General features: G+C 73.8%; 37 protein-coding genes, 18 pseudogenes and 2 riboswitches (1 of these 57 running past the window's edge). Of the genes and pseudogenes, 25 read left to right on the top strand and 30 right to left on the bottom strand.

All coding sequences use genetic code 11. The annotated features are described in order from the left end of the window. The 4 genes in view from UG55_RS07645 to UG55_RS07630 are tightly spaced (at most 20 nt apart) and all read left to right on the top strand, a layout consistent with a single transcriptional unit that may run on beyond the window. Nucleotides 1–397 carry the end of an ABC transporter ATP-binding protein gene (locus UG55_RS07645; protein ID WP_083986544.1) on the top strand. 425 nt of this gene lie to the left of the window's left edge, so the window shows 397 of its 822 coding nt (coding positions 426–822); its start codon lies beyond the left edge, outside the window; the stop codon is at nt 395–397. Continuing rightward, nucleotides 397–1821 (top strand): FtsX-like permease family protein, encoded by a 1425-nt coding sequence (locus tag UG55_RS07640; RefSeq protein ID WP_083986560.1) that lies wholly within the window; start codon nt 397–399, stop codon nt 1819–1821. Before UG55_RS07645 ends, UG55_RS07640 begins: the two co-directional genes overlap by 1 nt. Then, nucleotides 1818–3071, top strand: a complete 1254-nt coding sequence (locus UG55_RS07635; protein WP_242423884.1) for a sensor histidine kinase — start codon at nt 1818–1820, stop codon at nt 3069–3071. The genes UG55_RS07640 and UG55_RS07635 overlap by 4 nt, the downstream gene beginning before the upstream one ends. A 20-nt stretch (nt 3072–3091) precedes the next feature. Continuing rightward, a complete protein-coding gene (locus tag UG55_RS07630) occupies nt 3092–3754 on the top strand; it encodes a response regulator transcription factor (protein ID WP_128422894.1) in 663 nt (220 codons plus the stop codon). A 17-nt stretch (nt 3755–3771) separates the two neighbouring features. Here UG55_RS07630 and UG55_RS33345 read toward each other — a convergent pair. After that, nucleotides 3772–4604 (bottom strand): annotated as a pseudogene (locus UG55_RS33345) (DUF5996 family protein); the annotation flags it as partial. A gap of 1 nt (nt 4605) precedes the next feature. Next, a partial coding sequence (locus UG55_RS33340) for a DUF5996 family protein (RefSeq protein ID WP_396230834.1) occupies nt 4606–4752 on the bottom strand: 147 nt, incomplete at its 3' end. Nucleotides 4753–6350: 1598 nt separating this feature from the next. Here UG55_RS33340 and UG55_RS07615 point away from each other — a divergent pair. Both UG55_RS07615 and UG55_RS07610 read left to right on the top strand, forming a co-directional pair. Continuing rightward, nucleotides 6351–7181, top strand: coding sequence for an Fpg/Nei family DNA glycosylase (locus UG55_RS07615; RefSeq protein ID WP_066064868.1), 831 nt, complete (start codon nt 6351–6353; stop codon nt 7179–7181). 244 nt (nt 7182–7425) lie between these two features. Next, on the top strand, nt 7426–8193 hold the full coding sequence (locus UG55_RS07610) for an aquaporin (RefSeq protein ID WP_066064865.1): 768 nt from the start codon (nt 7426–7428) through the stop codon (nt 8191–8193). Nucleotides 8194–8356: 163 nt separating this feature from the next. Here the strand turns inward: UG55_RS07610 and UG55_RS33335 are convergent. The 3 genes and pseudogenes from UG55_RS33335 to lysA form a co-directional block, all read right to left on the bottom strand. After that, a pseudogene (locus UG55_RS33335) lies at nt 8357–8776 on the bottom strand (ABC transporter substrate-binding protein); the annotation flags it as partial. Nucleotide 8777: 1 nt separating this feature from the next. Then, the coding region (locus UG55_RS07605; RefSeq protein ID WP_242423882.1) for an ABC transporter substrate-binding protein at nt 8778–9577 on the bottom strand (800 nt) is incomplete at its 3' end. 1267 nt (nt 9578–10844) lie between these two features. Further along, complete coding sequence (gene lysA, locus UG55_RS07600) at nt 10845–12158, bottom strand: diaminopimelate decarboxylase (RefSeq protein WP_066064860.1); 1314 nt, start codon at nt 12156–12158, stop codon at nt 10845–10847. 109 nt (nt 12159–12267) lie between these two features. Between lysA and UG55_RS07595 the strand changes: the two genes are divergently transcribed. The 3 genes from UG55_RS07595 (at nt 12268) to UG55_RS07585 (ending at nt 14026) form a co-directional block, all read left to right on the top strand. After that, nucleotides 12268–13026 carry a 5'/3'-nucleotidase SurE gene (locus tag UG55_RS07595; protein WP_083986542.1) on the top strand — a complete coding sequence of 253 codons (759 nt, stop codon included), beginning with the start codon at nt 12268–12270 and terminating at the stop codon, nt 13024–13026. A 389-nt stretch (nt 13027–13415) separates the two neighbouring features. Beyond that, nucleotides 13416–13739, top strand: a complete 324-nt coding sequence (locus UG55_RS07590) for a hypothetical protein (protein WP_242423876.1) — start codon at nt 13416–13418, stop codon at nt 13737–13739. Next, nucleotides 13736–14026: a hypothetical protein gene (locus tag UG55_RS07585; protein ID WP_066064854.1), complete on the top strand. Its 291-nt coding sequence runs from the start codon at nt 13736–13738 to the stop codon at nt 14024–14026. Before UG55_RS07590 ends, UG55_RS07585 begins: the two co-directional genes overlap by 4 nt. A gap of 168 nt (nt 14027–14194) precedes the next feature. Here the strand turns inward: UG55_RS07585 and UG55_RS07580 are convergent. Next, nucleotides 14195–14849 (bottom strand): annotated as a pseudogene (locus UG55_RS07580) (TetR/AcrR family transcriptional regulator); the annotation flags it as partial. 127 nt (nt 14850–14976) lie between these two features. Here UG55_RS07580 and UG55_RS07575 point away from each other — a divergent pair. Beyond that, a complete protein-coding gene (locus UG55_RS07575) occupies nt 14977–15525 on the top strand; it encodes a VOC family protein (protein WP_066064848.1) in 549 nt (182 codons plus the stop codon). 33 nt (nt 15526–15558) lie between these two features. On the opposite strand, the gene UG55_RS07570 is transcribed toward UG55_RS07575, so the two are convergent. Then, the gene (locus UG55_RS07570) at nt 15559–16980 is read right to left on the bottom strand and encodes an extracellular solute-binding protein (protein WP_083986541.1); all 1422 of its coding nucleotides are present in this window, start codon (nt 16978–16980) and stop codon (nt 15559–15561) included. 321 nt (nt 16981–17301) lie between these two features. On the opposite strand from UG55_RS07570, the gene UG55_RS07565 reads away from it, so the two are divergent. Beyond that, nucleotides 17302–18018: a hypothetical protein gene (locus UG55_RS07565; protein ID WP_066064974.1), complete on the top strand. Its 717-nt coding sequence runs from the start codon at nt 17302–17304 to the stop codon at nt 18016–18018. 49 nt (nt 18019–18067) lie between these two features. Here UG55_RS07565 and UG55_RS28285 read toward each other — a convergent pair whose 3' ends face one another. After that, complete coding sequence (locus UG55_RS28285; protein WP_242423872.1) at nt 18068–19318, bottom strand: hypothetical protein; 1251 nt, start codon at nt 19316–19318, stop codon at nt 18068–18070. Between the two features lie 1164 nt (nt 19319–20482). On the opposite strand from UG55_RS28285, the gene UG55_RS07550 reads away from it, so the two are divergent. From UG55_RS07550 to UG55_RS07535, 4 genes are read left to right on the top strand one after another with little or no spacing between them, the layout of a single operon-like run. After that, nucleotides 20483–21457: a MoxR family ATPase gene (locus UG55_RS07550; RefSeq protein WP_066064836.1), complete on the top strand. Its 975-nt coding sequence runs from the start codon at nt 20483–20485 to the stop codon at nt 21455–21457. Beyond that, on the top strand, nt 21454–22818 hold the full coding sequence (locus UG55_RS07545; protein WP_066064833.1) for a DUF58 domain-containing protein: 1365 nt from the start codon (nt 21454–21456) through the stop codon (nt 22816–22818). Before UG55_RS07550 ends, UG55_RS07545 begins: the two co-directional genes overlap by 4 nt. After that, nucleotides 22815–25289, top strand: coding sequence for a transglutaminase domain-containing protein (locus tag UG55_RS07540; protein ID WP_083986537.1), 2475 nt, complete (start codon nt 22815–22817; stop codon nt 25287–25289). Before UG55_RS07545 ends, UG55_RS07540 begins: the two co-directional genes overlap by 4 nt. Beyond that, nucleotides 25273–26481: an acyl-CoA thioesterase II gene (locus tag UG55_RS07535; RefSeq protein ID WP_242423871.1), complete on the top strand. Its 1209-nt coding sequence runs from the start codon at nt 25273–25275 to the stop codon at nt 26479–26481. Before UG55_RS07540 ends, UG55_RS07535 begins: the two co-directional genes overlap by 17 nt. Here UG55_RS07535 and UG55_RS07530 read toward each other — a convergent pair. Both UG55_RS07530 and UG55_RS07525 read right to left on the bottom strand, forming a co-directional pair. Continuing rightward, entirely contained in the window at nt 26457–27134 is a 678-nt protein-coding gene (locus tag UG55_RS07530; RefSeq protein WP_242423864.1) for an enoyl-CoA hydratase-related protein, read from the bottom strand. The genes UG55_RS07535 and UG55_RS07530 overlap by 25 nt on opposite strands. 114 nt (nt 27135–27248) lie before the next feature. Beyond that, a complete protein-coding gene (locus tag UG55_RS07525; RefSeq protein WP_066064827.1) occupies nt 27249–28868 on the bottom strand; it encodes a serine/threonine-protein kinase in 1620 nt (539 codons plus the stop codon). A gap of 318 nt (nt 28869–29186) precedes the next feature. Here UG55_RS07525 and UG55_RS07520 point away from each other — a divergent pair, with 318 nt between their 5' ends. The 5 genes and pseudogenes from UG55_RS07520 (at nt 29187) to UG55_RS07505 (ending at nt 34554) form a co-directional block, all read left to right on the top strand. Further along, nucleotides 29187–29405 carry a hypothetical protein gene (locus UG55_RS07520; protein ID WP_066064824.1) on the top strand — a complete coding sequence of 73 codons (219 nt, stop codon included), beginning with the start codon at nt 29187–29189 and terminating at the stop codon, nt 29403–29405. Between the two features lie 138 nt (nt 29406–29543). Beyond that, nucleotides 29544–29638: riboswitch (glycine riboswitch) on the top strand. Between the two features lie 3 nt (nt 29639–29641). Next, nucleotides 29642–29752, top strand: a riboswitch (glycine riboswitch). Nucleotides 29753–29890: 138 nt separating this feature from the next. After that, nucleotides 29891–32521: pseudogene (locus UG55_RS07515) on the top strand (glycine dehydrogenase (aminomethyl-transferring)); the annotation flags it as partial. Nucleotide 32522: 1 nt separating this feature from the next. Next, nucleotides 32523–33049, top strand: a pseudogene (locus UG55_RS33330) (glycine dehydrogenase (aminomethyl-transferring)); the annotation flags it as partial. A gap of 250 nt (nt 33050–33299) precedes the next feature. Next, nucleotides 33300–34043 (top strand): FkbM family methyltransferase, encoded by a 744-nt coding sequence (locus UG55_RS07510; protein ID WP_242423862.1) that lies wholly within the window; start codon nt 33300–33302, stop codon nt 34041–34043. 61 nt (nt 34044–34104) lie between these two features. Further along, a complete protein-coding gene (locus tag UG55_RS07505) occupies nt 34105–34554 on the top strand; it encodes a MaoC family dehydratase (RefSeq protein WP_066064815.1) in 450 nt (149 codons plus the stop codon). A 146-nt stretch (nt 34555–34700) separates the two neighbouring features. Here UG55_RS07505 and UG55_RS27015 read toward each other — a convergent pair. The 8 genes and pseudogenes from UG55_RS27015 to UG55_RS27010 all read right to left on the bottom strand — a co-directional run. Beyond that, on the bottom strand, nt 34701–36053 hold a 1353-nt coding region (locus UG55_RS27015; RefSeq protein WP_242423861.1), incomplete at its 3' end, for a class I SAM-dependent methyltransferase. Nucleotides 36054–36223: 170 nt separating this feature from the next. Then, nucleotides 36224–36888, bottom strand: a pseudogene (locus UG55_RS33325) (MMPL family transporter); the annotation flags it as partial. Between the two features lie 6 nt (nt 36889–36894). Then, nucleotides 36895–37056 (bottom strand): annotated as a pseudogene (locus UG55_RS33320) (MMPL family transporter); the annotation flags it as partial. A gap of 1 nt (nt 37057) precedes the next feature. After that, nucleotides 37058–38244, bottom strand: a pseudogene (locus UG55_RS33315) (MMPL family transporter); the annotation flags it as partial. A gap of 1 nt (nt 38245) precedes the next feature. Beyond that, nucleotides 38246–38537 (bottom strand): annotated as a pseudogene (locus UG55_RS33310) (MMPL family transporter); the annotation flags it as partial. 1 nt (nt 38538) lies between these two features. Further along, a pseudogene (locus UG55_RS33305) lies at nt 38539–38767 on the bottom strand (MMPL family transporter); the annotation flags it as partial. A gap of 194 nt (nt 38768–38961) precedes the next feature. Further along, nucleotides 38962–39048, bottom strand: a pseudogene (locus UG55_RS33300) (TetR-like C-terminal domain-containing protein); the annotation flags it as partial. A 1-nt stretch (nt 39049) separates the two neighbouring features. Then, nucleotides 39050–39347 (bottom strand): TetR/AcrR family transcriptional regulator (locus tag UG55_RS27010; protein ID WP_242423860.1); only part of this gene is annotated, 298 nt, incomplete at its 3' end. Between the two features lie 118 nt (nt 39348–39465). Between UG55_RS27010 and UG55_RS07490 the strand changes: the two are divergent. Further along, a pseudogene (locus tag UG55_RS07490) lies at nt 39466–41386 on the top strand (MMPL family transporter); the annotation flags it as partial. 1 nt (nt 41387) lies between these two features. After that, nucleotides 41388–41883 (top strand): MMPL family transporter (locus UG55_RS33295; protein WP_242423859.1); only part of this gene is annotated, 496 nt, incomplete at its 5' end. Here the strand turns inward: UG55_RS33295 and UG55_RS33290 are convergent. From UG55_RS33290 to UG55_RS33260, 10 genes and pseudogenes are all read right to left on the bottom strand, one after another. Next, nucleotides 41843–42602: pseudogene (locus UG55_RS33290) on the bottom strand (glutamine synthetase family protein); the annotation flags it as partial. The gene UG55_RS33295 and the pseudogene UG55_RS33290 overlap by 41 nt on opposite strands. 1 nt (nt 42603) lies before the next feature. Next, nucleotides 42604–43081: pseudogene (locus UG55_RS33285) on the bottom strand (glutamine synthetase); the annotation flags it as partial. 164 nt (nt 43082–43245) lie between these two features. After that, nucleotides 43246–45114 carry an IucA/IucC family siderophore biosynthesis protein gene (locus tag UG55_RS07480; RefSeq protein ID WP_066064963.1) on the bottom strand — a complete coding sequence of 623 codons (1869 nt, stop codon included), beginning with the start codon at nt 45112–45114 and terminating at the stop codon, nt 43246–43248. A gap of 119 nt (nt 45115–45233) precedes the next feature. After that, a pseudogene (locus UG55_RS33280) lies at nt 45234–45949 on the bottom strand (SidA/IucD/PvdA family monooxygenase); the annotation flags it as partial. Between the two features lies 1 nt (nt 45950). Continuing rightward, nucleotides 45951–46510: pseudogene (locus UG55_RS33275) on the bottom strand (SidA/IucD/PvdA family monooxygenase); the annotation flags it as partial. Between the two features lies 1 nt (nt 46511). Beyond that, on the bottom strand, nt 46512–46667 hold a 156-nt coding region (locus UG55_RS33270; protein WP_242423922.1), incomplete at its 3' end, for a SidA/IucD/PvdA family monooxygenase. Between the two features lie 174 nt (nt 46668–46841). Continuing rightward, nucleotides 46842–48706 (bottom strand): IucA/IucC family siderophore biosynthesis protein (locus UG55_RS07470; RefSeq protein WP_242423858.1); only part of this gene is annotated, 1865 nt, incomplete at its 3' end. Then, nucleotides 48703–50247 (bottom strand): pyridoxal-dependent decarboxylase, encoded by a 1545-nt coding sequence (locus UG55_RS07465; RefSeq protein ID WP_066064806.1) that lies wholly within the window; start codon nt 50245–50247, stop codon nt 48703–48705. The genes UG55_RS07470 and UG55_RS07465, both read right to left, overlap by 4 nt. Beyond that, nucleotides 50244–50817: pseudogene (locus UG55_RS33265) on the bottom strand (aminotransferase class III-fold pyridoxal phosphate-dependent enzyme); the annotation flags it as partial. The gene UG55_RS07465 and the pseudogene UG55_RS33265, both read right to left, overlap by 4 nt. 1 nt (nt 50818) lies before the next feature. Beyond that, nucleotides 50819–51632, bottom strand: an 814-nt coding sequence (locus UG55_RS33260) for an aminotransferase class III-fold pyridoxal phosphate-dependent enzyme (protein WP_242423857.1), incomplete at its 3' end; no start/stop codon positions are given. A 351-nt stretch (nt 51633–51983) separates the two neighbouring features. On the opposite strand from UG55_RS33260, the gene UG55_RS07455 reads away from it, so the two are divergent. Next, nucleotides 51984–53375, top strand: coding sequence for a type III PLP-dependent enzyme (locus tag UG55_RS07455; RefSeq protein WP_066064800.1), 1392 nt, complete (start codon nt 51984–51986; stop codon nt 53373–53375). Here the strand turns inward: UG55_RS07455 and UG55_RS07450 are convergent. Further along, on the bottom strand, nt 53329–53790 hold the full coding sequence (locus UG55_RS07450; protein ID WP_083986534.1) for an ATP-binding protein: 462 nt from the start codon (nt 53788–53790) through the stop codon (nt 53329–53331). The genes UG55_RS07455 and UG55_RS07450 overlap by 47 nt on opposite strands. Nucleotides 53791–53888: 98 nt before the next feature. After that, entirely contained in the window at nt 53889–56069 is a 2181-nt protein-coding gene (locus UG55_RS07445) for a SpoIIE family protein phosphatase (RefSeq protein WP_066064794.1), read from the bottom strand. A gap of 426 nt (nt 56070–56495) precedes the next feature. On the opposite strand from UG55_RS07445, the pseudogene UG55_RS07440 reads away from it, so the two are divergent. Together UG55_RS07440 and UG55_RS33255 are read left to right on the top strand one after the other, a co-directional pair. Then, a pseudogene (locus tag UG55_RS07440) lies at nt 56496–57531 on the top strand (HAMP domain-containing protein); the annotation flags it as partial. 1 nt (nt 57532) lies between these two features. Then, the coding region (locus tag UG55_RS33255; protein WP_242423921.1) for a HAMP domain-containing protein at nt 57533–57671 on the top strand (139 nt) is incomplete at both ends.

Below are 57671 nucleotides of genomic sequence, written 5' to 3'. Positions count from 1 at the left end.
CGCCGGCCGGCGGCCGAAGCCGGACCGCGTCCGCGGCCTGCTGGAACGGGTCGGCCTCGGCGAGCGGGCCGGTCACCTGCCGGCGGCGATGTCCGGCGGGCAACGTCAGCGGGTCGCGATCGCGCGGGCGCTGGTGACCGACCCGGCGGTGATCCTCGCCGACGAGCCGACCGGCGCGCTCGACACCACGACCGCCTCGTCCGTGCTCGATCTGCTCCGGGCGTGCGTCGACGAGCTGGGGCAGACGGTTGTCATGGTCACCCACGACCCGGTCGCGGCGGCCTACGCCGACCGGGTGCTCTTCCTGGTCGACGGACGGGTCGCCGGCAGCATGAGCCGCCCCACCGCCGCGGCGGTCGCCGGCCAGCTGGCCCGACTCGACGAGTGGGTGGCGTGATGCGCGGCCGGGGCGGCGGGCAGGGCGGAGGCGGCGGGCAGGGCGGAGGCGGCAGGCAGGGCGGAGGCGGCACGGTCTGGCTGGCGCTGCGGTCGCTGCGGCACCGCCGGGCCGCCTTCGCCGCCACGTTCGTCGCGGTGCTGCTCGGCACCGCGCTCGTCGGGTCGTTCGCGATCCTCGTCGAGGCGGCCGCCGGCCCGGTGCCCGCCGACGACGCCGAGGCGCTGCGGGTCATGGGCACCGTGGTGGGTGGCTGGGGCGCGCTGATCGTGCTGTTCTCCGTCGTCTCGACGGTCGGCGTCACCGTCGGCCAGCGCGACGTCGAGATCGGCCTGCTGCGGGTGGTCGGCGCCACGCCGCGCCAGGCCCGCCGGCTGGTCCGCGCCGAGACGCTCGTGGTGTGCCTGGTCGCGTCGTCGGCCGGGGCGGCTGTCGCCTTCGGCGGCGGGCGGGCGCTGCTCGCGGCGCTGGTGGCCACCGGCGTGGTGAGCGAGGCGGTGCGGGACGTGGAGTACGGCGGCGGGTTCGCCGCGCTGGCGGCCACCGGGGTGGGGATGCTGCTCGTCTGCCTCGCCGCGGCGGCGATCGCCGGGCGCCGGGCCACCCGCGGGCCGGCGTCGGTCACGGCCGGGGAGGATCTCGTCGGCCGGCCGCCCGTCCGCTGGTGGCGGGTGCCGCTCGCGGTCGTCCTCATCGGGTACGGGGCGGCGATGGGCGTCGTCACCGTGACGGTCACCGGCCATTCGGACGACCCGTACGACGCCATGTCGACCGCCGGTTCGAACTCGCTCCTGGTCGGGGTCGGCCTGGCCCTGCTGGGCCCAGTGCTGCTGCCGGCCGGGGCGGCGCTCGCCCGCCTGTTCCTGCGCGGCGGTGGCGGCGCGGCCTACCTCGCCACCTACAACGCCTCGCGCCGGGCGCACCTGCTCGGCGGCGTGCTGGGGCCGGTGATCGTGCTGACGTCCGGGGCGGTCGGCACACTGATGCTGGTCGGCACCGACGGGCGCACGCTCGTCGGCCCGGCGCCGGCGGGAACGGAGACGATCAACCTGCTCAACAACGTCGTCACCGGCATGATCAGCCTGTTTGCCGCGATCATGGTGGTCAACTCGTTCGCCGCGGTGGTCGCGCACCGGCGGGCGGAGCTGCGGCGGCTGTGGCTCGTGGGCGGCACCCGCGCGCAGATCGAGCGGTCCGTGGTGGCCGAGGCGGGCCTGGTGGCGGCGGTCGGCGTCGTGCTGGGCCTGGTCGGCTCGCTCGCCACGGTCATCCCGTTCGGGCTGGCCCGAGGCGAGGGTGTCGTCCCGGACGGGCAGCTGTGGCTGCCGCCGTTGATCGTCGGCGGCGTCGTCGCGCTGACGGTGCTGACCGGTCTGGCGACGGTCCGTCGGGCCACCCGGTCCACGTCGATACTGGCGAGGTGACGGTGCCGCCGGAAGTGGCCGGAGGGGGGCTCCTCGCGCCGGTCGGGACGCTGCGCCCCGGCCCGGCCGACAGCGAGGCGCTACGTGAGCGGCTGCGGCTCACCGTGATCTCACTCGGGTGCGCCCTGTCCATGGCGCCGGCGCTCGCGCTGGGCATCCTGTCCGTCCTGTCGATCGGGCTCGGCCCGCTGACCGCCGGCCTGCTGCTGGCGCTGGGGGTGGTGCCGGCGACGGCCGCGCTCACCGCCGCGCACCGCCGGGTCAGCGGCGCCCTGCTCGGCGAGCAGCTCACCGCCACCTACACCGATACCAGCGGCGTCACCACGCTCGCCCGGCCGCTGCACTGGCTGCGTGACCCGGCCCGCTGGCGCGACTTCGCCTTCCTGTGGTTCTCCGCCACCGGCGGGTTCGTGCTGTCGACGATCCCGGTGGCGCTCGTGGCCGCGCCGATCACCCATCTGGTCGGCCTGCTGATCGACCCGAGCTGGGTCTGGTTGCTGCTGCTCGGTATCTCCGGGCCTGGGCTGTACGTCTGGTGGCTGATCACCCCGGCGCTGGTCCGTGCCCGGGCTCGGGCGGAGCGGGGCATCCTCGGTGGTTCGCGGGTGGCGCGGCTGGAGCGGCGGGTCGAGCGGGTGACGGAGTCGCGCAGCGAGGCGCTGGACCACTCGGCCGCCGAGATCCGGCGCATCGAACGCGACCTGCACGACGGCGCGCAGGCGCGGATCGCCGCGGTCGGGATGACCGTCGGCCTCGCCGAGAAGCTGGTCGAAGACGATCCGGCGGCGGCCGTCGAGCTGCTGCGGGAGGCCCGCGCGACAACCGTCTCCGCACTGGAGGACCTGCGGTCGGTCGTCCGCGGGATCCACCCGCCGGTGCTGGCCGACCGGGGGCTCGCCGGAGCGGTCGAGGCGCTGGCCATGACGCTGCCGCTGCCGGTGACGGTGGCGCTGCGGCTTGACGGCCGGCTGCCGGACCCGGTCGAGTCGGCCGCGTACTTCGCGGTGGCCGAAGTGCTCGCGAACACCATCAAGCACGCCGAGGCGACGTTCGCGAACATCGCGGGCAGCCACGACGGTGCGACACTGCGGCTGGTGGTGCGGGACGACGGGCGCGGCGGGGCGGACGCCACCGGTACCGGCCTGACCGGCATCGCCCGCCGGCTGGCCGCGTTCGACGGGACGCTGCGCCTCGACAGCCCGGCCGGCGGCCCGACCACGGTCACGATCGAGATCCCGTGCCCGAGCTGAGCCCGCCGCCGCCGAGCCCGCTGCGGGCGGTGGTCGCGGAGGACCAGGCGCTGCTGCGGGTCGGTCTCGTCCGGATTCTGGAGGCCGGCGGCATCACGGTGGTGGCGGCGGTGGAGGACGCGCCGGCGCTCACCGCCGCACTGGCCCGCGACGACGTCGACATCGCCGTGGTCGATGTGCGGCTGCCGCCGACGCACCGCACCGAAGGGCTGGTGGCGGCGATCGAGGCCCGGCGGGTCCGGCCGCTGCCGGTTCTGGTGCTGAGCCAGTGGGTGGAGCCGCTCTACGCCCGGGACCTGCTCTCCTCCGGGACCGGGGCCCTCGGATACCTGCTGAAGGACAGGATCGCCGCGGTCGACGACTTTCTCGCGGCGGTGCGCCAGGTGGCGGCCGGTGGCACGGTGCTGGACCCAGAGGTGGTCGCCCGGCTCGTCTCCCGGCACGCCCGGCCGCTGGCGAGACTGACCGCCCGCGAACGCGAGGTGCTCACCCTGATGGCCGAAGGACGGTCGAACGCGGCCATCGCGCATCGGCTCGTGATCACGGAGAAGGCCGTCACCAAGCACACCAACAGCATCCTGGCCAAGCTGGATCTGCCGCCCGCGGCGGACGACAACCGCCGGGTGCTCGCCGTCCTCGCCTGGCTGGACGGGACGGCGCAGCGCGCTGGGCCTGGGCCCTGAGCCGCCGCGGCGCCCGGCTACCGGACGGTGGCGGCCCGGTGCGGCTGGTCCGGGGAGGGCAGCAGAACCGGGTCGGTGACCCCCCCGGGGGAGGCGTAGCGGTCGATGTCCCAGCCGGCCAGCACGGCGCCGGCCTGGTAGGCGTCGCCGAGGAAGTCCAGGACGGCGCCGCGCCGCTGGGCGGCCGAACCGTCCTGAAGAGCTGACAGCGGGAGCACGGCGAGGTGGCTGTCACCGCGCTCGACCCACCGTGCTCCCGCCGGGTGCAGGCGCGTCTCGGCGAGACCCGGCGGCTCCGGGCTGGTGTAGGAGTAGAACGCGGGCTCGGGCAGCGAGTCGTCGCCGAACCAGAACCCGGAGCTGATGACCTCGCGGGAGTACGCCTCCCTCGTCACCGGGTCGGTGCTGGCCGACTGGTCGACGGCCCGGTCGCGGAAGCGGGAGTGCGCGACGTCGAAGGTGTGCCAGAAGTGGTGCACCGGGCTGACCTTGCCGGAGAACCCGGCGGCGAACTCCTCCAGCAGCAGGACCACCTGGCTCAGCGTCTGCCAGTACCGCAGCGCCATCCCCGGGTCGTACTCGGCGTGCTGGGTGTCGCTGGCGAAGGGACGTCCGGAGTCGGGCAGGTCGAAGGGGTGCGGGTGCTCGATCCGTGTCGTCACACCGATGTCGCGCAGGGCCTCGGTGAGCTCGGTGTAGAACGACCCGACGGTCCGGCCGGCGAGCGGGAGGGTGATCCGTTCCCCGTCGAGGCTGTGGACGGCCAGCTCGTGCGCGACGAAGTCGAAGTCGATCGTGAAGATCGGGTTGCCGTCGACCTGCCCCATCGGCCGCGAGGTCAGCCCCCGCCNGGTGAGGTGGAACGGCACGTTCCACCAGTGGTTGCGGCGCTGGCTGGCGGCCAGTCGGATCTTCCCGACCACCTGGAGGTACCGGTGCAGGGTCTCCTTGGTGCCGGCCCAGTCCGCCAGCGGGATCGGCGGCAGCATTTCGATCATTACTACTCCACTCCCCGGATCGATTACCCAATGTAACTAGATTGATGTGTTCGGTTAACATGGGCAAATCGAAGTCGGGTCGCACCGCCCTGTTGACAGCGGGGCATCTGTCGGCGGGGCACCTGTCAGCGGGGCGTCGGCGGGGTATCGGTGCCGCGCCGCTACATCGTCGTTCCGACGGCCATCAGGCCGAGCATGCCGAGGGCAATGATGATCACGGCGATGCTGACCGTCGTCGCCACCCGCACCGAGTGCTGCTCGGCGAGGTCGGCGCGCGCCGCCGCCGTCTCGTACTCGCGCGGGCAGCGGGTGGAGTACCGGGTGCCGTGCTGGCCGGTCAGGCTCCGGCCGGGCGGCGGGGTCGCCGGCACCACCACTCCGTTCTGCCCCGTCGAGCCGTGCACCGCGGACGGGCGGACACCGGCGCTGTAGTGGCCCGGCTCGCAGATCGTGTACCAGCGGCGCAGGTCCGGCCGGATCGAGGTCACGAAGGAGCGGGGCAGGTCGGACGAGGCGGCTTCCGCCAGTTCCGCGAGGCCGGGCAGGTCCGGCAGATCGGGCAGGTCGGGCAGGTCGGGCAGGTCTGGGCCGGTGAGGCCCGGTGCGAAGTCCCTGATGCCCGAGGTGCCGTCCGACGGGTGGTTCGGCGTGCGGTCCGCGCCGGGCCGGGGGGTGTTGCGGGACGGCCCNAGGCCACTGTGGCTCGGACTCGCGCCGCCGCGGCGGGCGCCGCCCGGCCTGGGCTCCGCGGCACCCACCGGGCGCGCGCCCGTCCCCTCGCGCCGCCCCGAGCCCAGGTGCCCAGATCGGGCGGCCCGGGCGGCCGGACCGGCGGAGCGGCCGCGGCCGCTGCGGCGCTCGGAGCTGATGACGTCCTCGCCGGGAGCGAGCCGCTCCGGCCCACGGGCCGCCGGCCCGCTTCCGCCGGGACGCCCGCGGCCGGGCCCGCGGCGGAACGCGTCGGGGTCCACGACATCGCGGGGGCGGGGAATGCGCACAGTGCGGTCCATGGGGGTGTCGGACGAGACGGGCCGGGCGCCGCGGGGGCCGGGGTGTGGCTGGAAGGGCATCGGCTCAAAGGGCACCGGCCGGGTGGCGGGGCCGATCGGGAAATCCCCTGTTCCGCTTTCTCCGCCCATTGGTGGCCGCTCCGTTCTGTAGGTGACCTGGGACACGTCGACGGATGGTCCACTCGGTGGCACGCCGGTCGCGGGTCGACCGGTGTGCCGGCCGGATCCCGTCGCCGCCACTGTTCGCCACCCCCATCGGGGGTAGTGAGAACGTAGATGTTCAGGTGTGCTCGGGTAAGGCATGTGCCAGGTGGGCATGTAAGTGCGGGATCCCGGTGTCAGAACAGCGCAACCTTTTTCATTTCACCCGTCTACAAGCGCATCCCGGAGCGCCCATCGCCAAATGATTCACCAGCCCTTTGTGACGGCGCTCACGAATACTTTCGGCGCCCGCGGGTCATCGGGCGGGGCGCTGGCGGGGGCGGCCGGCGGGGACAGCCGGACGAAGGTCGGTGCCCGGGCTGCGTCGGGTTGGGGCGCGAGTCCGGATCGGGGGGTGACAGCCCGGATCGGTATGCTCTGCGGGCCATGCCCGAAGGTCACATCGTGCACAGACTGGCCGACGCCCACCAGCGGATGTTCGGTGGTCGGCCCGTGCGGGTGGCCAGTCCCCAGGGCCGGTTCGCCGACGGCGCGGGCCTGCTCGACGGCCGGGTGCTGGAGCGGGCGGAGGCGTACGGCAAGCACCTGCTGCTGCGGTTCGACGACGAGCGCGTGTTGCACGTCCACCTCGGCATCTACGGCAAGTACGAGCTCGGCGCGGCGCCCGCGCCGGCACCGACGGGTGCCGTCCGGCTCCGGCTGGCCGCCGACACCGGCTACGCGGACCTGCGCGGGCCGAACGCCTGCGAGCTGCTCGAACCGGGCGAGGTCAAGGCCCTGCTCGACCGGCTGGGAGCGGATCCGTTGCGCGCTGACGCCGATCCGGAACGGGGCTGGCGGAAGGTGGCCCGCAGCCGGGTCACGATCGCCCAGCTGCTGATGGACCAGTCGGTGGTGGCCGGGCCCGGCAACATCTACCGGGCCGAGGTGCTGTTCCGCGCGGGGCTCGACCCGCTCACGCCCGGCCGCGACCTGACCAGAGCCCAGTGGGACGGGATCTGGGCGGACCTCGTCCTGCTCATGGCGGACGGGGTGCGCTCGGGGCGGATCGACACCGTGCGCCCGGAGCACCTGCCGGCGGCGATGGGACGTCCGCCGCGGGTCGACGAGCATGGCGGCGAGGTGTACGTGTACCGCCGGCTCGGGCAGGCGTGCCTGGTGTGCGCCGCCGAGGTGCGGGGCTCGCGGCTGGCGGGGCGCAACCTGTTCTGGTGCCCGGGCTGCCAGCCGCCCGGGCTCGTCCCCGCCGAGCGGTAGCGGGCGTAGCGGGCGGCCGTTCACCGCCCGGCCAGGTCGGTGGGCGTCCGCGGACGCCCGGCCGCGCGCGGGTCCGCCGGCATACGTTCGGTTTCTTCCCAGAATGCCCACGGAAAAGTTCTTCCGGAAAATGCCCTCCCGGTGCGGCGATGTTTCGGATCACCCGTCGCGGGTGAAATCCACAACACGGGTACCCGGTCCGCCACATGCACGTTGTCGGTCATCGGATCGGACGGGAAATCTCATGAAACGTTTTATCGCCGAAGGGCTGGGCACCTTCGCGCTGGTGCTGGTCGGCGTGGGGACGGCCGTGTTCGGTGGAACCGGGGTCAGCAACCTGGAGATCGCACTGGCCTTCGGCCTGGCACTGCTGGTTCTCGTGTACACGATCGGCCCGATCTCCGGGTGCCATGTCAATCCGGCGGTGACGGTGGGCCTGTTGGCGGCCGGCCGGATCGCGCCGCGGGACGCCGCCGGCTATGTCGGCGCGCAATGCCTCGGCGGAGTCGCCGCCGCCGCGGTGGTTTGGTTCGTGGCCGCTTCCACGGCGGTCGGGTACTCGCCGTCCGCGCAGGGACTGGGCTCGAACGGCTACGGCACGCACTCGCCGGGTGGGTTCGGCTGGTCCGGCGCGTTCGTCGTCGAGATCCTGGTGACCGCGCTGCTGGTGCTCGCCGTCCTGGTGGCCACGGATCTGTGGGCACCGCTCGGGCTCGCCGGCCTGTCGATCGGTGTCGCCCTGGCCGTCGCCAACCTGGTCGCGCTCCCGGTGGACTCGGCGTCCGTCAATCCCGCCCGCAGCCTCGGGCCGGCGCTCTTCGCCGGTGGCTGGGCGCTGAGCCAGCTCTGGCTGTTCATCGTCGCCCCGCTGATCGGCGCGCTCCTGGCCGCCGCCGCGTACGCCCGCCTGCAACCGCGGCGTCGGGACGTCCCCAGGCTCGCCGGCGCGCTGCCCGAGGAGTCGCTACAGAAGATCGCCCGGGAGACCGCCCGGCTCATCGGCAGGCCCTGAAACTCGGCCATCGTCAGACCCCCGCCGGATGATCCGCCGGGGGTCGACGCGCCTTGCCGGTGCCGCCGGCGTCCCCGTCCCCGGAGGGCCGGAACGGGAACGCCGGTGGAGGTTCGCGGGGGCTGCTGTCCGCTGCCGGCTACTCGCCGGTTCCGTCGGCCGGCTACTCGCCGGTTCCGTCGGCGCAGACCCGCGTCCCGTCCAGCAGGAACACGCTGCCGTCCGGGCTGATCCGGACGAAGGCGTTGCACTGCAGCGGCTGGCTGGCGATGTTGGCGAGGTCCACCGGCTGGACCAGCCCGTCGGCGTTGTAGCCGGTGACCGCGCGCAGGCCCTTGATGAACGCCTCGCGGGTGGGGCAGGGGCCGGCCAGTTCCAGGCCGCGGACGAACAGGTCGGCGTACAGGTAGCCGTACATGGCGAACTGCTGTTCGGGAACGGTGGTCTCCGGGGCGAAGCGCGACATCGCGTTCTGGTACCGCTCGATGGCTTCGCCGCCGGCCTCGAAGGGGAGGAAGTTCACCGACATGGAAACGTTCGCGAGTTCGGTGCCGTGTTCGCGCAGCACGGTGCGGTCGTACCCNGTGAGGGACACCACACTGGCGAGCTCAACGCCGACATTCCGGATGCCCTGCATGATCTCGGCCAGGTCCTGCGGCGAGGTGAGAGCGACCAGGGAATCCACCCCCGCGCTCTCCAGCCGCTGCGCGATCCGGTTGGGGCTGTCGCTTCCCGACGCGTAGCTGACCGCCTCGGGCGCGGTGGAAAGCCCCGCGCCCTCGAACGCGGCCCGGTACTTGGCGGCAATCTGCTGCGTCAACTCCGCGGAACCGGACATCACGATGGCGGCCTTCCGGCCGTTCTTCTTGAGGATGTACCGCGCGGTGATCTCGGGCGAGACGTCGTATATGAAGGAGAACAGGTTGTCGTAGCTTCCCCAGCCGGACTGGACGAGACCGGTGACGGGGATCCGCTTGTCCGCCAGAGTGTCCAGTGACCCGGCCAGTGCGCTGGTCGCGCTGATGAGCCCGAAGACTCCTTCGTGCTCGACCAGTTCGGCGGTGGCGCGGGTGTTCTCCGCGGGCGAGCTCGAGTCGTCCCGCCATCTGTAGATGATGTGCCGGCCGTTCACCCCGCCCTCCTCGTTCACCAGGCCGAGCCTGGCGGTGACGCCGGCCCGGGCGGAGGACAGCGCGCTGCTGCCGGTACCCGAGTCCGAGTAGACGAAGCCGACCTTGACCTGGTCCGCCGTGACCCCGGGGGTGGTGCAGGCAGCGGGCGGGGTATCCCCGGCTCCCCCCGAGGCCGAGCACCCGGTCACGGCGACGACGAGGGCAACAGCCGCCGCCGCGCTGAACCGTCTTGTCAAGACGCCTGAGCCCATCAGTTACCCCACAAAAAATAAACGACGATCGTGATGGGGGTTCTGGGGCGCGGGGGTCAGGCAGGCCACAGCCGATCAGACATGGCTGAACTCGGGTGGATGCCCCCATCAAAAAGGTCATTCTGATGAATTTTTCGGCCGATAGTAGCAGGTCTGGTGACTCATCCGGCGGATCAGCGAGTGGACGCCGGCGGTCGCGCTAATCGCCGGCTGGGAAGCGTCGACGCTGGGTGGTCAACCAGTGTCATTGATCTGCATTCGCCGGAATTATCCCCACTGCTCTGGCGATGATGGAGTGTGTTGCCGTTCCGCCACCGGGGAGGCGGGAGGGCCGGGTCGCCGTCCTGTCCTGCAGCGGCCGGCGTGCCCGGAAAGGGGCGGCCCGCGGCGGGCGTGCGGCGGTCTGTCGCGCTCCCGCGTGCCCGCCCAGCGGTCGCCGCCGCCGCCCGCCGAGTGCCTCCGGCGGGCCCCACCCGGGCCCCACCCGGGCGTCGCGCGGACGTCCGCGGGTGGGCGGAGGAGTCGGACACCCGGCTGGCCGGCCGCCGCGGCCCGGTTGCTCCACCGGGCCGGAGACTGCCGGAAAAGGCTGCCGGACATGGGGTTATGGCCCTGCGTGGTGGTCGGGGAGGCGCCCGCCCGGAGCTATGTCAGCCAGTTTCCGGAAGAAAATGCTCCGGTATTTTCGGAGGGAAATATTCCGCTTCTGTAGGTCGCGCGAGAATCGGGATCAGCGGCCGTTCGCGGGGAGAACCGGCCAGCCGGCCGGAAGGTTCGCCGGTGCCGGCCGGTTGCCGCCCCGGTGGCCGGTTGCTGCCGCGGCCGTCGGCGGCCGACCGCCGGCGGAATGCCGGCGGAATGCCGGGAACCGGCTCCGCGAGGGGAAAGGCTGGCCCCGTTACTACCCGGCCGGGCCCCGCCGTGGGCGGCCGTCGATATTTTTCCGAGGGCGGCCGTGCGGCGTATCTACTTATCCGGCGAGAATGCGTGCGGAATTCACCCGGATATCTTCCCGGCGGTGCACGGCGCCGGTTGGGTGCGGGCGGCCCCGGTGGGGCGGGGCGGCACCCGGCCGACGAATATCGGGCGATCGGCTTTGCTGGCGAGGTGCCGAATTCCACGCCGACGGTGCGCCCGGGGCGGGATGATGCACGGCATGACGCCGGAGACGATTCGCCGGGATTGGCGCGGGCGGTCCGCTGGCTGCACACCCGCGCCGGGGCGGGGGCGGATCCCACCCGACCCCGGCGGGGGAGCTGGCGACAGGTCAGCCGGTCGGCTCGGTGCCGTCGAGCAGTTCGAGCGCGGTCAGGTCGTCGTAGGTCTCCCGGCGCCGGATGAGCTTCGCCCGGTCCGACCGGATCAGCACCTCGGCCGGCCGGAGCTGGCTGTTGTAGTTGCTGGTCATCGTCATCCCGTAGGCGCCGGCGGTGAAGATCGCGATGAGGTCACCCGACACCATGGCCGGCAGGGCCCGGCCCTTCGCCAGGTAGTCGCTCGACTCGCAGACGGGGCCGACGACGTCGTAACTGACGAGGTCGTCCACCGGCCGGCCGTCGCGCGACTGCGGAATCGCGCCGTTCACCGGCGTCACCGGCCACATGAAGTGGTAGCTGTCGTACATCGCGGCCCGGACGATGTGCGTCATGCCCGCGTCGATCACGACGAGCTCCCGCTCGCCGGCCTGCTTGCGGTAGCGGACGGCGGCGAGCAGGATGCCGGCGTTGGCCGCGATGGTCCGGCCCGGCTCGAAGATGACCTGCCCGCCACCGCGGACGAAGCCCTCCAGCCGCGGGCAGATGGCCTCGGCGAAGTCATCCCAGCCCGGAGCGCTGCCCTCGGCGTACTCGGCGGGGAAGCCGCCGCCCAGGTTGATCGTGGTCACCTCGTGCCCGGCGGCCGCGATCTCGGCGATCAGGGCCTGCACCCGCTCGATCGCCATCGCGTAGACCCGCGGGTCGAAGATCGGGCTGCCGATGTGCACGTGGATGCCCTCGGGCCGAAGATGCCCGTCGGCGGCCGCGGCGCTGAACAGCTCGGCGGCGCGCTCGATGTCGACGCCGAACTTGACGCCGCGGATCGCGGTGGTCGTCTGGGCCGGGGTGCGCAGGTCAGGGGCGATGTCGGGGTTGACCCTGATGGCCAGTCGGGGCCGCCGGCCCTCCTCGCGCGCGATCCGGGCGAGGAGCGCGACCTCCTCCTCGGACTCGACGTTGACGCAGCGGATGTCGTGCCGCACCGCCTCGCGCAGCTCGTCGGCGGACTTGCCCACCCCGGCCAGGACGATGCGCTCGGGATCGACCCCCGCGACCAGGGCCCGGTGCAGCTCGCCGCCGCTCACCGTGTCGATGCCGGCGCCCTGCTCACCGAGCAGCCGGAGCAGATGGACGTTGCTCAGCGCCTTGGCGGAGAAGCAGATGAGTGGGTTGATCGACTCGAACGCCTTGGCGAACCGAACATAATGGTCGACGAGAGTAGACGCCGAGTAGACATAGGTAGGCGTACCGAATTTCTCGGCCACCTCGCGCAACGGCGTCTGCTCACACCACAAGGTGCCGTCGCGATAGGAAAATTCGTCCATCTCATCCTCACCGTGATGGCCGGTGCCAGCCTGCCGGAGCTGTGACCGGTCTCGGTGGCAAAGGCTGAGCTAGAGGCTACGGCACGGTTCGTTCGCCGCCGGTCCGCGGATCAGCCGCCCAGCGCGGCGGGGCGGCGCGGGGCAGCGGTATGGGGTCGCAGCACCGGGGATCGACGCGGTCGTCAGTGGCCTGCGGGCGCTTCCCGCCGTGACGGTGACCGTCGTCGCGCCGGCGGCGAACCAGTCGGGTTCCGGCGGTAAGACCACCACGCCGACTCCGGCGCACCGCGACGCCACCACTGCCAGTGGTGTCGCCGCGACCGCCGTAGACGGCTTCCCCGCCGACTCGGTCCTGGTCGCGCTCGACGTCCTCGGGCTGCACCCCGACCTCGTGGTCTCCGGGATCAACCAGGGCCAGAACCTGGGGCCGGTAGTTGATCTCTCCGGCACCGTGGGGGCGGCCCGGGCAGCGGCCGCGCGCGGCATCCCGGCGATCGCGTCGAGCCTGGGCTTCGCGGACAGCTTCGACTACGCCCCCGGCGTCGCTCTGGTCGTCGAATGGGTCGGCCGGCACCGGGCCGAGCTCGCCCGCGACGCGGCCTCGACCGGCCCGCGGGCGAGCCTCGCCAACCTCAACATCCCGAACTGCGCCGCCGGCGGGGAGATCCGTGGGCTACGCGAGCTGCCCACTCAGCGGAGTGTGCCCGACCTGGGTACGGCGCTGTCGAAGCAGGACTGCGCCGCCGGCGCCGAACCGGCCGAGGAGGTCGCGGCCTTCAACGCCGGTTTCGCGACGCTCACCGAGCTCCCGACCACCTCGCCGACCATGGCCCCGCCGGCCTCGGCGACCTTGCCGGCCAGCGGGTGAACAGGCCACATTGCGGGGACGTCTCGCGAGCGATCTTGCGGATGTGCCGGTAACGCGCCCAGACCAGCGTCCGGGCGCCGGTGACTGGGCGTCACCTGGTTTCTCGTTGTAACACAGCCGCTACTTTTCATGCCCGACTGTCAGACTCTCCACTCGGGAACAGCGAAAGCTCTACGTTTTCACTACCCCGGACGGGGGTGAGTGGTGCTGGTGTTGGTGTTCCCGGTGCCCGTCGGCGACCATCTCGCCCCGTCCGGGGGAGGGGGTGGGCAGGGCGTCGCGGGCCATCTGGCGCTGGCCGGCGGCACAACAGTGGAGACAGGGCGGTCAGTGATGAGCGAGCAGGATGTCGCCGGGGGTCCCCGGCCCGGTGTGGCGGCTGTGTCGTCATGCGGTCTGATCGGGGATTCCCGGTCAACGGAAAAGCTACGGTCGGCGTTCGGCGGGCCGGCCGGATCGCGTCGGCGGCGGGCGGGCTCGGCGTGAGCGGCCGGCACAGCGCGCGCCGCCGGGCGGCCCACCGGCCGCGCCCCCGCCAGGTCGAGCACGCCTACCGAGAGTTTCGCGGACACGTCGCCGACCGAGCCTGCCTCGCGGACCGGGTGCAGGTCTCCGACCGCAGGTCGGCACTGCTGGCCACGACCGCGAGCCTGATGACGATCGCGCTCGCCTTCGGGATGCTCGGTCTGATGGCGTTCGGGTCCACGGCATGACCGGGTCCTTCCCGGCGGGCCGTTGCGCCGCCGGTGTGGTGTTCGTCCGCGCCGTCGCCCGGCCGGACGGTGAGCGGCACGCCGAGGCGCCTGATGGCGTGCAGGCCGGCGACCAGGGCGGCGAGCAGGGCGGCGAGCAGGGCGCGGAGATGCCGGTGGAGGTGGAGCGGCGGCGGGTCGTCCGGCGGCCGGCCAGCGCCCGGACCCCGAGGCTGCTGGCCCACAGCTGCCTGGTCCCGTCGCCGAGGTCCGCGCCATTCCGCGGCCGAGGGACGGCCGGGGCCTGACCACCGTCCGCTCAGGTTCCGCTCACCGGAAACGGTCGCCCGGCACACCGGTCACGTGCCGGGCGACCGGCTGCCTCACGGAACGTCGCCGTGGCTGACCCGCGCCGGGCCGGGATGGGGGTTCCTCTCCGCCGGCGGGCGGGTTCCTCTGCGCTGGCGGGGGCGGCCTCAGCCGGTAGGCGGGGGCGGTGGCTGGCGGAACCCCGTGATGAGGACCGCGATGTCCGCCGAGACGATCTCGGTGAAGGAACGGTCCGCGTAGGCCCCGGCGGCCCAGTGCCGGGCCCCTTCACTGATCATCGACTGGGCGAGGCGTGCCAGCCGCGCCGCGTCGACATGCGGCGGCAGCTCGCCGGTGACGACCGCGCGGTCGAACAGCTCGCCGAAGATCAGGGTCGAGTGCTCCGGTTGAACGGTGCCGACCAGACTCCGCTGCTCGTACCGGTAGCCCTCCATGACCATCTCGAAGATCAGTTCCGGCGGGTTGCGGCGCATCGAGCGTTCGAGGCTGGTCAGGGTGGCGGTGACGACGGCGGAGATCTCGTAGCGGCCCTGTGACAGCTCGCGCGCGGTCTGCTTCGCCGCGTCGGTGGACTGCAGGCTGATCTCGAAGAGCATGTCCTCCTTGCGCGGGAAGTAGAAGTAGAACAGCCCCTTCGAGACACCGGCGGCCCGGCAGATGTCGGCGACAGTGGTCGCCGCGTACCCGTTGGCCCGCCACAGCGCCAACGCCGCCTGGACCAGGACGCGCTTCGTCTCGCGCGACCGCGCCTGCTGGTAGGAGGCGCGGCGCTGACCACGGTCAGCACCTGTGCTGGTTGCCNCTGTGGCCATCGATCAAGTCTAACGCCACGGCCAATATGTTGACTCGTTTTCAATATCGGGAATAGCGTTCCGGGTGCGGCCGGCCCGCCGTCCGAAGGCCGTACCCCGACTCCTGGAGCGATCCCGTGCCTGGTCTGCCGTCAGCCGTCGACCCGAACATCCTGCCGGGTGTGGTGCGCCAGAACGGCTATGTGGTGCGGGACATCGACACGGCGATAGCCGCCTGGCTGAGCCTGGGCGTCGGTCCCTGGTACGTGCTCCGCGAGCGCCGCCAGGCCGGTCTCTACCGCGGCCAGGACTGCGAGGTGACGGTGTCGGTCGCCTTCGCCAACAGCGGTGACCTGCAGCTGGAGCTGATACAGCAGCACGGCGACACACCCAGCATCTACACCGAGTTCCTGGACTCCGGGCAGGAGGGCTACCACCAGCTCGCCTTCTGGGCACCGGACTTCGACGCGACCATGAGCTCGGTGGCCGCCGCCGGGTGGCCCGTCGTGTGGTCCGGCGGCGGCGAGGACGGCGGCACCCGCTACGCCTACTTCGAGCCGCCCGCGGGTCCGGCGACCATCATCGAGATCATGGAGCTGAACCCGGCCACCGAGGGCATGGCGAAGCTCGTCCGGGAGGCGGCGGCGGGCTGGGACGGGACTGATCCCGTCCGCGCGATCGGCTGACGGCCCGCCGGCCGCCCCGGGCGAACCCGCGGCTCAGCGCACCAGTTCGGTTACCTTTCGCTGCGCCGCGGTGAGGGTCGCGTTCGGATCGGCTCCCCTGATGATCGCGACGAGCTCGTCGTTGATCGTGTCGTGGACCTCGCCGCCGCGCTCACCGCCCCACGTCGGGGCCTGGACGATGGCCGGGATCAGCGCGTCGAACTGCGTCAGTTCGGGGAACTCCCGGTAGAAGGGCGCGAGCTGGGTCCGCGCCGCGGTGTCGACGGGGTAGAAGCTGAAGGCCTCGGTGCCGGCCGCGATCACCTCGGGGGAGAGCAGCGCGACGACGAGCTCCGTGGCCATCTCCCGCTGGCAGCGGTCGGTGGACAGCACCGCCAGACCGTTGCCGCCCGCGACGGGCCGAACGCTGCCGCCGGGCAGAGTCGGGAAGGGCAGGACCCCGACCTCGAAGCCCTGGGCGCCCTGATCGTGGATGTAGCGCAGGCCCCCCGCCAGCGTCGGCAGCGTGACCGCGCTGATCGCCGTCTCCCGGCGGATGCCGAACCGCAGCAGTCCCTCGGTGGTCGGGTCGCTGGACTGCGGTCCGTAGGTGCCCACCTTGGCGAGGAAGGCGGCGGCCTCACGGGCAGCGGGTGTGGTGAGGTCGGGCTGGCCGTCGGCCTTCTGCACGGGCGTGCCCTTGGAACTGGCCAGCGTGCTCAGATACCACTGGGCGAATCCGCCGGTCGGCAGGTCGATCGGCTGGATCGACTGGCCCGAGGCCTTGATCTTGTCCGCGGCCGCGAGAACGCCGGTGGTCGTCGTCAGCGTCGCGGGGTCCACCCCGGCCTTCTCCAGAACCCCCTTGTTGTAGACGAGGGTGAGGACCGACACCTGCTGCGGAATCGCGACCAGCTTGCCGCGGTACTCGCCCAGCGGCAGGAACCGCTGGTCGTAGGAGGCACGCAACAGGCTGGGCGAGAGTTCCTGGGCGCCGAGGTCGGTCGCGAAGGTGGGGAGCAGGTCGAAGCCGGCGACGGCTACATCCGTGGAGCGGCCCGCCGCGCGGTCCGCGCTGAGCTGGGCCACCAGCTCCGGGTAACCGGGTGCCTCCGCCGACAGTTCGACGGTGAGGCCCGGGTGGGCCTTCTCCATGTACGCCTTGCCCGACTTGGCGGCGTCGTTGAGTGACCCGACGGCGGCCATCCGCAGGGTCTTCACCGCGGCCGCGCATTCCGGCGAGGCCTTCGCGCCGTTCACGTCATCCACGCTGGCGGTGGCGGGCCGGGCGGTCGGGCGCAGGCTTTCGGCCGGGTCGACGGCCGAGTCGGAACCGCCGCCGCAGGCGGTGAGCAGGCTCGCGGTGACGGCCCCGGCCAGCGCCGCGGCCAACGGAGCCGCCCGGCCGGTCCGCACCCGGCCCCACCCGGGCCCCGGCCTGCGCTGCCGGGGTGACCGCGGGGCCCGCGACCTCATCGGAGACTGGGCGGAGGAGCGCTCCGCGCGCGGTTCTGGCGCATCGCTGAACATCGGCGTTCCCTCTCGTGGGTTCCCGCCCGACCGGCTGCCGGTGGCCGTGGACTCTGTGCGTGGCCGTCGCCGTGTGGACATCGTTGTCGCGCGACGCCCGGATCGGTGGGCCGATTCCGTCACGGTATTCCGACCGGCTAACCCGGTCCGCGGCGCGAACCTTACCGCGCGCCTCGCCGGGAGTGTCCGGTGCGCGATTGCTTTTCCTGGTCAGCGGCCCACACTGCCGATATCGCCGTGTTCCCGCAGCCCGTCTCGGAGGCTCTCATGCAGCGATCCCCGTTGTTCCGCCGGCGCGGGCGGCCCGTTCGCCCGGCACGAACGGGCGCCCTCGCCGTGCTCTCGGTGTTGCTGTGTGTCGGACTCGCGGCCTGTGCCGGCGGAGACGGTCCGGACACGGACGAGCCGCCGACCGCCAGTTCCACCGCCGGCCCGGCGACTCCGGGTGACCCGGCGGCCTCGTCCGGTACGGGGGGCTCGTCGGGCATCCCCAGCCCGGCTGGGCAGGTCCCACCGGGTGACGTGCCTTCGGGCGGGGCGGCGCCGAACTGGGAGACCGGTCAGACCCGGGTGGAGCGCCAGATCACGGGAGCTCCCCAACTGGTCGCGCTGCGGAGCGCCCGCAACCAGGCGGACGGAGCGGTGTTCGACCGGCTGGTCCTGGAGTTCCGCGGCGGTCTGCCCGGCTACACCGCCGGCTACGTCGACGAGGTGGTGCGGCCGGGCTCCGGAGCACCGCTGCCGCTGACGGGCGCGGTCACGTTCGAGATGGTCATGATGCCCGCCGCGGCGCATGACGACGCGGGTGAACCGACACTCACCACCCCGCGGACCGGGGGTGGGCTGCCCATGCTGGTCAGTTATGTGCTTGCCGGCGACTTCGAGGGCTATGTGCACGTCGGCGCCGGACTGGACCGTCGGACGGGCTACCGGGTCATCGAGCTGCGGAACCCGGACCGCCTGGTGATCGACTTCAGGGCCTGACCGTCGGTCTGGCGACGGCGCATCGTCCTGGTCAGGGAAATCGTCCTGGTCAGGGAAGAAGCAGCCCGCCAGGCGGCGGTGACGGGTCCGCGGTCAGGGTGGGTGACGGGCGTGGTGTGCCGCTGGGCGGCACGGTCACGGTCGGCCGGGACGGCGGTGGCGGCGGTGGCGGCGGTGTTGGTGGTGGCGGTGCGGTCGGCGACGGCGTCGGTCTGGGGAGCGCGGTCGGCTCGGCCACCTGGTCGCGGTCCGGCTCCATGCCGGTCGACGCGCTGGTCCGTGGGCTCGGGGTCCCGGCGGTGGCCGGTCGGGCGGTCGTCGGCTCAACCGGGCCGTGCCCGCCCCGTCCCGATGGGTGGGTGCGCTCCGGGTCGGGGAGCGGGGGCGGTGCGGGCAGCGGCCGGGCCGATCCGGTCGGCAGGCCGGGAAGATCCGGCGGCTGTTTGGCGATCAGTACCCGCCCTCGGTCGTTGATCAGTACCGCGTCGGGCCCGGCGGCATCGTTGATCCAGACCTGTCCGTCGTCCACCGTCACGGTGAGCCGCGCCTGCCCGCCGGTGGCGGCGACTCGAACGGGTTCCCCGAAGACGCCCCGGTCGAGGTCGTAGTCGAGCACGATGCCGAGGTCGGAAACCGGAACGTAGGCATGGCCCGCGTGGGCCAGGGGGCTCCCGGGCCGCCCCGTCCCCGGAAGGTCGACGGCGGTCGCCGTGCCGGCGTCCACATCCACCAGGAACAGCCGCCGGCTCGCCGGGTCGACCACGGGTACCGGGCCGTCCTCGGTTCGCGGCGCGGCGAGCAGGCTCGGTGCCGGTGCCGGTGCCGGCCCGGGCGGTGCGTCCCGCCGGGGGAGGGCGATGCTCCGGCCGGGCGCGGTTGGCTGGCCGGTCAGGGGGGCGATCAGGGTGAGGGTGCCTGCGGTGGCGTCGACGGCGACCGGGCGTCCGCCGGCCAGAACGATGTCGACCGCGTTGCCGGGATCGGCCACCTGGCGGGGGAGGGGCACGGCGGCGCCGTCCCGCACCGCCGCGACGGCGCCGGTGGAACGGAGTGGTACCCACAGGGTCCCGTCGTCGGTCTGGGCCACGCCGCCCAGCGGAGGGGGAAGCTGAAGGGCCGGCCCGTCGTCGGCCAGATCGTCGGGGGCGAGCCGCTGGACCCGGCCGGCCGCCGCATCCAGCGCGTACGTGCCGGCACCGCCTGCCAGGATCGTCATTCCCGGCTTGAGATCCGCCGAGCCGGTGCGGGTCAGGCGGGCCGGGTCGACCAGGTACACCCGACCGGTGGCCGGCTCGCTCACGACCACCTTCGACGCGGCCGGGGTGACAGTCAGATCACGGCCGACCGCCTCGGGAATCGTGACCGCGGCGTTCGCGCGACCGGCCGGGCCACTCAGGTGGACCAGCGTGCCCGTGGTCGAGGTGATGAGCCAGGTGCCGCTGTCGGTGAGATCGAGTCGGGTGGGTGCCGCCCCCCGCCCCGCGGCGCCGAGCGACGCGACCGCGCAGACGACGGCGGCGCCCCCGAGAAGGACACGTGCCAGCCGGACCGCCCGCCCCGCACCGGCGGGAGCCGGGCACCTGCGGCGCCGCGAGGCCGGGCGGCGTGGGACTCGGCGCGAACAGCCGATGATCGCGGGCCTCCAGTGGCATCGATGGCCGCCGGGAACACCCGGCCGGGAACGGGTCGCGGTACCGCCGCACCGCCGCACCGCCGCACCGCCGGGACGGGCCTCCGCCCGGCCGGAGGGAAAGCCGGGCGGAGGCCGGTGACGGACCCTCCTCGCGACGAGAAGATCACAACGAGAACCCATCTGGATCTGGGTGTTCGTGGTCCTTCCGTCGCGCGATGGCCGAGGCGCCGGCGGCTGCCCCCGCCGGCTGTCGGCCACTCGTGGTGGCCCGTCGACAGGTCTGACGCGTAACCATGCCCACGGGTTGCGGTCCGTCTTCTGCGAAGCGTGACAATTTTTGGCAGAGCGTGACAAGTATCCCGCGCAGCGTGGTGGCTGGCGCGGGTCCGCTCCGCGGCCGAGGAGCTCCCCGCTCCGCTGCCGGCGGTCGGTGCCGAGGCCCCTCACCACGGCTTTCACAACATTTTCCGGACGGGGGACAACGAATCGGGCGACCCCGTCGTCTACTGCAGCGGAACGGTTCGGCTCCGTGGCAGCGACGCTGCGGTGACGGTCGCCAGCGACACCGCCTGGTGGTGCTGGCCGGCGGTGTCGGTGGGCACTGGCGGCTCAGCCGTGGGAGGCGCGCCGGGGGCCGTTCCGTTCCCGGGCAGCTCCCCCCGCTGCCCGTGGCGGGTCGTGCCGGTCACTCCCCCTGGACCGGCACGACCCGCCTCTTCACCCGACCCACCCCACACAGGAATCCCCGGCACACGGTCTCCCACCACACGGCTTCCCCCGGGCAGACGGCTTCCCAGCACCTGAGGCCTCACCACACGCGGAGGTTCGATCATGACGGTCAGCACCGAGCGGGCGGCCCCGTTCTCGATCGCCTTCGAGGACGTGGTCACCAACATCGAGCGGGTGATCCGCGGTAAGCGCTCCGCGGTGGAGCTCGCCGTCATCTGCCTGTTCGCCGAAGGTCACCTGCTGGTCGAGGACGTCCCCGGACTCGGCAAGACCACCCTGGCCCGCAGCCTCGCGGCCTCGGTGAACGCCGGGTGCCACCGCATCCAGTTCACCCCCGACCTGCTGCCCGCGGACATCACCGGCACCAATGTCTTCAACCAGCGGGCGGGCGAGTTCGCCTTCCGTCCCGGCCCGGTCTTCGCCAACCTCGTCATCGGCGACGAGATCAACCGGGCGTCGCCGAAGACCCAGTCCGCCCTGCTGGAAGTGATGGAGGAGCGGCTCGTCACCGTCGACGGCACCCGCCGGCCGGTGCCCCTGCCGTTCATGGTGATCGCCACCCAGAACCCGGTGGACATGGACGGGACCTACGCGCTGCCCGAAGCCCAGCTCGACCGGTTCCTCATGCGGCTGCGCGTCGGCTACCCCACGCTGGAGGCCGAGCTGCAGATCCTGGAGGGTCGGCAGGTTGGCCGGCGGGTCGAGGATCTGCGGCCGGTGATGCGCGCCGAGGACGTCGCCGCGCACGCGGAGTGGACGCTGGGCATCCACGTGGCACCGGAGATGCGGCGCTACATCGTGCGGGTGGTCGCCGCGACCCGCTCCCGGCGGGACGCGGTGCGTCTCGGCGCCAGTCCGCGGGGCAGCGTGGCGCTGCTGCGGGCGGCCCAGGTCCGGGCGGCCGCGGCGGGGCGGGCCTACGTGACGCCGGACGATGTCAGCGCGCTCGCCGGCCCCGTGCTCGCGCACCGGCTCGTGCTGAGCCCTGAGGCGGAGCTGCGTCGCCTCACCGCCGAGGACGTCATCGCGGAGGTGCTGGACACGGTCCCGTCGCCGCGGCGCCTCGTCAGCGCGTGAGCGCGCCGACCCTCCGGCGGCCGCCGGAGATCACCTCCACGGCCTGGGGGCTGCTGGTCGCGACGGCCATGTTCGGCGTGGCCGCGGCGCTGCTGCGCTACCTGGAGCTGGTGGTTCTCTGCGCCGCCGGCGCGGCCGCCCTGCTGGCCACCGTCGCGGCGGTGGCCCGCCCGCCCCGGGTCGGTGTCGGGCTGCGGCTCACCGGCGATCCGGTCACCCGCGGGGAGGAAGCCGCCCTCGTGGTCACGCTCGTGAACCACTCCCGGTGGACGGCTCCGCCGTTCACGCTTCATGTCCCCACCGAACCGGTCGGGTCCGCGGCCCCGCCCGGTTCGGGGGCGCCGTCCGGTTCGGCGGAGCCGTCCGGTTCGGCGGAGCCGGTCAGGCCGGTGCCGTCGCTGGGTGCCGTGGGCGTCCGCCGGCTCCGCGGGGGCGCCACCCGCGAGATCGTGCTGCCGCTGGACACCTCCGTCCGGGGAGTCAGCCGGATCGGGCCGTGCTGGGTGGACCGGCGTGACCCGTTCGGTCTCGCCCACCGGCGCCAGCCGCTGGGCGCGGCGGTCACGCTGCGGGTCCGCCCGCGGGTCCGCCCGCTGCCGCCGCCGCGCACCGCGCCCGCCCGTGACCCCGACGGCCAGGGCGGGACGGGCAGCGCGGGCGGGCTGATGTTCCACACCCTGCGCGAGTACACCGCGGGCGAGGACCTGCGGCTGGTCCACTGGCCCGCCAGCGCCCGGCTGGGGACCCTCATGGTCCGCACCCATGTGGACCCGAGCGAGCCCGCGTCCACCGTCGTGCTCGACTCCCGGCGAGGCGCCTACCCGCCTGGCCCGGTCGGGGCAGGCGTGTTCGAGGACGCGGTCGACGTCGCGGCCTCGGCCGTACTCGCCTGCGCGCGCGACGCCCACAGCGTCCGCCTGGTCACTTCGGGCGGGGTGCGGATGACCGGCCGTCGTCGGGCCGCGGACGTCGACTCACTGCTCGACCAGCTGGCGGCGGTGCGCCCCGACGAGGGCACGGAGCTGGATGTGCTGCGGACGCTGCGCCGTGGCCCGGTCGGCACCCTCGTCCTCGTCACGGGTGCGCTTGGCGCCGATGTGATCACGGCCCTGACGCCGGTGGCCGACATGTTCGGCCAGGTGATCGTCCTGCGGCTGGGACCACGCAGCGAAGCGGCCGCCCGTGCGCTGGGCCGGCGGACCCCGACCGGGCGGGCGCGGCTGCGCCCGAACGCCGCCGCCGCCAGCCGCGAGCGGGCTGACGCGGGGACGCCGCTGAGCACCACCGGATCGGGCCGGGTACGTGTCCTCCACCTGGCCTCCGCCGCCGCCGCGCCGGCCGTCTGGCCGGGTGGGTCATGACCGGCGGCGCGGCGGTGGCGGCCCGCGCCGGCCGCGCGGGGCTGGGCGGCCGCGCGGGGCTGGGCGGCCGGGTGGGGCCGCATGGCGGGGTGGGAGAGCCTGGCCGGGCGGGGCCGGTGCGGGCGGCCGCCGGGCTCGCGTTCGTCGCGGGCCTGGCGCTGTCCGGTGGCAGTGCCTTCACCCGCCTGTTCCCCACCCGTGACCTGTGGGTCCCGCTGCCGGTGGCCGCCGTCCTGCCGGTGGTGCTGGTGGGCCTGCTGAGCGGGTACCGGCGTGGTCGGGCGCTGTCGCCGGCGCTGACCGTGCCCGCCTGGCTGCTCGGCTTCATCCTCTGGGCGGCCTATACCGTCGCGGCCGGCGCGGGCGGGTTCCTGGCGCGTCTCAGCCTGGTCCGCACGGGTGTGATCGACGGCTGGGCGCGGCTGCTCGACGTGGCGGGCCCCGCCCCCGCCGATCCCGACCTGCTGATCGTGGCGCTCGCGCCGACCTGGCTGGCCGCCGCGCTCGGCGCGGAGCTCACCGTGCGGACGAAGGCGGTGCTCACCCCGGTCCTGCCCGCCGTCGTGACGCTGGTCGCCGGGACGGCGACAGCCCTGCCCGTTCCGGGTGACAACCTCCCCCAGACGGGGGTGCTGGTGGCCCTGTCCGCCGGCTACGCCCTGACCCGGCTGCCCCGCGCGGGCGGGTGCACCCTGGCCCGCACCTGGCTCCGCGGTACCGCGGCGACACTGGTGGTCCTGCTCGCCGGGGTGGTCGCCGCCGCCGCGGTGACCAGAGACGGGCTCGGTGACCCGGTCGACCCGCGGGCGTATCGCGCGACGCCGCCGGTGGACGCGGCCGAGCTCAGCCCGGTCGTCGCGCTCAGCGGCTGGACGGCCCGGCCCGACGACATCCTCTTCCGTGCGGACCTCGCCGGCCCGGACCCGACCGAAGCGGTGCCCCTGCGCCTCGCCGTGCTCGACTCCTACGACGGCATGAGCTGGCAGTCCACGGCGAGTTTCGTGCGCGCCGGCGGCACCGTCGCGCCGCCGCGGGACGGCTCGGCGGGCCCGGCGCCCGGGCGGGACGCCGAGGTACGCCAGCGGATCGAGATCGTCGGCCTGCGCGGGCGGCTGCTCCCCGCCGACGGCCGGCCGACCAGCGTGCCGGCGGATGTCCGGATCGACCCGGAGACCGGGATGCTGCGCAGCGATCGCCCGCTGGCCGCCGGCACCCGGTTCGAGATCGTCTCGGCCGGGCGGCCCGCACCCGCAGGCGCACCCGCGGCCGCGGCCCTGTCCGCGCCGCCGGCCGGATCGGCCGCACCCGCCGGAAGCGACCCCGACCTGCGCGTCCCCGCGGACCCCCCGCCCCCGTTGCGGTCGATGGCGGATCTCGCGACCGCCCGCGGCCGGACGCCCTTCGAACGCGCGGCGCTGCTGAGCAGATATCTGAGCACGAACTTCGTCTTCGACCCGGCCGTCCCGCCGGGGCACGCGTTCGGCCACATCGACCACTTCCTGAGCCACACCCGGCGCGGGACATCGGAGCAGTTCGCCACCACCTTCGTGCTGGCCGCGCGACTGCTGGGGCTGCCGACCCGGCTCGCGGTCGGATTCTCCGCGCCGCCGGCCACGGACGGGCCGACCCGCACCGTGCGCGGGGCCGACGCCCTCGCCTGGGCGGAGGTGCGCCTGGCGGGCGTCGGCTGGGTGCCGTTCTTCCCGACCCCGCGGTCCGCCGACGTGCGGGGCGCCAGTGTCGCCGGCTCCAACCAGGGCGAGACACCCGAGCAGGCGGAGCTCATCGAGGCCGCCCTGCGCTCCGTGGCCGCCGGTGGCGGTGGCACGCTCCCCACCGCCCGGGACGCAGTCGCTGCCACCGGCGGCGAGAAGGGGGTCGCCGGGACGGAGCCCGCGGACCGGCCCGCTCCGGCGGGTGCCGGGTGGCGGTGGCCGCTCCTCGGCGTTGTCGTCGTGGCCACGGCCTCGCTCCTCTATCTACTCGTGCTACTCGTGGCGGTGGTGGGGGCGGGCGCTCGCCGCCGCCGTCTCCGCTCCGCCGGCCAGGCGAGAGCCCGAGTGGTGGCCGCCTGGCGGTACGCCCTGGAGGCGCTCGCCGACGCCGACCTGGTGGTGCCGGCGGCAGCCAGCCCCGCGCGGGTCGTCGAGCTCGCCGCGGCGGCCGAGGTGGGGCCGCCGGCCCAGCGGGCGCTCGACGGGCTGGCGGAGCTGGTGACGCTGGCCCTCTTCGCCCCGGCCACCGTCCTGGACTGGGACGGCGCGGCTGGCACCCAGGCCGCGGAGGAGTCCTGGCGACTGTTGGAGCAGGCCGAGCGGTCGCTGCGCGAACGCGGGACCCGCCGCCGCCGGCCGGGCGCCCGGGAACGGGCCGGTGATCCCGGTGCCGCCGGTGGGGGTGGGCTGCCCGCCGGCGGCCGCGGCCCGGCGGAGGACTCCGCGGACGAGGACAGCTTTGCCTCGGTGGCGTGATCCCACGTTCCCCGACACCGACCGGGCCGCGGGTTCCGGGCCCGGGGCCGCACCCGGCCCGGAGCGGATGGCGGCGCCGGAACGTGCGCACGAGGAGCAGCCGACTGTCCCGAACCGGCTGCGCCGGCGGCGGAGCGGTCCCGGGCTGGTCCGATCGGTCGGGCTGACGCCCATCCGGATCACGGTGGAACGAATCGACCCGGCCAGGCCCGGGCTCGCGGGCCGTCCGGCGGGTCGGCCGGTCCGCTGGGTTGGGCCGGCGGGGCGCCCGGCGGACGGTGGGGCGGGCGCGCCGGCCCGCGGGCCCGGTTTCGGGGATCTCGCGGCGCTTGAGCACATCGACCGGGACGTCTTCCGCGCCTGGTGGACGAGTCCCGACGCCGAGGCCGTGCACACCGGGCTGATCGGGGTGCAGGCCCAGCTCGCCGCGACCCGCACCGTGGCGGGCGGCCGTCCCGTGCACTCGCTGCACGCGTATTTCCCGCACCCGGCGCACGGGCGGGCCTCGATCGTCTACCTGGTCGACCGGGTCCGCGACGGCGGCCAGTCGACGACGCGGCGGGTCACCGGCGTCCAGGACGGCGAGGTGGTCTGCGTCATGTCCCTGCTGTTCGGCCGCGGTGGGCAGGCCGGGCACCAGCTGAAAGCGCCCTCCGCACCACCGCCGCTCGACCTGGAGCGGGTGCCCGTCACCGCCTCGACCGTGGCCGCCGCCACCGTCGAGCGGCTGGTGGACCTGCGGGTGGTCGCGGCCGGGACATCCCGGGGCGTGTCTCGGGACGGGCCACCGGGCGCGGCGCCGGACGCGCGGCGCGGGGCGGTACGCCCGGTGGCCTGGGTGCGACTGGACCAGCCGCTCCCGGACGACCCGCCGTGGCACGCCGGCGCGCTGACCTTCCTCTCCGACCACGTCACGGCCGCCTTCGCCCGGCAGATGCTCGCCGCCTTCACGCGGTCAACCGGAACGCCGCCTACCGGGGCGCCGTCCAACGGCGCGCTGACCGCGCTGAACCACGCGGTCTGGATCCACCAGCCGTTCCGCGCGGACCAGTGGTTGCTCGTCGTGCGGGACAGCCCGTCCGGCACGGGAGACCGGACACTCACCCGGGCCACCTTCTTCAGCCCCGACGGGCGGCTGGTCGCCTCGTCCGCCCAGGAGGCGGCGCCTCAGATCGGGATCTCGACGGCCTGATTCGCGACCAGGCCGGCCACCGCCGAGGCGTACAGCCTCGCCTTGATGGTCCCCAGCGTCGGGGAGGCCTTGCCGGTGAGCGGGCGGGCCATCCCGATCGCCGTCGGCAGCACTTTCTCCTGGTCGGCGACGCCGTCGATGATCCCGGCGGCCAGCGCGTCGTCACCGCCGTAGCGGCGGCCGGTCGTCATCGCCTCGTGGGCTGTCCGGGTCGGCATCCGGGAGCGGATCAGATCGGTGATCCCGCCGCTGAACGGGATGTCGATGTCGACCTCGGGGAGGCAGAAGTAGCCCCGGTCGACCCGCATGACCTGCTGGTCGTGCGACAGAGCGAGGACGGCGCCCGCGCCGAACGCGTGCCCGCCCACGGCGGCGACGGTCGGCATCGGCAGCGTGACGAACCGCGCGAACAGCACCCGCACCGACTGGATGAACGGGTCGATCCCGCCGGGGTTCGCCGTCATCCAGGCGAGGTCGAAGCCGTTGCACCAGAACTTGCCGGACGCGGTCGTGACCAGTGCCTTCGGCTTCGGTGCGGCCTCGGCCTCGTCGAGGGCGCGATTGATGGCGGCGACCGAGGCCGGGTTCAGCCGGTTCTCGTCGTCACCGAGATCCAGGATGAACACGTCACCATCGCGGTCGAGTCCTGACACGTGCCGCTCCTCGCGCACTCGGTCCGGCACCAGGCGCCGGGTGGGTATCTCCCTGCCGATTCGACTATGCCGATCCGCCCGCGCACGTGCCTGGACGGCGGCTGCTCGGCGGGGTCAGAGCGGCCCGGGGCAGGCAGGCACCCCCGGCAGGGCCTCGCCGCCGCTGCCCGGCACCGCCGAGGCGGGCAGGTATCCCCAGGCCCTGGTGTAGCCGAAGGCGTTCTGCCGGGACAGGTCGCCCTGGGTGTAGAGCCACCAGCGGCTGCGCCGTCCGCCGATCTCCGGGTTGTCCCGTCCCTGGGTCTGGCAGATCACCCAGACGCCGGCGGGGTTCGAGCGCATGTAGCCGGAGTCGTCGAGCGGGTCGGTCGCGTCGGCACCGATGTTGGCGAAGACGGGCGATCCCACGTCGGTCGGGCACATGTACTGCCGCTGGAACACCCGGTTCAGGTAGTCGCGGACCAGCCTGGTCCGCGCCACGCAGGAGACGCCGGCCGGCGCGGTCGGCCCGCTCGTCGGCGCCGTCGTCCCCGGCGTGCCCGTGACCCCGGTCGTCGGTGGGCTGGACGCCCCGGCTGGCGGGCTGGCGGCCCCGGCCGGTGTGCCGGCGGTGCCGGCCGCGCCGGTTCCGGCGGCCGTTCCGGTGTTCCCCGTCCTTGCGGCCGCGTCATTCTGTGTGCCGAGCTGGGGGAGCAGGAACAGGGCCGCCGCTGCCAGCAGCAGGACGAGTGGCCCGGCGACGGCGAGGCCGGTGGCCCGCCGGCGGTTCCGACCGTTCCGCCGGTTCCGCCGGGTTGGCTCCGGGGGTTCCGGCGAGCGCTGCGGCTGTGGCTGGGAGGCCGGCGTGGGCGTCGGGCTGCCGGCGAGGCGGGTGCCGAGGTCACTGATTCCCGGTCGGGTGGCGCCGTGCCACGAGGCTGGCCGGGTCGCGTCGGGATCCAGCGTGTCAAGGATCACACCGAGCTCGGCGGTGACCTCGTCCAGGCCGGGACGCAGCTCCGGGGAGCGCGCGAGCATGCGGTTCAGGAGGTTTTCCAGGGCGGGCGGTACGTCCGGGCGGTCCAGTGGCGCCATCACACCGGCCTGAATACGGGTGAATATTTCGGTGGGTGTTTTTCCCGGAAACGGCGTTCTTTTCGTGAGCAGGGCGAACAGGGTCGCGCCGAGCCCGAACACGTCCGCGGCCTCCGCCGGCAGGTCGCCGAGTATCACCTCGGGCGCGGCGAATCCCGCGGTGAAGGCGGCCGAGACGGTGGCCGCGTCACGTCCCATCGTGAAGCTGGCGATGCCGAAGTCGCTGAGCACGGGGTCGTCCGGGCCGCGGAGCAGGATGTTCGCCGGTTTCAGGTCGCGGTGGAGAATGCCGTGCCGGTGCGCGGCGGCCAGCGCCTGGGTGACCGGGACCGCCAGTGTCACCATCTCCCGGACGGGTAGCGGGCCGCTTTCCTCCAGCCGGTCGCGCAGCGTGCCCGCCGGCAGGTATTCCATGGCGATGTACGGCCGGTGGTCGTCCGTGGTTCCGGCGTCGAAGACGGTGATGATGTTGCGGTTGCCGGTGAGCCGCCCGGTCGCCCGGCACTCCCGGACGAAGCGCCGCCGGGCATCCGGGTCGCGCAGGTCGGCGTGTAAGAGCTTCACGGCGACCTGTCGGTCGAAGATCTCCTGTTCGGCGAGGTAGACGGTGCTGAAACCGCCGTGGCCGAGGTCCCGCAGGAAGCGATAGCCGTTGATCATCCTGGACGTCCGGTCGTCAGAGCACGCATCGTGACTGATCACGTTACACGGGTGAAATGGCGCACATTGCCGCCTGTCCGGGCTGTGGCTACTGGTAAAAGCCGGGCCGGCGGAGCGCCGGGAAAGAGTACTCGCGGCCGTCGTCTCCACCGCCGCCGCCCGGGATGATTCGGACTGTCGGCTCCCCCGCGGATGACCTGGGTCTCATCCGGGCATGTCGAGGGCGCGGGCGGTATCCCGGCCGGCCGGAGGTGGCCGGGCGGCCGTCGGCGCGGGCGGACACGGAGGTAATGACGACAGAATTCCGGGAGGACGGACATGTCGCACCAGGCGGTAAAGGACGACCGGCACACGACACCTGCCGGGCAGGGCATCACGGACGACGAGATGGCCCGCCAGGTGACGGGTCAGACATCGCACGACCGGATCGCCAAGACCTTCTTCGAAGGTGAGCGGGGCGGGGCGCGCAGCGATGAGGAGGCTGCCAAGTTCCGTGAGGCACACCGGCGGGAGACGCGTCACCGGGCCGGGGCATAGCGCCGGAGACCAGCGGCGACGGCGCTCGGGACCGTTGGCGGCCGGCCCCGGTGCCGTCTAGCCTGAACCGAGCGCCCGCGTCGCGGGCCGGCATCTGCACGCCAGCGGAACCGTACGCACAACTGCACATCGCGCCGCTCACACCCGTGCGGGAGAGCTCCGGGGGTCATCCCGGGGCGCCGAAGGAGCAAGATCTCCCCACAAACTCTCAGGCCCAAGACCGCCGGGTCAGGCGACTCTGAAAAGCGGACGCGCGAGCGTCCCGCCGACGGTGCAAGCCGACCGCTGACGTCCCGGGTGCCCCCCGGGCGCAGGCGGCCGGCGAAGCTCTCAGGCTGATGACAGAGGGGGAGGCCCGCCGCGACGCGGGTGGGAGACCGCCACCGTCTGGTGGCGGTCTGCCGTCGGCGTCGCCCGACCTCCGGAGCGAAGCGACGATGACCAGCGATGCGACGACGACCAGCAGGACGACGCCCAGCACGACGATGAGCAGCGGTCCGGCAGCCGACGGGGCGCCGCGGCAGCGACCGGAGCCGGTCGCCGCACCGGCGGCCACGGCCACACCGGCACCCGCGCCGGTGTCCGTGCAGGCAACGCTGCCGCGTTTCGCGGACCGCCACATCGGCCCGAACCGCGACGACCGGCTCGCGATGCTGGACCTGCTGGGTCTGGGCTCGCTGACCGCGCTCACCGACGCCGCGGTGCCGGCCGCGATCCGGGACACCGAACTCGACCTGCCCCCGGCGGTCAACGAGAGCGAGGTGCTCGCCGAACTGCGGACCCTGGCAGGTCGGAACCGCCGCGTCACCTCCATGATCGGCCTCGGCTTCCATCCCGCGGTGATGCCCGCGGTGATCCAGCGCAATGTGCTGGAGAACCCGGCCTGGTACACGGCCTACACGCCGTACCAGCCGGAGATCTCCCAGGGGCGGCTGGAGGCACTGCTGAACTTCCAGACGATGATCACGGATCTGACGGGTCTGGCGGTGGCGGGTGCCTCGCTGCTGGACGAGCCCACGGCGGCGGCGGAGGCGATGCAGCTCGCCTACCGGGCCACCCGCGGCCGGCGGTCGACCTTCCTGATCGACGCGGACACACTCCCGCAGACGATCGCCGTCGTCCGGACCAGGGCGGAAGCGCTCGGCATCACTGTCGTGGTCGCCGACCTGCGGGACGGCCTCACCGGCCGGCCCACGCCCGCACCCGGCGAACCGGCCTCCGTCGGAGGCGTCGCCGCGGCCCGCAACGGTGTGGCTGCGGCTGCGGCTGCGGCTGCGGCTGCGGGTGTGGCTGCGGGTGTGGCTGCGGCCGCGGGTGCCGCCGACGTGCTGCCGGACGTCTTCGGCCTGCTGCTGTCCCACCCGGGCGCGAACGGCGAGCTGCGGGACCCCCGAGGGCTGATCGCGCAGGCGCGGGAGCGCGACATCGTGGTGACCGTGGCGGCCGATCTGCTCGCCCTCACCCTGCTGCGCTCACCCGGCGCGCTCGGGGCGGACATCGCGGTCGGGACCACCCAGCGGTTCGGGCTGCCGTTGTCCTTCGGTGGCCCGCACGCCGGCTACCTCGCGGTGCGCTCCGGCCTGGAGCGGATGCTGCCCGGCAGGCTCGTCGGCGTCTCGGTGGACGCGGCGGGCAACCCGGCCTACCGGCTGACCCTGCAGACCAGGGAACAGCACATCCGGCGGGAGAAGGCGACCAGCAACATCTGCACCGCCCAGGTCCTCCCGGCCGTGCTGGCGTCGATGTTCGCCGTCTACCACGGCCCGGACGGGCTGGCGGGCATCGCGGCCCGGGTGCACGGGCACGCGGCGCGCCTGGCCGCGGGGCTGCGCGCGGGCGGGGTGGAGATCGCGCACGGCGAGTTCTTCGACACCCTGCTGGCCCGGGTGCCGGGCCGGGCCGGGCAGGTGGTGGCGGACGCGCTCGTGCAGGGGGTGAACCTGCGCCTGATCGATGACGACCATGTCGGGGTCGCCTGCAACGAGACGACCGTGGAGGCCGATCTGCGGGCCGTCTGGGCCGCCTTCGGCGTGGGTGTCCCGGACCAGCAGCCCCAGCAGGCCCAGCAGCCCCAGCAGGCCCAGCAGGCCGAGCTGGAACTGCCGGGGCTGCCGGCGGCGCTGCGGCGCCCCGAGACGGAGCCGTTCCTGACTCATCCCGTGTTTCACGCGCACCGCTCCGAGACGGCCATGCTGCGCTACCTGCGCCGCCTCGCCGACGTCGACTTCGCGCTGGACCGCGGCATGATCCCGCTCGGTTCCTGCACGATGAAGCTCAACGCGACGACCGAGATGGCCGCCGTCACCTGGCCCGACTTCGCCGACATCCACCCGTACGCCCCGCTGGACCAGGCCGCCGGGTACGTCTCGATGATCCGGGACCTGGAGCTGTGGCTCGCGCGGATCACCGGGTACGCGGCCGTCTCGGTGCAGCCGAACGCCGGCAGCCAGGGCGAGCTGGCAGGGCTGCTGGCCATCCGCGCCTATCACCGCGACCAGGCCGAGCCCGGTGCGGCGGTGCGCGACGTCTGCCTGATCCCGTCCTCGGCGCACGGCACCAACGCGGCGAGCGCGGCGATGGCGGGGATGCGGGTGGTCGTGGTCGCCTGTGACGGCGAGGGCAACGTCGACCTGGACGATCTGACGGCGAAGGCGGCCGCGCACGCGCCGACGCTGGCGGCCCTCATGGTCACCTACCCGTCCACGCACGGTGTGTACGAGGAGGGCATCGCCCGGGCGTGCGCGGTGGTGCACGACGCCGGCGGGCTCGTCTACGTGGACGGAGCGAACCTCAACGCGCTGGTGGGGCTCTCCCGGCCGGGCCGTTTCGGGGCGGATGTCAGCCATCTCAACCTGCACAAGACGTTCTGCATCCCGCACGGCGGCGGTGGGCCGGGGGTCGGGCCGGTCGCGGTCGGCGAGAAGCTGCTGCCGTACCTGCCCAACCATCCGCTGCGCCCGGAGGCCGGGCCGGCGACCGGGGTGGGGCCGATCTCGGGGGCGCCGTGGGGGTCCGCCGGCATCCTGATGATCCCGTGGGCGTACATCCGCCTCATGGGGGCGGACGGCCTGCGGGAGGCGACCTCGGTGGCCGTCCTCAACGCCAACTACATCGCCNGCCGGCTCGGGTCGCACTACCCCGTCCTGTACACGGGCCGCAACGGGTTCGTCGCGCACGAGTGCATCCTCGATCTCCGGCCACTGACGAAGCAGACGGGAGTGACCGTCGACGACATCGCCAAGCGGCTGGTCGACTACGGCTTCCACGCTCCGACGATGTCGTTCCCGGTGGCGGGGACGCTGATGGTGGAACCGACGGAGAGCGAGGACCTGGGGGAGATCGACCGGTTCTGCGACGCGATGATCGCGATTCGGGAGGAGGCCGGGAAGGTCGGTGACGGCGTCTGGCCCCGGGACGACAACCCGCTGCACAATGCCCCGCATACCGCGGAGATGGTGACCGCGGATGAATGGCCCCATCCATACCCGCGGTCGGTGGCGGCCTACCCGGTGGCGTCACTGCGGGCGGCTAAGTACTGGCCGCCGGTTCGCCGGATCGACGGGGCCTACGGTGACCGCAATCTGGTCTGCACCTGCCCGCCGGTCGAGGCCTTCGACTCCCGATACGAACCAGCCCCGGCCTGACCCCGCGCGACTCCTGCCCGGCCGGTGTTCCGGTGGGGTGGCGGCGGGCGCTCCCGCATCACTTGTCACAATCAGCGCGACGGCGAAATGTACGGAACCGTGTCTTGTCAGCACGGCCCGCACATTTTTCGGACAACCAGCTGGCGGGTCCGGTCCGGTTCGGCTCCCGGCGCACGAGGGTGCGCGGGCCGGACCGGGCCGGGTCGCGGCGGCTGGCTCGCGAAAGGGACGTTCCGCGATGCAGGAGCAGATGAACAGACAGCTCGGTCAGCTCCGCCAAACCGCGGTTGAGCTGGGGCTCGGGCCGGCGCTGAAGATGGTGCGGCGCACGGTGCTGCCGAGTGCCCGCCGCAATGCGGTCGACGACCAGCACCTCGCGCTGCTTCTCTCCTTCGTGCTGCAGGAGGACTCCAACTGCATCGACGTGGGCGCGCACCGTGGCGACGTGCTCAAGTCGATCGTGCTGCACGCGCCGCGCGGCGAGCACATCGCCTACGAGCCGCTGCCACACCTGTTCGAGTACCTGTGCCTGGAGTTCCCCACCGTCACGCTCAAGCAGGCGGCCCTCGGGGAGAAGGCCGGCGTCAGCCCCTTCGCCTACGTCCGCAGCCGGCCGGCCTACAGCGGGCTACGCCAGCGGACTCCTGACGGCGCCGAGGAGATCGAGGCGATCGAGGTCGTCGTCGAGGTACTGGACGAGGTGCTCCCGCCCGACCACCGGCTCGACCTGATCAAGATCGATGTCGAGGGCGCCGAGTACGGGGTGCTCAAGGGCGGGGAGAAGCTGCTCGCGGCCAACCGGCCATATCTGATCTTCGAGTTCGGCGTCGCCGCCCGGAAGTACGGGACCACGGCGGAGGATATGTACCGCCTTGTCGACGGTGACCTGGGGCTGCGGATCTTCGACCTGGACGGTACCGGTCCGTACACCCTCGGCACCTTTCGCCGCACCTTCGAGAACGGCAGCCGTTTCAACTTCGTCGCGCACATCTGAGCCGCCGGGGCCCCGCGGCCGAAGTGGAGCGCGTCGAGCGCTGTTTCGGGATACTCACGGGGTGGCGATCGATGGAATCGACGAGCTGAAGAAGCTGCAGGGCCAGGAGCTGGGCACCAGCCAGTGGCAGGAGATCACTCAGGCGCAGGTGAACAGCTTCGCCGAGGCGACCGGTGACTGGCAGTGGATCCACACCGATGTCGAGCGGGCGAAGGGCGGGCCGTTCGGGAAGACGATCGCGCACGGGTTCCTGACCCTGTCGCTGATCCCGATGATCATTGCGGACGTCGCTCAGGTCACCAACATTTCCCTGGCCCTGAACTACGGTCTGAACAAGGTGCGCTTCCCGCAGCCGGTGCCGGTCGGCTCCCGGATCCGCGGCGTCGTCCGCAACCTTTCGATCGATGACGTGTCCGGCGGTGTGCAGGTGGTCAACCAGGTCACCATCGAGCTGGAGGGCACGGCGAAGCCGGCCTGCGTCGCGGAGACCGTGGTCCGTTACCTCGCCTGAGTCCGTTACCTCGCCTGGGCCCGTCACCTCGCCTGGGTCCGGTAGCTCGGGTCTCACCCGCGAGGCTCGCCCACGCACGCGGTGACGATGCGGATGGTCGGCCGCCAGTGCAGGCCGCCCGCGTCCACCGACGGGGCGTGCCACCNGGTGAGGTCGTCGATCATCGCCGGCAGGTCCGAGCTGTCGATCTGCTCCAGCATCGACCGGACGGCTGTGCCCCAGGCCCACTGCCACCAGTGCTCGACGTCGCGGAAGACCAGGTCGGTGGCGACGGACTCGTCCCGAGTGAGCGTCAGGCCGGCGGCCGCCAGTGCCTCGGCGAGCGCGCCTTCCTGAAGGATGGCGAGGCCGGGGCGGCGGTCGGCGGCCCCCAGGCCGGTGGCGCGGCGCAGCGGGTAGTCGGGCCGGTCCCACAACGGGTCCGGCGCGCCGAACACGCTCACCGCCAGCCGCCCGCCAGGACGCAGCAGGCCACGCCACCGGGCGAGCGCCGCGGCCGGGTCGGGCAGCAGGAACAGGCCCATCCCGCACAGCACGACGTCGGCGCTGTGCGGCTCGACCGGCGGCCGCATCGCGTCGGCGACCGTGACGTCGACCCAGGGCAGGGAGCGGGCCTCGGCGTCGGTGGCAGTGAGCTCGACCATGGTCGGCGCCAGGTCGAACGCCCGCACCGTCCCGGTGGGCCCGGTCGCCGCCGCGGCGGGGAACAGGACGGCTCCCCGCCCGCAGGCCAGGTCGACGACGTCGTCGCCGGGCCGGATACCGGCAGCGCTCACCAGGGTCCGCCCCAGGGGGCGGAAGAACGGGACGCCGTGGATGTCGGCGTCGTAGTCGCGCGCCGCCCGCTCGAAGACCGCGACGGTGGGGTGCGCGCCCGCGGGAACGGCTGGTGCCGTGTCGGGCGAGCCCCCGGCCTCGTTCTGCATCGCGGTGCCCCTCTCGGCGGCGCCCATGCCGACGGTGCCCCGGTCGGCGGTGCCATTCTCGAGGGTGGCCCGGTCGGCGGCTATCCGTTCCACCTCGACGACCAGACCGGGGAAGCCGGTCGCGTCGGTCAGGCCGGCGAGATCGGCCGAGTCGATCAGGTCGGTGGCGTCGATCATGTTGCCGGCGGCGCCGGGGGCGCCGCCGGCGCCGGGGGCGGCGCTGGGCGCCAGGCCGAACGACCATTCCCCGGCCGACGGGAAGCCCGCCAGCAGCTCCAGGCGCCGCAGGTCGAGGCCGAGCCGGTTGAGGCCGGCCGGCTCCAGCTCGGCGAACGTGAAGTCCGCCAGCCTCGGCCCGCCGAGCCGCGCGGGCCGGGAGACCGGCTCGGCGCCCGGGTTCCGGACCGGAATCCGGATGGGATCAGCGTCCCGCCGCGGCTCGCCGCCTTGCCCCGGCTGCCGGGGCGGCAGGATCCGCTCGACAGTGATCCCCTCGATGGTGAACCCACCCATGGAGATCGCCTGCACCGCGATCCCGTCCACGGTGAGCCCGTCAATGGTGAGCTCGTCCACGCCGTGTAGCCCTCTTCCGCCGTGCCGCCAGGGGGCGACGTTCTGCCTATGGCGTCTCAGCTAATCAGGACAGATCACCCCATTCCGCCGCCCGGATCGGGGTTAGCCCGGCGACCGAAGGTGCTAACCGCAAGGCCTCCGCAATAGCTCTGACCTGCGGAAATAGAACTTCAGTGATAGGACTGCCGGCCCTGCGCCGCCTGGTCGATCGGCTCGGTCGAGACCTGTGTGGGGATGCCCGAACCGGCCATCGCGGAGTCGGAAGCAGGTTTGGGACGCGCCGACTCACCCGACTTCGGGCTGGCCCCCCGGTTGGTGTCACCCCCGTCGGCGGGTGGCGGGTCGGGGGAGGGGCCACCCCCGGCAGCCACCGGCTCACTCCCGGTGGCCTCCCCCCGGCCCGCTCCGCCGCGGCCGCTGTTTCCGCCGGCACCGCCGGCACCGCCGGCACCGCCGGCACCGCCGGGCCCGCGCTTCCCGCGGGCGCCGCCGGATCCGGCCGCCCCGCCGTCGCCCTCGGCCGCCCCGGCGGCCCAGCCGCCGAGGTGCTCCGACCCGTGCACGTCGACCCGGGGGAGCAGCCGGTCGAACCAGCGCGGCAGCCACCAGTTCGCCCGGCCCAGCAGGGCCATCGTGGCCGGGACCAGCATCAGCCGGATGATCGTCGCGTCGATCAGGACCGCGGCCGCCATTCCCACCCCGACCATCTTCACGGTCACGTCCGGGTCGAGGGCGAAGCCGGCGAACACGGCGATCATGATGAGGGCGGCGCTCGTGATCACGCGGGCGGTCGAGGCGAGACCGCGCACCACACTGCCGTGCGGGTCACCGGTGGNGACCNAGTCCTCCCGGACCCGGGACAGCAGGAACACCTCGTAGTCCATGCTCAGGCCGAACAGGACGGTGAACATCAGTACCGGCAGCCAGCTCGACATCGGGACACTGTGCGGGAGGCCGAGCAGGTCCGTCGCCCAGCCCCACTGGAACGCCGCCGTCACCACCCNGTAGGCGGCCGAGATCGACAGCAGGTTCATCACCGCGGCCTTGAGCGCCACCACCGGTGACCGGAAGACGATGGTCAGCAGCAGGATCGACACCCCGACCACGTAGCCCACCACCCACCACAGCCGTTCGGCGAGCAGCGCGGACAGGTCCGCGAAGATCGCGGTCGTCCCGGTGACGTACACCCCCGCCGGCAGGACGCCGTCGCGCAGGCGCTCGACCAGGAGGGACGAGGCCTCGTCGCTCGGGCCGGTCGTCGGCACCACCTCGATCACCGCCGCGTTCCCGGACGGTGAGACGGCCGGCGGCGCGACCGCGGCGACGCCCGGCACCGCGGCGACCTTCGCGACCAGGCTCCCCAGGGTGTCGCGGGCGACCAGCTCCAGGTCGACGGCCAGCAGCAGCGGGCCGTTGGCGCCCGGCCCGTACTCGGCGGAGATCAGGTCGTAGGCGCGGCGCTGGGTGACGTCGACCGGCTGGCTGCCGGCATCCTGCGGCCACGTGCGCATGGTCAGGACGGGCGAGCTGAGGGCCAGCAGGATGAGCAGCGCCGCGAAGGCCCACGGCCCGGGCCGGTTGCCGATGCGCCTGGCCCAGGCGGCGGTGAGGGTGCGCCTCGGCGCGGCGGGCCCGGCACCCGCCCCGGCTCCGGCGGAGCCGCCGCCCGCGGAAGCCGCCGCGGCGCTGCCGGCGATGGAGCGGGCGGCGAGCATCTCGGCGTGCGCCCGGCGTCGCAGAACCCGCAGGTCGGCGAGGCCACACAGGGCCGGGACCAGGGTGATCGCCACCAGGACGACGGCGATGACGACGGCGGCTGTCGTGAATGCCGTGGTCACGTAGGTGTTGAGCCCGACGAGCCGGAGGCCGGTGAGCGAGATGATCACGGTGAGCCCGGCGAAGACCACCGACGCTCCGGCGGTCGCGTTCGCCCGGCCCGCGGCCTCCCGCACCGACATCCCCGAGCGCAGGCCCTCGACGTGGCGGGTGACGAGCAGCAGCGCGTAGTCGATGCCGACGCCGATGCCCACCATCGAGGCCAGTGACGGCGCGATCGAGCTGACGGTGGTGACCGCCGCGATCAGCGTGATGCCCGAGGCCCCGATGCCCAGCCCGATCATCGCCACCGCGATCGGCACCCCGGCCGCGACCAGCGAGCCGAAGGCGATCAGGAGGATCAGCAGGGCCAGCCNGACGCCGATCGCCTCGGCCCGGCCGTCGACCTCCTGCATGTTCTCCGAGACCTGGCCGCCGACCTCGACCTGCAGGCCGCGGTCGGTCGCGGGGGTCGTCGCGGTGAGCAGGTCCGCCAGCGCCCGCTCGGCGTCCATGTCGGCGACCGGCTGCGTGTAGTGCACGGTGAGCAGAGCGGTGTCGCCGTCGCGGGACATCTCCGGCGGGCCGGCCACGACCGCGGAGGGCAGCCCCGCGAGCCGGGCCCGGACGATCGTGAGCAGGCCGGTGTCCAGCGCCGCGCCGTCGGGGNCGTGCACCACCACCCGGGCATCCGCGCCCGCGAGGCTCGGAAAGCTCGCGCGTAGCAGGTCGGTGCCGCGCTGCGAGGCCGTCATCGGGGCGTCGTAGTCGTCGTGGGGCTTGCCTCCGGAGCCGGCGGCCAGTCCCAGCGCGATGACCAGTGCGGCCAGCCACATCCCGATGACCCGCCACGGCCGGGTGGCCGCGGCAGCGCCGATCCGGTAGAGCAACCCGGACATCAGTCCTCCTCGACTCCGCTGGGCCGACGTGGGGGTGGATGTGGGGGATGGGTGATGCGAGATCTCGGGGTCGTTCGAGACGATCGGGAGACGGGTGGATCGGGTGCGCCCTCGGGCGAATGCTTCGGATGGGGTCGGTGCGTTCGGTGCCGGGCGCCGGTGAGAGCATTGGTGCTTTTCGTCCGGCCCGGCCNGGCTCGGAGGCGGGGTCGGCCAGATCCTCCGGCTGCGGGCCGAAGATGAGCGTGTACTCCGTGGGGTTCTCCTTCGCCCAGCGGCGGNGCGCCCGGGCGACGAGGAGCCAGCGGACCATCTGGTCCTCCGGCGGCCCCGCGCGGAAGGCGGCCTCCAGTGCGTCCGCCAGGGAGCTGTAGGCATCCTGGGCCAGCACGTGGATCAGTGCGGCCCGGCTGTCGAAGTACCGGTAGATCGCCGACGGCGTCATGCCCATCGCCCGCGCCACCGCCCGCAGCGAGAGGCCGGCCGCCCCGTGCTCGGTGAGCTGCTGGTGGGCGGCCGCCTTGATCTCCTCGATGGTCGCCTGGCGGAGGCGTTCGCGCCGGGGTACTGGACTCGTCACAGCGCCATGCTGTGTCTCAGTCGCGACAGGTGTCAACTTCCGAGAACAACAGGTCTTGACGTGAACGGCGTTTGCGAACACTGTTCTCTCAAGAGATCGTGACTCTCGGGAGGGTCCCGTGTTCACCGCTGTTGCGAAGATCGTCACCAGGCGGCCGCGCCTGGTTCTGCTTGTCACCCTCATCGCGTTGCTGGGCGCGGGCGCGGTCGGCATGGGCGCGTTCGGCAAGCTCGAGTCAGCCGGCTTCAACGACCCGGCCTCGGCCTCCAGCCGGGCGGCCGACCTGGTGGACGAGAAGTTCGGCGGCGGGCCGAACCTGGTCCTGCTGGTCACGGCACGCCCCGGGGTCACCAGCCCCGACGGCCCGGCCGTCGACAACCCCGAGGTGGCCGAGGCGGGCCGCCGGCTGGCCGCCGACCTCGCCCGCGAGCCCGGTGTCACCAACGTGTCCTCCTACTGGACGGACGCCCCGCCGCTGAAGTCCGATGACGGCCGGTCCGCGCTGGTCATCGCGAGCGTGGACGAGGATCACGCCGCCGACCTCGTCGCCCGGTTCGAGGACGCCTACGAGGCGGGCCAGTCCGGCGAGCCCGGCCAGGCGGGTGGGAGCGCGGGCGCGGCTCCGGTCGCCGCCGGTGCCGCCGACTCGCCGGTGACAGTGCGGCCCGGTGGCGCGGCGACCGTCGGCGAGGACATCAACGGCCAGGTGGCAGCGGACCTGGCCGTCGCCGAGGCCATCGCCATCCCGATCACCGCGGTACTCATGATCATGGCCTTCGGTGGTCTGGTGGCCGCGTTGTTGCCGCTGGGCATCGGGGTGGTCGGGATCCTCGGCGGCTTCGCGGTGCTGTCCGTGGTCGGCAGCCTCACCGACGTGTCGGTCTTCGCCGTCAACCTGACCACGGCCCTCGGGATGGGCCTCGGCATCGACTACGCGTTGCTCATGGTCAGCCGTTTCCGCGAGGAGCTGGCCAAGGGCTCCGACCGCGCCGAAGCGGTGACGGTGACCGTTCGCACCGCCGGGCGCACCATCCTGTTCAGCGGTGCCACGGTGATCGTGGCCCTGGCGGTGATGCTGGTCTTCCCGCCCTACTTCCTCAAGTCCATGGCCTACGCGGGCATCGCGGTCACCGCGGTGGCCGTGATCGCCGCCGTGCTCGTCCTGCCCGCCGTGCTGATGCTGCTCGGGCGCCGGGTCAACGCGCTGCGGGTCGGCGGCCTGATCGGGCTGGTCCGGCGCCGCCGCGCGGCCGCCGCCGGCCGGGAGGAGGTGCCCCGGGAGACCGTCGAGTCGCCGTTCTGGCGGCGGGTGGCCACCGCGACCATGCACCGGCCGCTGCTCGCCGGCCTGCCCGTCGTCGCGCTGCTGCTCGTCCTCGGCGCTCCGTTCCTGCACGTCCAGTTCGGCACACCGGACGACCGCGTGCTGCGCGAGGACGTCTCCAGCCGGGCCGTCGGTGACGTCATCCGGAGCGACTTCTCCTCCAACGACGCCGGGGCCATCGTGGTCGTGGTGACCGGCCCGGCGGACAGCACCGAACCCGCCGACCTCGTCGACTACGCCAGCAGCCTTTCCAGGCTGGACGCAGTGGCCCGGGTCGACAGCGCGGCCGGGGTGCTGATCGACGGCGACGTCGTCGTGCCGCCGGGCTCGTCGACCGCGCGCTACTCGGCCGAGGGTGCCTCCTACCTGCGGGTCGTGCCGTCCGTCGAGCCGCATTCGAAGGAGGCGGAGGCGCTGGTCGACCAGGTCAGGAAGACCCCCGCGCCGGCCGGGACGGAGGCGCTCGCCGGTGGCCCGCCCGCGGTGCTCGTCGACGGCAAGGCCACCATCGCCAACCACCTCCCGCTGGCCATCGGGCTCATCGCGCTGACCACGTTCGTGCTGCTGTTCCTGTTCACCGGCAGCGTGGTGCTGCCGCTGAAGGCGATCGTGCTGAACGGGCTGACGATCAGCGCCGTCTTCGGGGTGGCCGTGTGGATCTTCCAGGACGGTCACCTCCGCGGGTTCCTCGACTTCACCCCGGGCCCGCTCGACANGTCCATGCCGGTGCTGCTGTTCTGCATCGCGTTCGGCCTGAGCATGGACTACGAGGTCTTCCTGCTCTCGCGGATCAAGGAGGAGTACGACGCGGGCGCGTCGAACACCGAGGCGGTCGCCACCGGCCTGGCGCGCACCGGCCGGCTGGTGACCACGGCGGCGGCGCTGCTGGCGGTGACCTTCGTGGCCTTCTCCACGTCATCGGTCCGCTTCATGCAGATGTTCGGGGTGGGCACGGCGCTGGCGATCCTGCTGGATGCCTCGCTGATCCGCGGGGTGCTCGTGCCGGCGTTCATGCGGGTCGCCGGGCAGGCGAACTGGTGGGCCCCGAAGCCGCTGCGCGCGCTGCACGCGCGCATCGGGCTCAGTGAGGGCGGCACCCCGGCCGGGCACGCCCCCGCCGATGACATCGCGGCCGGTGGCGCCGCGGCTGACCGGGAGCGCCGGCGCGGCTTCAGAACCGCTCGAAGCAGCGCCGACGCTCCCAGTCGGTGACGGACCGTTCGTAACCGGTCCGCTCGACCTCGGCCGCGTGCGCGAGATGGTCGACCACCGACTGGCCGAAGGCGGCCCGGGCGACGTCGCTCTCCCGCCACGCCCGGGCCGCCTCGCCCAGGGTGGCCGGCAGGCGCGGCACGTCGGGCGCGGTGAAGGCGTTCCCGACCCGCGGCGGTTCCAGCGGCAGCCGGTGTTCGATGCCGTGCAGGCCGGCCGCGATCATCCCGGCGATCGCCAGGTAGGGGTTGGCGTCCCCGCCGGGCACCCGGTGCTCGATCCGCAGCGACGCGCCGTGCCCGACGACCCGGATGGCGCAGGTGCGGTTGTCCCGCCCCCAGGCGATGCCGGTCGGCGCGAAGGCACCCGGTGCCAGCCGCTTGTAGGAGTTGACGGTCGGCGCGTAGAGCAGGGTGAAGTCGGCCAGGCAGGCGAGCTGGCCGGCGACGAACCACCGCATCAGCTCCGACATCCCGGTCACCTCGGGGTCGGCGGGACGTCCCGGATCGGCGGCGAGGACGAGGCCGCCCGCCGCGGTGCGCAGCGAGAGGTGGACGTGGCAGGAGTTGCCCTCGCCCTGGTCGTACTTCGCCATGAAGGTGAGGGCGTGCCCGGCGGCGCCGGCGATCTTCTTCGCCGTGGTCTTGTAGAGCGCGTGGCGGTCGCAGGTGCGCAGCGCCTCGTCGTAGCCGAAGACGATCTCGTACTGGCCGGGGTGCNCCTCCGCCCGCGCGGACTCCACCCGGGCGCCCGCCGCGGCCATCGCGGTGCGGATCGCCCGGACGAGCCCGTCCATCCGCTCGGTGCCCGCGAGCGCGTAGTCGATGTTGTAGGAGCTGGCGGGCGTGAGCCTGGCGTAGTCCCGCCCGGCTGCCTCGCGGTAGGTCTCCTCGAAGACCAGGAACTCCGGCTCGGTGCCGGCGAGCGCCCGCAGCCCCCGAGCGGCCAGCCGGTCCAGCTGCCGGCGCAGCACCGCCCGCGGGGCCACCTCCACCACCGACCCGTCGGGCCAGACTGCGTCCGCGATCACGATCGCCGACCGGGGCTGCCACGGCGCGCGGGTCAGGGTCGCCAGGTCCGGCAGCAGCCGCAGGTCACCGAAGCCGCCCTGCCAGGGGTCGTAGGCGTAGCCCGGCCCCGTCTCCATCTCCACGTCGACCGCGTACAGGTAGGTGCAGGCGCCCACACCGTCGGAGCCNGGCAGCGCCCGCTCGCGGAAGTACTCCGGGGACAGCCCGGTGCCGAGCAGCCGGCCCTGCAGGTCCGGTGCGGCCACGATCACCTCGTCCACATCGTCGAGGAGGCCGCGGTCGGGCGGTTCCGCGCCCGAGGTCATCCCGTCGGAGGTGATCCCGCCGGAGGTCATCTACCTGCTCCGGTGCGGCCGGCGGTGGCGAGCGGGTTGCGGACGGTGCCGTGCAGGACGTCGAACTGGGCGTCCCGCCCGGCGCGTTCGTGGAACCCGGCGCCGGAGAGCTGCTCCCGGTTGAGGCAGACCCGTTCGAACGACGCGGCCAGCAGGTCGATCCGCGCGTACCGCTCGGCATACTCGGGATGCTCCCGCTGGTAGCCGAGCACGGTGTCCCGCACGAGTGTCCAGAACAGCTCCTCCGGGATGCCGAGGTGATCGGCGGCGAGCACGGAGAAGTACCGGAAGTGCCCGGCGAACACCGCGGACAGCACCGAGTGGGCGAGCAGCCCGGCCGGCCAGTGGCGGCACAGCGAGGCGGCGGCGCCGGCCGTCGCGGCACGCTGCGGGAAGTCGCCCTCGACCAGGTCGATGTCGGCCCCGAAGTCCTTCACCGCGATGCGCCGCGGCTGCTCGGACGCGTCGAAGACCAGGATCACGTTCTCGCCGTGCGGGGTGAACGCCACGCCGTACACGTACAGGTAGTGCAGCAGCGGCGGCAGCAGCGCGCGCAACAGCGCGGCGAGCCAGTCCGCCGGGGCCAGCCCGGAGCGCCCGACCAGCTCGGCGGCGAGGGCCCGGCCGTCCGCGCCGACGGTGAGCAGCGCGGCCATGGTCCGGGCTCGCTCGCCGGGCGCGAGGTGGGCGGCGAGCGGTTCCCGCCAGAGCGCCCCGAGTAGCTCGTGAAGTCGGTAGGGCGCGTCCGGCACGGCGTCCAGGGCGGGGTGTGCCACCGTGGCGCCGGCGACCTCCGGCAGCGGGATGATGCCGGTTGCCCGCAGTCGCGGGTCGTGCCGGGCCAGCGATGCGAGCCACGCGGAGACCACCGGGCCGGCGTCCGCGTCGTCCGCCGACAGCCCTCGCCACACCAGGGTGTTGCGGATCATCAGGGCGAGCTTGACGTCTCGCCGGCCCGGGGTGTCGAGGTTCGCCGCGGTGCGGATGGACTGCAACGGCAGGTAGCGGTCCGGCCCCTCGCCGAGATCGACCAGGGCCCCCGTGGCCAGCTCCGCGGCGAACAGCGTGGCGATGACGTTCTCCCACTGCCACGGATGGACCGGCAACCACACGTACTCCGCCGCCGGGGCCGCGGACACCGCCGGCGCGTCGGTCCGCGCCGCCCCGGGCTGGCCGGCGCCGACCAGCGCCGCCGCCAGGGCAGCGGTGAACTCCGCCCGGGTCGCGGCCGGCAGCTCGCTCTCGTACAGTGCGGCCGGGGTGAGACCGGCCCAGGTGACGAGGCGGCCGAGGTCGGGGTGCGCGGCCAGCCACCGCAGCCGGAACGGGGAGCGTGACTCGGGGGCGTAGCGGGCGATGTCCCCGGCCCCGAACCCGAGCCTGCCCTTGTTCGCGACCATGCACGGATGGCCGCTCTGCCGTCCCTCCAGCTCCAGGTGGGACAGGTCGGCCAGCCGCGCGGCCGGCAGGTCCGCGCGCAGAATCGCGGTGTCCGCGCGCAGCGTCGCCGTCACCTCGCGCACGACGTCTGCCAGGACGTCACCCGACCAGCCCAGCGGGGTGCGTGCGTCGAGCAGGAAGCGCACCGGATCCCAGGCGGGTTCGCCGTCGCGCCGCAGCGTCGCGGGCTCGGGCCACCAGCTGCCGAAGGTGCCCCGCCGCGCGGTGAACGTGTAGGTCACGGGCCCGCACTCGATGCGGTAGTGCCCCGGTGCGCCCCGCCCGACGGCAGGCGCCGCCGCCGGTCCGGGCGGTTCCGCGGTGCCGGGCGGTTCCGCGGTGCCGGCCGAGGGGATGAGTAGTTCCTCGTAGGCGAGCTCGGCGATCAGCCGGGTCAGCAGCGCCCGGCCGGCGCTCCGCCACAGCTCGCCGTCCGGCCTGACCGGTCCGTCCGGTCCGTGCGGTCCGTGCGGTCCGTGCGGTTCGTCCGGTCCGTCTGGTCTGTCAGGTCCGGTTGGCGGAGGTGGGAGAGGCACGCCGCCGGTCACCGGCCGGCCCCGCCGAGGTCCGCGGGCTGGGGCGGCACAGGCTCCCCGGCCCGGTGGCCGGGAGACGGGGGCGAGGCCGGGGCCGGGGCCGAGGGCTGCTCGGGGCTGCCGAACGTGGTGAAGGCCGTCGGGCGCGGCAGCCGGTACGCCCGGCCGCCGGTGAGATCATCCAGGATGACCGCGGCCCGCCAGGCGCCCAGCCCGAGGTCGGGGGCGCCGACGCCGTGCGTGTGCAGCTCGGCGTTCTGGACGTGGATCCGTCCGGTGAGCTCGGGGGCCGTCGCGACGCGGTAGCGCTCGTCGACCTTGAAGCGGCCGGCGGTGTCCAGGTCCAGCAGGTGTGCGAGCGGGTCGAGCAGGGCCGGCCGGCGCGGTGCGTAGCCGGTGGCGAGCACGACCGCGTCCGTGCCGACGGCGAACTCCCGATGCTGGCCCTGGTGGCGGCACCGCAGCGTGTAGGCGTGGCCGGCGCCCGGGCTCGTCACCGCCGCCACGGACACGTTCGGCAGGAGCAGGGCGTCCGGCTCGGCGCCGCCGATGCTGCGCTCGTACAACAGGTCGTAGATCTCGGCGATGGTCTGCGCGTCGATGCCCTTGTAGAGCTGCCACTGACCGGGTACGAGAGCGTCCTTCGTCCGCTGGTCGAGCCCGTGGAAGTAGCGCACGTAGTCGGGGGTGAACTGTTCAAGGCCCAGCTTGGAGTACTCCATCGNGGCGAAGGCGGGCGTCCGGGTGATCCAGGCGAGCGAATGCCCGGTGGCGGGCTGGGAGCGCAGCAGGTCGGCGAACACCTCGGCACCCGACTGCCCGGACCCGACGACGGTGACGTGCCGGGCGCCGGCGAGTTCGCCGCGCCGCGGCCCGTACTCGGCCGAGTGGAACACCCGCGGGCCCAGCACACCGCCGAAGGCGGCCGGTGTCGCCGGCTCGGTGCCGATACCGAGCACCAGGTTGCGCGCCGCGATGATCGTGATCCGCCGTGGGCCGCCCGCGCTGGCCGTCACCGTAACCTGGAACAGCGCGGTGGCCGGGTCCCAGCTGACCGACTCGACGCGCGAACCGAACCGGGTGGACGGCAGGCCGCGCGCCACCCATCCGCAGTAGTCGTCGTACTCGCGGCGCGGGAGGTGGAACCGCTCGTAGAAGTAGAAGCGGAACAGCCGGTCGTGCTCCCGCAGGTAGGACAGGAACGACCACCGGCTGGTCGGGTCGACGAGGGTCACCAGGTCGGCCAGGAACGGCACCTGCAGGGACGTCCCGTCGAGAAGCAGCCNGGGATGCCAGTGGAAGCTCTCGGCCTGGTCGAGGAACACCGCCCGCAGCCCCGGAACGCCGTCCGCGAGAGCGGCCAGCGACAGGTTGAACGGGCCGAGTCCCACGCCGAGCAGGTCGTAGGGCTCGGTGCGGGCCGCGGGCACCTCGGCCGGCAGATGACNAGGTGGGTGATCAGGCGGGTCGCCGGGCAGCGCGGCGCCGGCTGCCGGGGAGGATGACGTCAAGGACCGACCTCCACGAGCGGGTTGGGGATCTCCACGTAGATCGACTGTGCGGCCACGGGACCATCGAGTTCGTCCCGGCCGTCGACGCAGGTCCGCAGGTTGCCNTTGCAGGGCAGGGTGGGGGAGTCCAGGAGCCGGTCGAGCAGGCCGCGCCGCGCGGTCTGGCCGCCGGGGCCGCGCCGCAGCCCGGTCAGCTCCGCGCGCAGTGCCGCGAGCAGCTCCCGCTCGCCGGCGATGCCGGCGGCCCCCAGCGCCCCGATGATCCCGAGCGCGTTGTTCACCACGGTGTAGTAGATGACCCGCCGTTCGACCAGCGCGTCCTCGAAGACGAGGGGCAGGCCGTCACCGAGGCCGGGGACCTCGCGCCGGGCGGCGTCGGCCCGCGACTCGGCCAGGTAGTAGCCCTGGCTGTCGCGGAACCAGCCGCCGACCGGCCACCCGTCACCGTCCAGCGTGACCACGGTGTTCTGCAGATGAGCCTCCAGCCCGATCCCGCCGCGCAGATAGAGGTCGAGGACGGGGAGGACGAGCACCTTCAGATAGCGCAGGTACCAGTCGCGCGCGACCGGGGTGCTCGCCGCGCCGCCGGTGCCCCGGCCCGGTTCCCGACCGGCGAGGTCGGTGACGAGCGTGGCGAGCATCGACCGCCGCGACCGCCCGGGCGCACCCGGGGCGAGGTCCGGGCGGTCGGCGACCAGCGCCGCGGCGCACACGGCCCGGTCGTGCGCGCCGAACGGGTTCACGCGCAGCGCGCACTCCAGGCCGGCGGGCCCGAGCGACGCCCAGGACGGCTCCGGCAGGAGGCGGAAGGCCGGGTGCTCCCGGCGCAGCCATCCGTCCAGGGCCAGCCGGGAGTAGCGGGCCATCTCGGCGCTCAGCGCGAGCTCGTCGGGCTGCAGCTCCCGGCGCGAGTTGGTGATCCGCATGCCCAGGGAGAGCTTGAGCATGACCGGCGCGTCCGGCCGCCACACCGTGCGCAGGGACGACGTCGGGTACCAGAGCGGGCCGGAGGCGCCGAGATCGATCAGCCGGCCGTCGGCGAGCAGGCCGGCGAACGCGGGGCGTTCCAGGAGGGCGCGGGCCTGCCAGGGGTGGGCCGGCAGCACCAGATGGCCGGCCGGCGCCGCCGGTACCGCCAGCGCCCCCGGCCTCCCCGGCGCTCCCGGCGCCGTCGGTTTCCCCTGCCCGCCGGCCCGGAGCGCCGCGAGGACCGGGAACGGGTCCGGGCCGCCGTGGCGGACGAGGTCGGGACGGGCGGCGAACCAGTGCAGGGGGAACGCCCCGTGCAGCTCCGGTGAGTACCGGGCGATCTCGCTCTCGGCCGCCTCCCGGCGGCTCTTGGCGGCGGGGTGGAACGGGTGTCCGGTGACCAGCGCACGCTCGCCCACCAGGAACGGCGCGGCGGGGGCGACTTCCGCCGCGGGCGCCTCGGCCGCGGGCGCCTCGGCCGCGGGCGCCTCGGCCGCGGGCGCGTCGGCGGCGAGCGTGTCGGCCGGGGGCGTGGGCACCGGCTGGTCACGGCGGAAGGCGATGAACCTCGCGATCCACTCCGTGGAGTCGAGGATGCGGGCCAGCGCCGTCCGGGCGGCCGCCGGTGGCCTGGCGGCTCCGGCTCCCGCCTCCCGCACGAGCAGCGCGGCCAGCAGGCCGGAGTCGAGTGGTTGACCGCCGAGCCGGGGCGAGCCGAAGCGGTGCCACCCGGTCGGTGAACGGTAGGTCACGTCGAGGTCGATCGTGAGACCGCTCGCGGGTAACGGCAGCCGCAGCACCGCTCGCTCGGGCAGCGCCGCCCACTCCACGCCCGCCCCGCCCTCGCGTAGCCAGCAGCGGAGCAGGACCTCGGTCACGACGGCATCCGCCTCGTCCGCCCGGTCGGCCTCGTCCGCCCGGTCCGCCCGCTCCGCCCGGTCAGTCCCGTCGGGGCTCGTCCTCGTCCTCGTTCTCGACCCCGTCGCCTTCGGGCTCGTCATGGTCGTGGCTCGGCGGCGAGGCGGTCGCCGGTCGCGGCGACCAGGGACAGCAGGGCGGTGACGTCGGTCGTGGTGGCCTCGGGGTTCAACAGGGTGAGCTTGAGGTGCACCGCTCCGTCCGGCCCGGCGGTGGTCCGCCCGACGACCGCCGCGCCCTCGTCGAGCAGCCGGGCCCGGATCGCGGCGTTCAGCCGGTCGACCCGCTCGGGCCCGCCGGGGCGGTCGCGCCGGTCGGACCCGTCCGGGAGGTACCGGAAAAGCACCGTGCTCAAGGTCACCGGCGCGGCGAGCTCCAGCCGCGGGTCCTCGGTGACAACCCGTGCCGCGTGCCGGGCGAGGTCGTGGCAGGCGTCGACCAGCGCGCCGAGGCGTTCCCGGCCCAGTGCCCGGAAAGTCACCGCGATCTTGAACGCGTCGGGCCGGCGGGTGGTGCGCAGCGAACGCCCGAGCAGGCTCGGGTAGCCGGCGGCGGTCTCGTCCGCCGGGTTGAGGTAGGAGACCTCCGCCTCCAGCCGGTCCCATCCTCGCCGGGACGGCGTGAGGAAGACCCCCGCGGGCGCCGGTTGCCAGCCCAGTTTGTGCAGGTCCAGCGCGACCGAGTCGGCCCGCGCCAGCCCGGCGAGCCGGCCGGCGAGCCGCGGTGAGAACAGTGCGCCGCCGCCGTGCGCCGCGTCCACGTGCAGCCACACCGGTGCCGGATGCGCCCGGACCACGTCGACGATCTCGGTGAGGGGGTCGATCGCACCGGCGTCGGTGGTGCCGGCCGTCGCCACGACGAGCGCGGGGCCGCCGTGCCGGGTGAGCGCCGTGCCCAGCGCCGGCACGTCCATCCGATGGGCGGTGTCGACGGCGATCGGGACGACCCGGCCGAGCCCGAGCAGCTCGGCGCCGCGCCGCACCGAGTGGTGACCGGCGGACGAGCACAGGACGGGCAGCGGGCCGGCCGCCATGTCGGCACCCGACCCGGGACGGGCCCGGTGAGACCACGCGGCGGGTCGCCGCTGGGCACGCGACAGGGCCGTCGCCCGGCTGGCGGCACCGCCGATGACATGGCCCCCGAGCAGCAGGCCCATGAGATTCGACTCGGTGCCGCCGGTGGTCACCGTGCCCACGGCCTGGCCGGGGTCGTAACCGACCAGCTCGGCCAGGGTGGCCACCACCTCGGTCTCGACGGTCGTGCCGGCCGGGGACTGGTCCCAGGAGTCCTGGGACGGGTTGAGCGCGCTCACCGCGAGATCGGCGGCCACGGCGACAGCCAGCGGTGGGCAGTGCAGGTGGGCCGCGCACAGCGGGTCGGCGGGGTCGGCGGACCCGGCCGACAGCATGCGGGTGAGCGCGCCCAGGGCCGCGGCCTCGCCGTCGCCGTCCGTGGGCAGGAGCGGCCCCGGCCCGAGGGCGGCGAGCACCGCGCGCCGGACGTCCGCGGGCCCGCCGGCGGGGAGCGGGCCGCCGCGGTCCCGGCGACCGGCGTCCAGTGCGTCCAGGGTGATGGCGAGCAGCGCCCGCAGCTCGTCGGCGGGCCGGTGACCCGGCCTCGTCATCCCACTCCCGCTGGCGCGGTGGCGACGGCCTCCGCGAGGATCTCCAGGGCCAGGTCGGCCTCGGAGTCGGTGACGGTCAGCGGCGGCAACAGCCGGAGCACGGCGTCGTGCCGGCCGCCCAGCTCGATGATCAGGCCACGGGCCAGGCACGCCGCTCTGATCGCCGCGGCCCGGCCGGAATCCGCCGGGCGGGCTCCGGTCCGGTCCGGTGCCGCCCGCGGGTCGACGATCTCCACGCCGAGCATGAGTCCGCGGCCGCGGACCTCCCCGATGACGTCGGTGCCCCGCGCGAGCTCGGTCAGGCCGGCGAGCAGCCGGTCACCGACCACGGCCGCCCGGTCGGCGAGCCCCTGCGCCCGCACCAGGCGCAGGGTCGCCCGCCCGGCGGCCATCGCGAGCTGGTTCCCGCGGAAGGTGCCCGCGTGCGCACCCGGAGCCCAGGTGTCCAGCTCGGCCCGGTAGGCGACGACTGCCAGCGGCAGCCCGCCGCCGATCGCCTTCGACATCACGAGGATGTCGGGCACCACGCCGGCGCGCTCGCAGGCCCAGAACCGGCCGGTGCGCCCGACCNCCGTCTGCACCTCGTCGACGATGAGCGGGATGCCGCGGCGGGTGGTCAGCTCGCGCATCGCGCGCAGCCAGTCGTCGGGTGCGGGAATGACGCCGCCCTCGCCCTGCACGACCTCCAGGATCATCGCGGCCGGGCTGGTGACACCGCCGCAGGGGTCGTCGAGGAGCCGCTCGACGTAACGCGCGGAGATCTCCGCGCCGGCCGCGCCGCCCACTCCGAACGGGCACCGGTACGAGTAGGGGAAGGGCAGGCGGATGACCCCGCCGGGCGCGGGCAGCGGCTCCTTGACGTCGACGCGGCCGGTCGCCGCGAGGGCCCCGGCGGTCATCCCGTGGTAGGCGCCGGTGAACGCCAGCACGGTCTGCCGCCCGGTGACCGTCTGGGCGAGCTTGAACGCGGCCTCGACGGCGTCGGCGCCGGTCGGCCCGCAGAACAGCAGTCTCGGGTCCTCGCGCAGGCCCGCGGGGAGGGTGCTCGCCAGTTCGTCGGAGAAGGCGTCCTTCTCCGGTGTGGCGATGTCGAGCACGTGCAGCGGCGCCCCCGAACGCAGGACGCGCTGGATGGCCTCGACGACCACCGGATGGTTGTGGCCGGTGGCGAGGGTGCCGGCCCCGGCGAGAAAGTCCAGGTAGCGCCGCCCGTCGGCGCCCACCATCCAGGAGCCGGCGGCGCTGACGGGCACGATCGGCAACGATCGCGCGTAGGTGCGGGCCGCGGATTCGCGGCTGGCCTGGCGGGCCAGGATCGCGGCCGCGGCGGTCGGATCCGCGCTGGTCGGACCAGCGTCGATGTCGGCCGGTGAAATCGTCGTCACAGGCGATTCCCTTCGAGCGGACCGGATCAGGGAAGCCTAACCTCAATGAGTTCCGATCTCCGGCCTGTGGACGCGCCGAGCTGTTCCTCACTGTTGGCCTCCTGGCGCCGCACNGTCGTGACTCCGGTGCTGGGAGGGACGGAGCCCGGGCGGTGCGGGCGGCGGGCGGGGGCCATGTCCGGCAACGCGGGATCCATCCGTAGTCGTTGCCGAATGTAAGATTACGGTCGCGTTCGGCCGATCGTGGCGATTCACCGAATGTCGGTCAGGTTTCCTGAGTGTTTCTGTTGTGTATCGACGTGGTGCTCGGGTGTCGCCCGCGTCGGGGCCGCTCGGCCCGGAGGGGGCGAGATGCTGGATCTTCCCGTCTCGGCGGCGCCGCTGCGGGCGCTCGGGCCCGACCGGCTGCCCCCGCGGGTCGTCGCCCGGCTGCGGCACCGGCCCGCGGGCCGCGCGGAGACCGCCCTGTACCTCTACTCCCCGGCCGTCGCGGCGCGCGCGGCCTCGGACCTGCGCCGGCACCTGCCGGAGTGGGCGGAGCTCTGCTTCGCGGTCAAGGCGAACTCCTTCCCACCGGTGCTCGACGCCCTGCTCGCCGGCACCGGCCCCGGCACCGGCCCCGGCACCGGCACCGGTCTCCCCGGAGTCGACGGCTTCGAGGTCTCCTCGGCGCGTGAGCTCGAACTGGCCACGGCCGCGATCGCCCGGGCCGGCGATCCCGGCCGGCGTCCGCGCCTGGTGGCATCCGGCCCGGGCAAGTCGGAGACGCTGCTGCGCACGCTGCTGGGCACCTCAGGCGGGCGAGGCTCAGCCGGGCGAGCCGCGGGCGCGGTGGACGTCGTCAACGCCGAGAGCCCGCTGGAGCTGCGGCGCCTCGACGCCTGCGCCGCGCGGGCCGGGCAGCGGGTCGCGGTGGCGCTGCGGGTGAACCCGGCGCGCGTCAGGCTCACCGGCGCGCTGCGGATGGGCGGGCGTCCGACCGCCTTCGGGATCGAGGAGCGGGAGGTGCCGGCCGCGGTGGAGCTGGCGCGTTCCCTGCCCGGGATCGAGCTGGTCGGCTTCCACATGCACGCCGTGTCGGGAAACCTGGACGCGCTCGCGCACCTGGACTACGTGCGGTGGTGCCTCGACTTCGCCGTCCGGCAGGCGGGCGAGGCCGGTTTCGACCTGCGCGTGCTGGACGTCGGCGGTGGCCTCGGTGTGCCCTTCGAGCCGGACCGGCGCGGCGAGCGCCCCTTCGACCTCGCGCTGTTCGGCGACGGCCTGGCCCGGCTGCGGCCGCCCGCGGGCGTCCGGGTGATCTTCGAGCCGGGGCGGGCGCTGGTGGCCGACTGCGGCTGGTACGCCGCCGAGGTGACGGACGTCAAAAGGGTGCACGGCGAGGCGTTCGCGGTGCTGCGGGGCGGGATCCATCATTTCCAGCTGCCGACGTCCTGGGAGATCGTGCACAACTTCGCCGTCGTGCCCCGCGAGGAGTGGCCGGCGGGCTGGCCCCGGCCGGAGGTGACCGGCGGCCCGGTCACGGTGGTGGGTGAGCTGTGCACACCCGAGGACACCCTGGCCCGGGATGTCACCGTCGACCGGCTGCGGGCCGGTGACGTCGTGGTCTTCCCGATGGCGGGGGCCTACGGCTACGAGTTCGCGATGCACGAGTTCCTCGGCCACCCCCGCGCGGGCCGGGTGGTGGTGGATCCGACTACCGCCACCTCGCACTCGACCGTGAACTGCCCCGCGCCCGGCTGACCGGCAGATCGAACCAGGTGTACTTGCCGGACTCCACCGACACGGCGCCCCAGCTCCCGGCCAGGGCGTCGAGAACGAGCAGCCCGCGGCCGCCCTCGGAGTCGGAGTCGATCTCCCGGCGGTACGGCAGGGTCGTCGACGTGTCGGACACCGAGGCGTGCACCAGCCCGGGACGCAGCTCCACCAGCAGCCACACCGGCGGGCGACCGTACTTGATCGCGTTGGTGACGAGCTCGCTCACCAGCAGCTCGGCGGTGGCCCTGTTCTCCTCCGTCAGGCCGGTCAGGTTGGTCAGCCCGAGGCACTCACGCAGCACCCGCCGCGCCTGCGGAACGGCGGACGGCAGATAGGGAAGTTCCGTCACGAGGTGCGTGGACGGCGGACGGCACGGACCCGCCCGCTGAACCACGGCCATCGGAACAGATGTCGAACTCATCAATCACCACGTCTTGAACGGGGACATCTCGGTGTGTTTACCCACCGGACGGCCCGCGCAACCGTGGCGCGGGCCGATCATTCGGCGACCCTGGCCACCAGGATCGCCACGTCGTCCCGCAGGTTACCGCCCGCGAAGCGTTCGGCGGCGGAACGTAGCCTGTCCGCCACGCCCTGTGCGGAGAGGCCCGCGCACCCGGCCACCGCCTCGACCAGCCGCTGCTCGCCGAACAGCTCCCGCCCCTGCCGGGCCTCGACGACCCCGTCCGTGTACAGGACGAGCGACTCGCCCGCCCGCAGCCGCAGCTCCAGGACGGGGAAGGAGAGCTCGTCGTCGTCGAGGACCCCGAGCAGGGTTCCACTGCGGCCGACGAGCGTCGCCGAGCCGTCCTGGTGCAGGAGAACCGGCTGCGGGTGGCCGGCCAGATGCAGGCGCAGCAGCGCCTCCCCGCCTTCCACCGGCAGCATGGAGGCCGCGGCCACGGTGCAGAAGCGGGCGTTGCCGGCGGTGGCCGTGTCCCGCAGGGCCCGGTTCAGTTCCTGCAGCAGCTCCTGCAGGTCCGCTCCCCGCCCGGCGAGCAGCCGGAGCACGGCCCGGGCGACCCCGGTGACCGTCGCGGCCTCCGCTCCCTTGCCGCAGACGTCGCCGATGGCGATCGTCCAGCCGTTCGGCCCGGAGATCAGGTCGAAGAAGTCGCCGCCGACATCCAGGCCGGCGGAACGCGCGGCGCCGTAGGCGGAGCCGAGGTCGATGCCGGGGATGTCCGGCAGGGCCGGCGGGCGCAGACCGGCCTGCAGCGTGCTGGCGAGCTCCACCTGGCGGCTGTAGAGGCGGGCGTTGTCGACGGCGAAGGAGGCCCGGCGGGCCAGGTCCGCCAGCAGATCGATCTCGTCCGCGAGGAAGGTGTGCCCGGCGGCGCGCCCGAGCGCGAGGACGCCCAGCACCCGTCGGCGGGCCTGCAGGACGACGACCAGCGCGGGCCCGCCGAAAGCGGTCATCGTCTGCACCTTGTCGCCGCGGGCGGCGCGCACCGCGGCCATCAGCGGCCCGTCCGGGTCGACGGCGGCCCGGGTCAGGGTGGCCGTCTCGGATTCCTCCGCGTGCCCGAACGCCTGGAGTGTCGGGCCGGCCCCGTCGCGGTTCAGGTAGACCGCGCACCACTGCGCCAGCCGCGGCACCGGCAGCCGGGCGAGCAGCGCGAGGGAGCGGGTGAGATCCAGGCTTCCCGCCAGCATGTCCGACGCCTCGGCGAGGAAGGAGAGCATGCCGATCCGGCGTTCTTCGGCCCGCCGCATGTCGCCGCCACCGAGGGCCAGCGCCATCCAGCGCGAGACGAGCTGGACGCGCTCGATGTCGAAGCCGTCGGCCGCCGTCGTCGTGGCGGCCGCCGCCGGAGCGGACGGCCAGAGCAGCAGTTCGCCCAGGCTTTCCTGGGTCGGGTCGAGACGGAACACCCGGGCCGCCGCGCTCGGCCCGGTGCGGCCCATCGTCGCGACGGTCTCGGTGCGCACCCCGTCCTGCGCCGGGCGCCGTACCAGGCCCCCGTCGGCGGGCAGCGTGTCGAGGAGCTGGGCGAGCAGCTCCGAGACCTCTCCCTCGGCGCTCAGCGCGCGGGCGGTGTCGCGGGCGATCAGCCGGGGGAGCCGGAGGGGGGCGCTGGCGGGCTGCCGAGTCGGGCCGCCGACCTGGGCGGGCGCCGCGGGCGCCGCGGAGGCGGAGCCGGCGGGGGACGCCCGGGTGGTGTCGGACAGCCGGAACCAGACCGTCTTCCCGCCGGCGACGTGCTCGGTTCCCCAGGAACTGGCCAGCGCGTCGACGAGGGCGAGCCCCCGGCCGTCCTCGCGCAGGCCGTCCAGCCCGCCCGGGCGGCTGTCGAGGTCCTCCAGGCCCAGCCCGTCGAGGCTCTCGAGGCCGTCGGGATCCCCGAGGTCGCCCGGAGCGGTCGGCCGCGGCCGCGGCGCCGGCGTCTCCCGCCGGCCGACACCGATGCGGACGGGATGCCGGTCGCTCACGCTCACCCGCACTCCGGCCGGCTCCAGCGCGATGCCGACGGTAGCCATCGTCCCGGCGTGCACCACCACGTTGGTGACCAGCTCGGTCACCAGGAGCAGGGCCGAGTCCAGGGTGTCCTCACCGAGCCGGCCGCGGAGGACGTCCTGCACGAACCGCCGCGCCGACCGCGGTGAGTCGGCGGTCGGTGGCAGCGCGACGGAGTGCGGGGGTGCGCCCCGGTCTCCGGCCGCTGGGTCGGCGTTCATGTGCCTCAGTCTNTCCTGCGTTGTCCTCGGTAAGGCGGATACTGGCGGCTGATGCGCTCGGTTCGAGCGCACCCGGCGCGAAGTTGCTCAGCTGGAGACCAGAGACCACGGCAGAACCACAGTTCGGACCGACCAGACGACACCATCACACCTCCGTCCCATCGATGCATCCCGCATCGTCGCCAGCCGTACGCCTACCCACATCCGGATCTCGACCACACCACCGTCAGTCACCCTGGAACCTGACCAACGGACTCCGGGCCCGGGCCGGTCGCCCCCCGTTCCGGACCTGTTCGGCCAGCCACCGGCCAGTGGCGGGCAGCCACCGGGGCAGCCGGTCAAGCCGGCGGGCAGCAGGCCGCACGGCCGCCTCGGAGCCGCTCGCAGCCCTGATAATTCCACCGTCGCAGGCAAGGTAGGAGACTGATGAGCGCCGACGCGAGCCCAGACCGCCAGCAGTTGCCCGAGCGTGCCGCCGGGGCCGGTGGCCCGTCCGGCGGTTCACCGACCGGTTCGACGGCCACGCTGACGGCGGGCGACGACCCCACCAGCGGGTCGGCCCGGCCGGGCGGCGGGGGCGGAGCGGGTTCCGCAGCGGGGGTGGATGCGCTGCTCCCGGCCCTGCTCACGGGGCTCGACCGGCTGGTGGACGGCGAGTTCGGCGTGCGGCTCCCGATCGGTGACGGCATCGGTGGCGATGTGGCGCGCAGGTTCAACGAGCTGGCCGGGATGCAGGAGCGGCACGCCCGTGAGGTTTCCAGAGTCAGCAAGGTCATTCGACGTGATGGTCGTCTCACCCTGCGGATGGACGACCTCGGTGGCAACGGCGGCTGGGACGAGCTGACCCAGTCGGTGAACTCGCTGATCGACGACCTGGCCCGGCCCACCCACGAGGTGGCCCGGGTCATCGCCGCGGTGGCCGAGGGCGATCTCTCCCAGCAGATGGCGCTGGAGATCGCCGGCCAGCCGGTGCGCGGCGAGTTCCTCCGCATCGGCACCACCGTGAACACGATGGTCGACCAGCTCTCGTCGTTCGCGGACGAGGTGACCCGGGTGGCCCGGGAGGTCGGCACCGAGGGCAACCTCGGCGGCCAGGCCAAGGTCATGGGTGTCTCCGGGGTGTGGCGGGATCTCACCGAGTCGGTGAACTCGATGGCCGGGAACCTGACCAGCCAGGTCCGCAACATCGCCCAGGTGACCACCGCCGTCGCGCAGGGTGACCTCTCACAGAAGATCACCGTGGACGCCCGCGGCGAGATCCACGAGCTGAAGTCGACCGTGAACACGATGGTCGACCAGCTGTCCGCCTTCGCCGACGAGGTCACGCGAATGGCGAAGGAGGTCGGCACCGAGGGCAAGCTGGGCGGCCAGGCCCAGGTCAAGGGTGTCTCCGGGGTGTGGCGGGATCTCACCGACTCGGTGAACGTCATGGCCGGCAACCTCACCACCCAGGTGCGCAGCANCGCCGAGGTCGCGGCGGCCGTGGCCCGGGGTGACCTGACCCGTCAGATCACCGTGGACGCCCGCGGTGAGGTGGCCGGGCTCGCGCACACCCTGAACACGATGGTGGACCAGCTCTCGTCGTTCGCGGACGAGGTGACC

Origin of the sequence: Frankia sp. EI5c (assembly GCF_001636565.1) — a bacterium.
Lineage (GTDB): Bacteria > Actinomycetota > Actinomycetes > Frankiales > Frankiaceae > Parafrankia.
Note: the sequence above shows the minus strand (reverse complement) of the source record. Positions and strands in the feature narration are given on the sequence as shown.

Excerpts from the sequence above, each read along its gene's own strand:
- UG55_RS07450 (WP_083986534.1), bottom strand. The coding sequence starts at position 53,790 with ATGGCCGTGGTTCAGCGGGCGGGTCCGTGCCGTCCGCCGTCCACGCAC.
- UG55_RS07615 (WP_066064868.1), top strand. The coding sequence starts at position 6,351 with ATGCCCGAAGGTCACATCGTGCACAGACTGGCCGACGCCCACCAGCGG.
- UG55_RS07510 (WP_242423862.1), top strand. The coding sequence starts at position 33,300 with ATGAACAGACAGCTCGGTCAGCTCCGCCAAACCGCGGTTGAGCTGGGG.
- UG55_RS07540 (WP_083986537.1), top strand. The coding sequence starts at position 22,815 with ATGACCGGCGGCGCGGCGGTGGCGGCCCGCGCCGGCCGCGCGGGGCTG.
- UG55_RS07640 (WP_083986560.1), top strand. The coding sequence starts at position 397 with ATGCGCGGCCGGGGCGGCGGGCAGGGCGGAGGCGGCGGGCAGGGCGGA.
- UG55_RS07590 (WP_242423876.1), top strand. The coding sequence starts at position 13,416 with ATGCGGTCTGATCGGGGATTCCCGGTCAACGGAAAAGCTACGGTCGGC.
- UG55_RS07455 (WP_066064800.1), top strand. The coding sequence starts at position 51,984 with ATGCTGGATCTTCCCGTCTCGGCGGCGCCGCTGCGGGCGCTCGGGCCC.
- UG55_RS07445 (WP_066064794.1), bottom strand. The coding sequence starts at position 56,069 with ATGAACGCCGACCCAGCGGCCGGAGACCGGGGCGCACCCCCGCACTCC.
- UG55_RS07610 (WP_066064865.1), top strand. The coding sequence starts at position 7,426 with ATGAAACGTTTTATCGCCGAAGGGCTGGGCACCTTCGCGCTGGTGCTG.
- UG55_RS07465 (WP_066064806.1), bottom strand. The coding sequence starts at position 50,247 with ATGACGAGGCCGGGTCACCGGCCCGCCGACGAGCTGCGGGCGCTGCTC.
- UG55_RS07565 (WP_066064974.1), top strand. The coding sequence starts at position 17,302 with ATGCAGCGATCCCCGTTGTTCCGCCGGCGCGGGCGGCCCGTTCGCCCG.
- UG55_RS07585 (WP_066064854.1), top strand. The coding sequence starts at position 13,736 with ATGACCGGGTCCTTCCCGGCGGGCCGTTGCGCCGCCGGTGTGGTGTTC.
- UG55_RS07520 (WP_066064824.1), top strand. The coding sequence starts at position 29,187 with ATGTCGCACCAGGCGGTAAAGGACGACCGGCACACGACACCTGCCGGG.
- UG55_RS07570 (WP_083986541.1), bottom strand. The coding sequence starts at position 16,980 with ATGAGGTCGCGGGCCCCGCGGTCACCCCGGCAGCGCAGGCCGGGGCCC.
- UG55_RS07550 (WP_066064836.1), top strand. The coding sequence starts at position 20,483 with ATGACGGTCAGCACCGAGCGGGCGGCCCCGTTCTCGATCGCCTTCGAG.
- lysA (WP_066064860.1), bottom strand. The coding sequence starts at position 12,158 with ATGGACGAATTTTCCTATCGCGACGGCACCTTGTGGTGTGAGCAGACG.
- UG55_RS07525 (WP_066064827.1), bottom strand. The coding sequence starts at position 28,868 with ATGATCAACGGCTATCGCTTCCTGCGGGACCTCGGCCACGGCGGTTTC.